Consider the following 54,453-nt stretch of genomic DNA (forward strand, 5'->3'; position numbering starts at 1 on the left):
GGGCGGCCGGCTCGAGCTCGGCGAGCGCCGACCGCTCGTCACCCAGCGCTCGCAGGGCGCGCGCGACCAGCACGCGGCACCGGGCGCACTCGTAGGGGGCCTCGAGGCCACCCCACGACGTCCCGGCCCGACGGGCGGCGGCCAGCGCGCGTTCGGCGTCGCCGCGGGCGAGAGCGACGGATGCCGTCGCGTACGCCCCGGCGGCGGCCAGGGCGACGCTGCCGAACTCGTCGGCGGTGGCACGGATCTCGTCGGCGAGCCCCGCCGCCTCGTCGACCTCTCCCGCCGCGGTCAGGATCTCGACCGCGGCCGGGAGCAGGGCCGAGCGCCGCACCGGGTCGACGGCCTCGGCGAGCGACACACGGATCGCGCGCTCGGCGGCGTCGGTCTCGCCGCGCGCGAGCCACAGCAGCGACCGGCCGGGCTGACCCGGGTGGCCGAAGCCGGTCGCCCGGTCGTAGGCGGATGCGGCGTCGTCCTCCCGGCCGAGGACACGCAGCGCCTCGCCGCGCTCGTAGTGAGCGAGACCGGCGGCCGCTCCCCCGCCGGCGGTGCCGTGCCGCGCGGCAGCGTCCTCCAGCTCGCGCACCGCGTCCGGGAACGCGCCGTGCATGCGCAGCAGCTGGCCGCGGTGCACGGCGCACTGACCGGTGAACGCCACCAGGCCGGCCTGGCGGTCGCACCACGTCGACATCGCCCGGGTCCACTCGTGGGCGCGTCCGAGGTCGGACAGCTCCTGGCACGCCTCGATCGCGGCGCAGAAGGCGAGGCCGGAGTAGATCGGCGAGGTCTCACCGGCCACGACCGACGCCATCGCCTCGTCGACGAGCGCGAGACCACCAGGCACGTCGCCGGTGTAGATCCGCAGCCGCCCCTCGACGACCAGCCCCGCCGCGGCGAGGTCCGGGTCGGCGAACCGTCGACCGTAGGCCGTGACGGTCGGCGCGAGCGCGAGGGCGTCGGCGATCTCCCCGCGCGCCAGGTGGGCGAAGGTCTGGCGCTCGCGCAGGTACCCGTGCTCGACGACGTCCTCGTCCAGCCGCCCGAGCAAGCCCTCGGCCCGGGACAGCCAGCCGTGGGCGACCGCTCGCTCTCCCGCGTCCTCCAGGACGGTGGTCAGCCACAGCGCGGCCCGTGCGGCCCCGCGCAGGTCACGGGCCTTCTCGGAGGAGCGGTAGGCGCGGTGCAGGGCCTGGACGACGTCGTCGTGCCGTCCCACCAGGTATGCCGCGGTGGCGAGAGCGACGAAGTCGGGGCCGACCAACGCGTCGTCGTCGAGGGCGCTCAGCAGGCGGTAGGCCGAGATCCAGTCACGCCGCTCGTAGGCCGCGCGAGCGAGGTCGAGGTCCTCCGGTGCACCCATCGCAGATCATCCCTGCTCCCGACGATAGCTCCGCCCCCGACTCCTCGACAGGGCGGCGGCTCACGCCGACGCCAGGGACCGCGACACCGGCCGGGCGGCACGGTGGGCGATGTGGTCGGCGACGTACGCGGCGTCGGCGGCGACGCCGGGGAGCACCATCGAGGCCATCGACCACTGGAAGACCAGTCCGCAGAAGTACAGGCCCGGGACGTCGTGCGCGACGCCACGGTACTCCCGAGGCCATCCGTCGTCGCCGAGGACCGGCAGCTCGATCCAGGAGTGGTCCAGCGCGTAGCCGGTGCACCACACGACCGTCTCGACGTCCACCGCGGTGCCGTCGGCGAGCAGCGGCCGGCCGTCAGCGGTGACGTCCTCGACGCGTTCCTCGATCCAGGTCACGCCGCGCTCGGCGAGCTCGCGCCGCGTGATGCGCGCCGTCGGCAGGCCGTGGTGCGGTCCGCGCAGGCGCCGCATGAGGGCCCGCCCCGGCGGGGTGCGGCGGGTCAGGACGTGCCGGGCCACGAGGACGAGAAGGGGCGTCCCGATCCGGTCCCAGCGCGACCCCGGCCGCACCGGTTCCCGGCCGGTGAACCGGCCGCACAGCGTCACCGGGACGTGCGCGGCGAGCTCGTAGGCGATCTCGCAGCCGCTGTGCGACGTGCCGACCACCAGGGTGGGGCCGCTCACGGACGCCGGCGACCGGTACTCGCTCGAGTGGAGCTGGCGGACGGAGGGGTCCAGCCGCCGGGCGACGTCGGGGACGGCCGGTGTGCGCCCGCGGGTGCCGGTGGCGACCACGACGTCGTCACAGGCGATCGCCTCGTCGCCCACGTGGGCGAGGAACCCGCCATCGGGTGCCGCGGTCAGCCGGTCGACCCGGGTGCGCAGCCGCACGGGCAGGCCCGTCTCGAGGGCGTACTGCTCGAGGTAGTCGGCGACGTCGTCCTTGCCGGGGTAGGACCACGGGTCGCCCGGGAACGGCAAGCCCGGCAGCCCGTCGTAGCGGACGGGCGTGAACAGGCGCAACGAGTCCCAGTGGCAGCGCCAGTTGTCGCCGAGCCGGGCGTTGCCGTCCACGACGAGGACCTGGACACCTCGTTCCTGCAGCTCGTGGGCGGTGGCCAGGCCGGCCTGGCCCGCGCCGATGACGAGGGTCTGCACGTGCTGACGGTGCGGGTTCATGTCCTCGACGCTAGGTCGCGGTGCGGGGACCCGGCATCGGACGAACGACCCATCTCCGCCTCGGGCCGGATGGGTCGGACGTCGCGGGGCCGCTCAGGGTGCCGTCGCCGTGGGCTGACGCAGGATGGACGACATCTTCTTGCCGCGAGCCACCTCGTCGACGAGCTTGTCGAGGTACCGGATCCGCTGCATCAGGGGGTCCTCGATCTCCTCGACGCGGTGCCCGCAGATCACGCCCGTGATGAGCGAGGCGTGCGGGTTCATCCGCGGCGCCCGCTCGAAGAACGTGGCCATGTCGACCTCGTCGTCCAGCACCCGCTGCAGCCCGGCCTCGTCGTAGCCGGTCAGCCAGGTGATGACCTGGTGGAGCTCGTCGACGGTGTGCCCCTTGCGCTCGACCTTGGCCACGTAGTGCGGATAGATGCTCGCGAAGCTCGTGCTGAAGATGCGGTGGCCCGCCATCGTCCGCCTCCTGGTCGCCGTCCGGCCGGTCGACGTCATCGTCGCACGGCGGGCGTGACATGCGCGTGACACGGCGGTGACGAGCCCCGACGAGCATCGGCGGGAGGGCGGACCGACCGGTCGCGCCGTGGAGCGAGTCGAGGGGCGACATCGTGACGACCATGCGATTCGGAGGCAGGACCTTCAGCAACGGCGACCTGCCGTCCGCGGTGCTGAGCGAGCTCTCCCCGCGGGGCGTGCACGGCACCTCGGGGCGCTCCCGCGCGTACCTGCGCAAGGATGCGGCGCGCTCGTGGAACCGCGCGATCCGGCAGGTCCGGTCCGAGACCGGCCTCGACCTGACGGTCCGCGGATGGAACCGCTCGCGGGCGGAGCAGGAGCTCTTCTTCTTCCAGCGCTACCGCCGCGGTGCCAGCAGCCCGTTCCGCGACTACCGGTTCTACCGGGGCGTGAAGTACGGGCGCGTGTCGGGTGCAGCCGCCGCCGTCCCCGGGTTCTCCAACCACGGCTGGGGGCTGGCGGTCGACGTCAACGACTTCGGTGGCGTCGGCGAGTTCGGCAACGCCCGGCGGGTCAAGGCCTACCCGATCCTCAAGACCTACGGGTGGACCGAGACCGAGGGGCGCCGGGTCAGCGAGCCCTGGCACCTCGTCTACGACCCGGCCGCCGACCGCGCGAAGGGCGGCGGCAAGCCCCGCGCCAAGAAGGCTCCCCGACGCAAGCCGACGCGACCGCCGACGATCAAGCGTCGCAGCAGGCAGCGTGCCTGGGTCGCGCTGTGGCGGGAGTTCCTCACGGCGGAGAAGGGCTCCGACCCCGGCACCGGCACGGCGTTCGACGGGACCCTCCACGACGCGACCACGCAGTGGCAGAAGCGCCACGGCCTCGAGCCGGACGGCGTCGTCGGGCCGAAGACCTGGTACACCGCCACCAGCGGCGTCCGGACCGGGAGCCGGGGCAGCGCCGTCCAGATCGCCCAGCGCATCGGCGGGTTGCGCGGGTCCGCCGTCGACGGCGTCGCGGGGTCGGTGTTCGCGAGCCGGTGGAAGCAGATCCAACGGTGGCTGGGGGTCGAGGCCGACGCCGTCATCGGGCCGAAGACCGTCGCCGCGCTCATCGCGAAGGGTTGACCCATGATCCCGGACCTGTCCCACCTCGCCCTGCGCACCACGACCGCCGCGCTGGCCGGAGGCACGATCGCCCGGCTCGTCCGCCGGGACGCCGACGACGCGGGACCCGACGTCGTCGCCACCGCGGTCGCCGCAGGCGCCTACGCCGTCCTGGTGACGGTGCTGGCCGAACGCGTCCACCCGGCCTTCGGCCTCGCCCTCGGCGACGTCGGCGTGCTGCGACCGGCGCGGGACGTCGTGGAACCCACCCCGGACTACGAGGCCGAGAACGAGGCGCTCGTCATGGCCGCCGGGCCGGTGGACGACGAGCCGACCCCTGAGGATCTGGGTGACCCGAGCCCGGAGGAGCTGCGGGGCTCAACGCCCGGGGACGGATAGCCGTCGGGGCGACGGTTGCGCGCCTTGGGGCGGGGCCGCGACGGCGCCCAGCAGTCCCGACACGGTGGGCGACGGTTCGATGCCGAGCTCGGTGCGCAACGTCGTGCAGCAGGCGTCGTACGCCCGGCAGGCCTCGCCCACGTTGCCCTCGGCCAGGTGGATCGAGATCACCGTGCGGTGCGCGCTCTCGCGCAGCTCGTCGGCACGCAGGGCGGCGAGTGCCGCCTCCAGCGCGAGGCCGAACCTCCCGGCCGCGGCCAGCCGCGCCGCCGTGGCCTCCAGGACGTGCAGCCGCAGCTGGTGCAGCCGCTCCCGCTCGGTCTCGAGCCACGGGTCGTCCCAGTCGGGCAGGAGCTCGTCGCCGCCCAGCTCGGGCGCGCCCTCGTCGGCCTGCACCCGCGCGTCCGGATCTCCCAGCAGGGTGCGCGACGCCGCGATGAGCCGGTCGACGTCGACGTCCGGACCCAGCCCGAGCTCGACCACGCCGTGGGCGGCGGCCACGAGGCCAGGCGCCGCCTGATTGACGCGCCAGATCCCCGTGCGCAGGCTCGCGAGGGCCCGTTGCTCCTGGGTGTCCGGCCAGAGCATCCCCGCCAGCCGGCTGCGACCCAGCCGGCCGCGCAGGGCCAGCATGGCGACCAGGCGCTGCGCTCCCACGGGGAGCGAGACGGGTTCCCCGTCGACGTCGATGCCGAACGGGCCGAGCAGGCTGATCGCGACGACGGGGGCAGGGCGCGACGGCGAGCGGGTCCTCTTCTGCTGCGACACGCGTCACCCCCGGGGGCGGGTAGGCGGCCCGTGGGGCCGCCGGCGAACGTCCACGACACCAAGGAGGAGCCGGTGCCCTCCGTCCATGATACGAACGTCCCTCCCGCTCACCGGCGCGGACCTCCATTTCACCCCGCCCGCGTCCGCCGTGACGGCGGGGTGATGGGGCGGTGACGTCGCACCGCGCAGGATCGGCCCCATGAGCACCTTCCCGGGCAGCCCCCGCACGGTCCCCGGCGCCGTCGTGGCCGTCGAACCGCTCGGTGCGCTCTCCCGCGTGGCCGTGTTCCAGTACAACCCCGACCAGGTGCGCCGGACGCTGCGCCGTCGGACCCCCGAGGGCAGGACGGGCTCCTCGGACCGTGACCGGATCTGGGGTGCCCCCACCCAGCGGATCTCCCTGCGCATCGAGCTGGACGCCGCGGACGAGATGGAGGTCGGGAACCCGGCGTCGAGCCCCTCCGGGGTCGCGGCCGGGCTCGCCGTGCTGGAGATGCTCCTGTACCCGGCGGTGGCGTCGGTCGTGGCGAACGTCGCGCTGCTCGCCGCCGGCACGATCGAGGTCGTGCCCCCGCGAGCGCGGCTCGCCGTGCTCGCCTGGGGCCCCGGGCTCGTCGTCCCGGTCACCGTCCAGGAGCTCGACGTGACCGAGGAGACGTTCGACCCCACGACCCTCCTGCCCACCCGCGCGACCGCGGAGCTCACGCTGGACGTCCTCACCTACGACGACCTCGCCCCGACCGACCCGGGGTTCGCCGTGTTCCTCGCCCACCAGGTGGCCAAGGAGGCGCTGGCGACGCTCGGCGGGGCCCACGGGGTCGCGGCCCTGGCCGGGGGTGCCTGAGATGTCCCGGTACGCCGACGTGCCCACCACGACCCTGGAGGTCGTCGCCGACGACGGGAGCCGTCGACAGGTGCGCTACCTGCGGCGACGTTTCCCTCCCGAGGCACCGCCGTCGCCGGCCCGGCACACGGTCGTCCCCGGGGACCGCCTCGACCTGCTCAGCGCCCGGCTCACCGGCGACCCGCTCGGCTTCTGGCGGCTCTGCGACGCCAACACCGCGCTCGACCCGGACTCCCTGGTCGACGCCGAGGCCGCGGGCACCCGCATCGTCGTGCCGCTCCCGGGGACGGCGCGATGACCGGCGACCTCGGCTGCCACGTCACCCTCCTCGCCGGCGCCACCGTGCCGGTGCCCCTGCCGCCGGACCTGACCGCGCGGGTGGTGTCGGTGACGGTCACCGAGTCCGACCACGACCGGTCCGCCTTCACCGTCGTCCTCGACGCCGGGCGCTCCGGCCCCCTCGGCGCCCTCGACACCCCCGTCCTGGGGCCGACGTCGCCGCTGCGTCCCGGCTCGCGCGTGGTCGTGGTGCTGACCACCGGCGTCGTCCCGCACGTCCTCGCCGACGGCATCGTCACCGAGACCGAGCTCACGCCAGGGAGCACCGCGTCGGCCGCGGAGCTGCGGGTCACGGGTCACGACCTGTCGGTGCTGCTGGACCGCCGGGAGCGCTCGGCCGAGCACGTCGCCCTCGAGGACTCCCTCCAGGCCCTGGCGATCGCCGCCGGGTACGCGGTGCACGGCGTCGCCCCGCTCGTCGTCCCGCCGGCCGACCTCGACCCGCCGCTGCCGATCGAGCGCACCCCCACGCAGCAGGGCACCGACTGGTCCCACCTGCAGCTCCTCGCCCGGCGCCACGGGTACGTGTGCTGCATGGTGCCGGGCCCGTTCCCCGGTCTCTCGACCCTGTACTGGGGCCCGCCGGTCCGCGAGGGACTGCCGCAACCGGCGCTCGCGGTCGACTGCGGGCCCGCGACCAACGTCATCGGCGCGCTCCGCTTCCGGGAGGACGCCCTGACGCCCGAGGTCCAGGAGGGGCGGGTCATGGACCGGCGCACCGGCGTCACCCTCCCCGTGCGGACCGTGGCGCCGCTGCGCGTCCCGCAGACGGCCATGCCGACCTGGGCGACCCACGCCGGCGACGTGCGCGTCCGCCAGTTCCGCGACTCCGGCGTGGGCGCCGTGACGGCCTTCGCCCGCGCGCAGGCGACCACCGATCGCGCCGCCGACGCCGTGACGTGCGACGGCACGCTCGACGGGGCGGTGTACGGAGACGTGCTGCGGCCGCGTGCCCTCGTCGGGCTGCGCGGCGCCGGCTGGTCGCACGACGGGCTCTGGTACGTGCGCCGGGTCGTGCACCAGGTGCGGCCGGGCGCATGGACGGCCGACTTCTCGCTGACCCGCGACGGGCTCGGCTCGACGGTGCCGGTGGTGAGGGTGCGATGAGCGAACCGTCCGGCGAGCCCCGCCGGTTCTACGGCAAGTACCGCGGCACGGTCGAGAACGACCTCGACCCGATGCAGCTCGGACGCGTCCAGGTCTCGGTGCCGGCGGTCCTCGGCGAGGGCACGCTGAGCTGGGCGATGCCCTGCACGCCGTACGCCGGAGACCAGGTCGGGCTCTTCCTCGTCCCGCCCCGCGGGGCGCGCGTGTGGGTCGAGTTCGAGGCGGGCGACCCCGACCAGCCGATCCTCGCCGGCTGCTTCTGGGGCCTCGGGGAGGTGCCGGCGAGCCCGGCGGTCCCCCAGCTCAAGGTGCTGCGGACCGAGGCGGTGACCGTCGAGGTCAGCGACGTGCCGGGGGCCGGGGGCGTGCGGATCAGCGTCGACCCGCCGGCGGTCGCGGTCCCGATCGCCGTGGAGGCCACCGCGTCGGGGGTCGAGATCTCCGTCGGGGCCAGCAAGATCGCGCTCACCGCCGCTTCCGTGTCGATCAACGACGGTGCGCTGGAGGTGACCTGATGCCCGGGTTCCTCCTCACCACCGCCTCCTCCGTCGCGTGCGCGCACCAGGGCGCGGCCACGGCCGTCGTGCCGGCGGCACGGGTGCGCCTCGGTGGGACCCCGGCCGTGCTCCTGTCCTCGCCCTGGACGGTGGCCGGCTGCACGTTCCCTCCGCCCAGCGCCGGCAACGGCCCGTGCGTGACGGGGACGTTCACCACGGGGAGCGTCCGCGTGACGTCGACCGGGCAGCCGCTCGCCCTCCAGCATGCGCCCGGGCAGTGCGTGCCCACGGGCACACCCCTGATCGTGCGCCAGACCCAGCCGCGGGTGCGTGCGACGTGACCGACGACGTGCCCCGCCGCGCGTGGGCCCCCAGGCACCTCGCGTTCCCGCTGCGGCTCGACGGCCGGGGCCGCACGGCCATGGCCGACGACGCCGAGTACGTCCGCGGGCTCGTCGAGCAGGTGCTGTTCACGGCGCCGGGCGAACGCGTCAACCGGCCGGACTTCGGCAGCGGCGTCGGCCGACTGGTGTTCGCCCCGACCGACGACGCACTCGCCCACTCCACCCAGGCCCTGGTGCACGGCGCCCTCCAGCGTTGGCTCGGTGATCTCCTGCAGGTCGAGGAGGTCCGGGTGACGTCCGTCGACTCGCGGCTCGAGGTGGTCGTGGAGTACCTCCCGCTGTCCGCCACGGCACCCGAGGAGCGCCGCACCGTCACCGTCTCGGGAGGCGCCCCGTGAGCGCCGGGGGGTTCCTCGCCGCGGTCGACCAGGAGTCGCGCCGTGCGCAGGTGCGCGGGGTGCCGGGCCTCGACGGCGTCGACTTCGTCGAGGTGCTCTCCAACCACCGGGGGTCGGCCGGGTACGTGCCGTCGGCCCCCCAGCAGCGCACCCTGCTGGTGCACCTGGTCAACGGCCCCGTCCCCGCCGACTGGGGCGCCGACCGCGTCGAGGTGCTCGGCGGGGTGCGTTCCGACCCGGCCCTCAACCCGGTCGCCGTCGAGTGGGCCTACCCGGCCGAACGGGTCCTCGACCCGACCGTGCCTCTTCCGGACCCGGCGCTGCCGCACGTCGGCGCCGGTGACCGCGAGCTCGTCGACCGGGCGCTCCGGGACCCGGCCGGCCAGCCCGACACGGAGGCCCGTGCGCGCGCGTTCGTCGTGCGCACCTCGTCCCCGGGCGACTGGTCGACGTACACGCTGCGGCTCGTGGACTCCGCCGACGCCGCGGGCTCCGCCCCTCCCCCGGGGTTCGACGTCGCGCTGGCCACCGCGCCGTTCACCTTCACCGTGGACTGCCCCACGGACCTCGACTGCGCGCCCGGGACCCCCGGCGCACCGACGGACGAGGACCTGCTGCCCGGGGACTACCTCGCCCGTGACTACGAGGGCCTGCGCACGCGGCTGCTGGACCGGGTCGCGACCCTGCTGCCGGGGTGGACGGACGACGGGCCCGCGGACCCCGCCGTCATGCTGGTCGAGCTGTTCGCCGCTGTCGGCGACCGCCTGGCCGCCTGGCAGGACGCCGTCGCCGTCGAGGCGTACCTCGGCACGGCACGGCGCCGCACCTCCGTGCGACGGCACGCCCGCCTCCTCGGCTACACGGTGCACGAGGGATGCTCGGCACGTGCCCTGCTGGCCTTCACGACCCCCTCCGGCCAGGACGTCGTCGAGGTCCCTGCCGGCACTCCCGTCACGGACCTGCCGGGCCGCGTCGAGGCCGGGTCGCCGCTCGACGCGGCGGACCAGGGCGCCACCGTGTACGAGACGATGACGCGCCTCACCGTGCGGGCCGTCCGCGACGCGCTGCCGCTGTACGCGTGGGGCGGATCCGACCACCGCCTGCCGGCCGGGACCACCGCGGCGTTCGTGGCGACCGGCCTCACCGAGGATCCCCGGCTGCGGCGCGGTGACCTCCTGGTGCTGGCCGAGCAGCCCGCCGACGGGACGCCCGGCGCCGGGCCGCCGGACCGGCGTTACGCGGTGCGGCTCGTGCGCGACGCCGAACGGTTCGAGGACGAGCTCCACGGCGTCGCGGTGTGGCAGCTCGTCTGGTCCCGGGACGACGCGCTGCGCGGCCCGCTCCAGGTCCGCGCCGGGGATCCCGCCGCCGTGCGGGCGGTCGCGCTCGCGAACGTCGTCGTGGCGGACCACGGCACGACGGTCGTGGGCGAGCCGCTCGTCCCCCCGTCCGTGCCGGCGTCCCGCGCGTACCGCCCGCGCCTGCGCAGACCGGGGCTCGCCCCGGTGGACCCGCGGCTGCCCGAGGCCGCCTCCGCGAGCGCCCTGCTCTCCCCCGACCCGACCCGTGCGGGCGCGGCGATGTCGCTGTGGGACGGGCGCCGCGAGTGGATCCCCCGGCCGGACCTGGTGGGCAGCGGGCGGCTCGCGGCGCACGTCGTGGTCGAGCCGGAGCCCGGTGGCGTCTCCCGGCTGCGGTTCGGCGACGGGCTGAACGGTCGCCGTCCGACGCCCGGCAGCGAGCTGCGCGCCACCTACCGGATCGGGGGCGGCCCGGAGGGGCGGGTCGGCGCCGGGCGCCTGGTCAGGGTGCTGCCCGCGGCGCGCCCCGACGCGGTGCTCACCGGTCCCCCGCCCGTGGTGTGGAACCCGCTGCCGTCCTCGGGCGGGGCGGCCCCGGAGTCGCTCGAGCAGGTGCGCCAGCTCGCGCCGGCGGCCTTCCGGACCCAGCGCCGGGCGGTCACCTCGCGCGACTACGCCGTGGTCGCCGAGCTCGACCCCGGCACGCAGCGGGCGGTCTCGCGACGCCGGTGGACCGGTTCGTGGTACGCCCAGGAGGTCACGCTCGACCCCCTGGCGGGCGCCGACGACGAGTCCCTGCGCGCGGCGGTGACGGCCGAGCTCGAGGTGCGCCGGACGGCGGGCGTGGACGTCGAGCTCGAGCGACCGGTGCACGTGCCGCTCGACCTCGTGCTCACCGGCTGCGTCCGGCCCGGCTATCCGCGCGAGGACGTCGAGCAGCGGCTGCGCGAGGTGTTCTCGTCGGGGGTGGGGACCGACGGACGGCGCGGTTTCTTCCACCCCGACCGCTTCACCTTCGGCGACCCCCTGCGGCTGTCGGACGTCGTCGCCACCGCCACGGCGGTCGACGGGGTGGCGTGGGTCGAGCCGGACCGGTTCACCCGTGCCGGTGCCACCCGGGCGCAGGCGGCCGCCGACCTGGCCGCCGGCGTGATCGTGATGCAGCCCCGCGAGCTCCTGCGCTGCGACAGCGACGTCAACGAGCCGGAGGCCGGGCGCGTCGTGGTCCACCTGGGAGGTGGGTCATGACGTGCGACTGCCAGGGCCCGGGCTGCTGCTGCGGGGACGAGGAGCCGGTCACCAACGCGCCGGGGCTCAGCGCCCTGCGCTGGCGTGTCGCCCCGCACGGCGCGGCCCTGCGACGGATGCGCCGGACCCTGCCCGCACCGGGCGCGGACGACCCGGCGGCCGTGCTCCTGGACGCGTGGGCCGTCGTCACCGACGTCGTGTCGTTCTACACCGAGCGCATCGCGCAGGAAGGGTTCCTGCGCACCGCCACCGAGGGGCTCTCGGTGCGCGAGCTGGCCCGCACCATCGGCTACGAGACGCGGCCCGGCGTCGCCGCCCGGACCGAGCTCGCGCTCGACGTCGAGGAGGCGCCGGGGGCACCGGCCACGGTGCACGTCCCGGCGGGCTCTCCGGTGCGGACGATCCCGGCCCCGGACGCCCTGCCGCAGGTCTTCGAGACCTCGGCCGAGCTCGAGGCGGTCGCCGCGTGGAACGCGGTGCCCGCGCTCGCCACGGTCCCCCAGCCGCTGGGCTGGAGCGTGACCGACGTCTGGCTGCCCACCCTGACCCCCGGCGTCCAGGTGGACGACCGCCTGCTGGTCGTCGGGGCCGAGCGCGCGGGCGTCGGACCGGGAGACCCGCACGGCCCGGACACCGAGCGGTGGGACCTGCGCCGGGTGACCGCCGTCGAGGTGGCACCCGCCGCCCACCCCGGCTGGACGAGGATCCGGCTCGACCGCCGGATCGGTTTCCGCGCCTCCACCCCGCTCGTCGCCGAGGACGACGTGCAGGTCTTCCGCCTGGCACGCCGTCTCGCCCTGTTCGGTCACGACGCGCCCGACCCGCAGATGTTCAGCGCGGACTTCCGGCCGCCCCGGGTACCGTCCGGCGACGACTGGTCCGGTCTCGCGGCGAACTCCGTGGGCCCGCGGCTCGTGGAGCTCGCCGGCGACCACCCGGACGTCGTGCCCGGGTCCTGGCTGGTGCTGGAGCAGCCAGGGCTCACCGAGGCCTACCGGGTGGAGGACGCCACCCCCGACGGGGACAAGCGTTTCGGCCTGTCGGGGCGGATCACCCGGCTGCGGCTCGACATCGACGAGAACCTGGCGGGCTTCGACCGTCGGCAGACCGTCGTCCACGCGGTCTCCCGGCCCCTGTCGGCGGCCGTCATGCCGCGGTTCGACCCCGTCGGCGCCGCACCCGGGAGCTCCGCGACGGTGCTGGACGTCGCGGGCACCACGCCGCCGCTGCCGGCGGGACGGCTGGTCGCCGTCACCGGCCGGACCACCACCGGAGCCCCGGGCGTGGAGACCGCCGTCGTCGTCGCCTCCACGGCGCTCCCGGGCGGCGGGCAGCGGCTCGTCCTCGACCCCGCCCTGACCCAGGCCTACGACGCCGGGACCGTGGTGGTGCGGGCCAACCTCGTCCCCGCCACCCACGGCGAGACCGTGCACCAGGTGCTCGGCAGCGGCGACGGCCGCGTCGCGTTCCCCCGGTTCCGCCTGCGTCGCGGGCCGCTGACCCACGTCCGCTCGACGACGGCGGCGGACGGGGCGGTGGCCGACCTCACCGTCCTCGTGGAGGACGTCGCCTGGCGCGAGGTCCCGTCCCTGCTCGACGCGGGTCCGCACGACCAGGTCTACGTGCTGCGGCTGGACGCGGAGGGACTCGGCACGGTGACGTTCGGGGACGGCGCCCACGGGGCACGGCTGCCCTCCGGCACGGAGAACGTGCGTGCCGTCTACCGCGTCGGGATCGGTCCCGACGGCGCGGCCGGGACGGGTCAGGTCTCGCTGCCGGTCCGGCGTCCCCGCGGCATCGGCACGGTCGCCAACCTCGCCCCCGCGCGCGACTGGGCGGGCCCGGAGGACCTCGGGCAGGCGCGGGTCAACGCCCCGCAGCGGATCCGGACGCTCGACCGGGCGGTCTCGGTGGCCGACCACGCCGACTTCGCCCGCGCGTACTCGGGTGTCGGACGGGCGCGCGCGGACCTCGTCTGGGACGGGAGGGCGGACCGGGTGGTGGTGTCCGTCCTGGCCGCCGACGGCGGTCCGGCGTCGGGTGCGCTGATCACGGACCTGCGCTCCACGCTGGAGGACGCCCGTGACCGCCGGACGCCGTGGACCGTCGTGGCGGGCGAGGTCGTCGACGTGGCCGCGAAGCTCACCCTCGACGTGGACCCCCGGCACGAGCGCGACGCCGTCCGCGACGCCGTGACGGCCGCGCTCCTGGACACGTTCGGCGGGCTCGACCTGGGCGCGCCGCTGGCGGCGTCCGCGGTCCTGGTCGCGGCGACCTCCGTGGACGGGGTGCTCTCGGCGACGATGCCCGTGCTCCGGGGACCGGTCGGGGACGACGCCCTGCTCACCGCCGAGCCGGCCCGCTGGGACACGGGGACCCGCACGGTGCGGCCCGCCCGGGCGCTGCGGCTCGTGCCCGGCCTGCTCGACGTGGGGGTGCGGACATGACCGTCGACGACGCACGCCGCGACGAGCGCACCGACTACCTCGCGGCGCTGCTGCCCGCCCACGTCATGGAGCGCGACGCCGAGACCGGCGGGCTGGTCCGCGCCCTGCTCGGCGCCGTCGCGGGCGAGCTCGCCCGGGTCGAGGACGACCTCGACGCGCTGTACGACGCCTGGTTCGTGGAGACGGCACCCGAGTGGGTGGTGCCCTACCTCGCCGACCTCGTGGGGCTCGACTCGCTGCCCGGCGACCTCGGCACCGGCAGCGGCGCCGGCGTGAGCCGTCGGGCCGTCGTCGCCAACACCGTCGCCTACCGGCAGCGCAAGGGCACGGTCGCCGTGCTGGAGCAGGTGGTCCGCGACGTCACCGGCTGGCCCGCACGGGCCGTCGAGTTCTACCGGCTCCTGGCCACGACGGCGCACGTCAACCACGTGCGTCCCGACCGGCCGGCGCTGGCGTCCCTGCGGCACGCCGGCGGCGTCGAGCTCGAGGCGGACGGGCTCGCCCACGGCGCTCTCACCACCCGCGCGCACACCGCGGAGGTGCGCCGGGTGGACCCCGGTCCGACGGGAGGCCGAGGCCGCTACGGCATCCCGCACATCGGCGTGTTCGTGTTCCCGTCGCAGGTGTACGAGGTGACCGGGACCCGCGCGCACCCGGTCGGCACGGACCTCCTCACCCACCCGCTCGACCGCCCGTGCCCGTGGTTCTTCCCGCCGGCGACCGAGGACACGATCGAGCACCTGGCCGGTGAACCAGACCTTCCGGTCCCGCTGCGCCCGCGACGGCTCCTCGCCCTGCTGCGGGGCGCGCGGCAGGGCACGGCCACCCCGGGGACCCTGCCCGTGACGGTCCGGGTCGACGACGGTGACGCCCTGCCGCCCGTCCGCCTCCGCGTCTGCGGTCTGGAGGGCCTCGCCCGCCGGGGCGACGACACCGCCGACACCGGGGACGACGACCCGACGCAGGCGCTCGACGGCTGGCAGGTGGTGGTGGACCCGGTCGCCGGGCGCATCCAGCCGTACCTCGACGGCGACCCGTACGACCCCGCCGTGCACGGCGTGCACGTCTTCGACGTGGACCACGCCGCGGGGGCCGTCGCCGACGTCGGTGCGGGGACGTACGACCGGTCCGCGGCCCACGACGACGCGCTCGACGGCGACCCGTTCGTCGCGGTCGAGGACCGCCGCGACCGCGTCGACGCCCAGGCCGGCGTGCCGGGCGGCCCGGCCGCGCCGGACGTCGTCACCATCGCCGACGCCGTCGCCGCCGTCGCGGACGGCTGGGCCGCGGACGCGGCGTCGCACCCCGGTGGCACCCGCGTCGTCTCCGTGGCCGACCCGACCGACCACGTCGGCGACGTCGACCTCGCCGTGCCGGCCGACTCGCGACTCGTCGTGGTGGCCGCCGCGTGGGAGGCGCGCACCCTGCTGTCCGGCGACGTGGCGGCGCCCGTCCCGGGCGTCTACGCGCCGACCGGTCTGCGACCGCGCGTCGTCGGGGACGTCCTGGTGACCGGCGCGGAGGGCAGCGCGCTGCTGCTGGACGGGCTGGTGGTGCTCGGTGACGTGCGCGTCCGGCCCGGGAACCTGACCTCCCTCACGGTGAGCCAGTGCACCGTGGCGGGCCGGGTGCTCGTCGAGGGAACCGCCGGCGACGCGAACCGGGCGCTGCAGGTCACGGTCGTGCGCAGCATGGTCGGCGGCGTCGAGCTCGTCGGCACGGTGCCGGGGCTGCGGCTCGCGGACAGCGTGGTCGACCCGGGCCTGGTCGTCCTGGCCGGAGGGTCGGCCGGCCCCGCCGTCCGGGCCGACGGCGCGCACACGAGGATCGACGGCTCGACGCTGCGCGGAGAGGTCGGGTGCCGCCTGCTCGACGTCACCTCCAGCATCTGCGACGGCGTCGTGACCGTGGAGGACCGTCAGCGCGGCTGCGCGCGGTTCTCCTACCTCGGCCCGGGGTCGCGCACCCCCCGCCGGTTCCGGTGCGTGCCGTCCGCGGACGCGGACGGTGCGCCCGGGCCCGCCTACGCGTCCCTCGACCCTGCCTCGCCGTCCTACCCCGCCCTCTCCGCGACCGCACCGGTGGCGATCCGCCGGGGCGGCGAGGGCGGCGCCGAGATGGGCGTCCACCACCACCTGCGGCGTCCCCTGCGGACGGACGCCGCCCGCCGTCTCGTCGAGCCGTACGTGCCGGCGGGTATGCAGATCGGGATCTTCGGGAGCTGACATGCACGCAGACCTCACCCGCTGGACGTTCGACCCCGCGAAGGGCTACCGCTCGGTGCTGCTGCAGCAGGGCCGCGTGCTGCTGGACGCCGAGTGGAACGAGCAGGCCTCGATCGCGGCTCACCACGACGAGACGCGCACCGCGGACGTGGTCGGCGCGGACGGCGGCCCGGCCCCGCACGACGGAGGGCCCGGGCCGTTCGCGGTCGTCGACGACTCCACGGGCCTCGCGCCGTCGGGCACCGCGTGGGGCGACCTCGCGGTGACGGGGGGCCGCTACTACGTCGACGGCGTGCTGGTGGAGTCGGCGGCGACGGTGCCCCTGGGTGACCAGCCGTACCTCGAACCCGGCGAACCCGGGACCGGGCGCTGGGCCGTCCGCCTCGACGTGCTCGACCGCCTCGTCACCCCCGACGAGCGGCCCGAGCTGCTGGAGTCGGCGCTCGGCGGCCCGGACACCGCGCTGCGCACGCAGACCGTCTGGCAGGTGCGGCTCGACGCCGCCACGCCGGGCCAGGTGTGCTCGGACGTGGCGGGCGCCGGCGCGCGGACCCCGCGCAAGCTGAGGGTGCGACTGCAGCAGGCCGCCGCGACCGACGACCCCTGCTCGATCACCTCCGGCGGAGGCTTCACCCGTCTGGAGAACCAGCTCTACCGTGTCGAGGTCCACGACGTGGTCGGCGGCACGGCACGCTGGGTGTGGTCCCGCGAGAACGGGTCCGTGGTCGCCGGGCTCGACAAGCTCGAGGACTCGCCGCTGAACGGCACGCTGGCGCAGCTCACCGTCGACCGCACCGGACGCGACGACGAGCTGTCGATCGGCCAGGACGACTGGGTCGAGGTCACGAGCCCGCAGCGCCAGGTGCGCGGGCTGCCCGGGTGGATGGCGCAGGTCACCGACCAGTTCGACACCGAGCTGCACGTCGACTGGCTCGACGGCTCCCACCCGGCCTCGCTCGCGGAGGTCGGCGGGACCCCGCTCGTCCGACGCTGGGAGGGTCCGCCGACCGACGTCAAGACCACCTACGCGGCGCTCGAGGCGGGGATCGAGGTGTCCTTCCCGGCGGGCGGGGAGCCGGCCGTCGGGGACTACTGGCTGGTGCCGGCCCGCACCTCGCGCCTGGCCTACGGCGTCGTGGCCACGCACGGCACCGTCGAGTGGCCGTGGTCGGGCGCGGGCTCCGTCGCGCTGCCGCCGCTGGGGCCGGTGCGGCACTCCGCCGCGCTGGCGGTGCTGGACCGCACCTCGGCCGGGTGGACGCTCGTGGGCGACTGCCGCCACCTGTTCCCCGCCCTGACGGAGATGGTCTCGATCGACCTCGTCGGCGGCGACGGCCAGGAGGCGCTGCCCGGTTCCGAGCTGGCGCAGCCCGTGCGTCTCGTGGTGCGCAACGGCGGTCTGCCCGTCGTCGGCGCGCCCGTGCACGTCTCGGCGCCCGACGGCGGCATGCTGCGGGACCCGGACGAGCCGACGCCCGCCACGACGCCGCTGACCGTCCGCACCGACGCCGACGGGGTGGCCGAGGTCTGGTGGACGCTCCTCGCCGGCACCGGTGCGCCCACGACGCAGACCCTCGTGGCGCACCGCGAGGACGACCACGGCGCCGCCGTCGGCGTGGACGTGGTGGTCACCGGCCGGCTCAGCGTGGCCAAGGAGGTCGCCTGGACGCCGCCGTGCCCGGCATTCGGTGCGACCGGCACCGTGCAGGAGGCGTTGGACCAGCTGGCCACGACGCCGTCGCTCCGGCTGCTCGGCGGCGACGGCCAGGAGGTGGCTGAGCCCGGGGCCACCGTGCCGCGGGCGGTGCGGGTGGCGGTCGACAGCCCGTGCGGCCCCGTCGTCGGGGCCCGCGTGACGGCGACGGCGAGCAAGGGCGCCCTCGTGCTCGTCGTGCCCGGCGACGGTGCGGTGCCGGGCAAGCTCTCGGGTGCGGCGGGTGCGGCGGCGTCCGCGACCGCCACGACGGACAAGGCCGGCGTCGCGGCCTTCGCATGGCAGCCCTCGTTCTCCTCGGCGGCGCCCGGGTCGCCGGCGAGCGACGTGCTGTCCCTGGCCCTCCCCGACAGCGACGAAGCCACGGTCCGGGTCACGGCACAGCTCGACCCGCCCGGGTCACGGGTCGGCGGTGTCCACGTGCAGGAGGTCACGTTCTTCACCGGCACGGAGCTGGTCAACGACCACACCTACGGCTTCGCGGACATCGGCACCCAGACGTCCGGGATCGCCGTGGGGCTGGACGCACCGGTGCAGCAGGCCAGCGTCCAGGGCAAGCCCGTGGCACGCCTCCTGCTGGACCTGCCCTGGCCCGCCGGGCCCGAGACGGAGATGTTCGGTGCGCCGGCGTGGGCGCGGCGCACCGTCGAGATCGCGGGCGAGACCAACGCCGACGGGCCGCTCATCGTGTGGTGGTCCGTCCGTCCCCTCAGCGCCGTGCTCGCCGACGTGCTCCAACGGCTGCGCGAGCTCAAGGAGGCCGGCCAGCTGGCCGAGCCGGTGGTGCCGCTGCTGCTGCGGTTCCAGCTCGACGGATGGGCCGTCCTCGGGGAGGACGACGGGACGCACCTCAACGGCCACACCGACGCCGTCCTGGACGACAAGGGCCGGACCCGGCTGGTCCTGCCCAGCACCGACGCCGTGACCGGCGGCCGGTTCGAGACCTGGTTCTGGTTCAGCGACGAGGGGACGCAAGCGGTCGGCCCCTCGTCCGGACGGCTGGACCTGACACGGTTCGGCACCGAGACCGGCCGGCTGCTGACCCGCCTGTCGGAGCGACGGGGCGTCACGCGGCTGCCCCTGGACGACCTGCCGGGCCGCACCCTCGGTTTCGTGGAGCGGCGGGCCGTCGACGCCGGCGTGACCCTCGACGTGGTCGAGGAGGACGCACCGGACGTGCGCCGCAACACCGTGCTGGGCACGGAGCTGCTCTCGGACGACGTGCTCCGCGTCCGGGTCTCGCGGGGGGCCGCAAGACCCGTGGGAGACGGGTGACGTCCGTGGGAGGCACTGCCGAGGTCGAACGCCGGACCGAGCGCGCGGCCACCGGGCCGGTCGCCCCGGCCCGCGTGCCGGCGTCCGCGCCGCCGACAGGCACCGCACTGCACGACGTCTCCGCCGTCGACCTCCACGCGCCGGTGGTGAGCGCACCGGACGACGCCGGGGAGCGGCAGGCCGCGCGTGCCGCGGACGACGTCATGGCGGGGCGCACGCCGTCGACGTCGGTCTCCCCCCGCGACAGCGGAAGCGCCCCGGGCGCACGGGGGCCCGCGCTGCCGGAGCGGGCCGGTGCCGGGGTGGAAGCGGCGGTCGGCGGGGGCGATCCGCTCGACACGGTCACGCGTTCGTTCATGGAGACGTCGTTCGCCCGCGACTTCTCGCAGGTCCGGGTGCACACCGGGGCGGCAGCGGCGGAGTCCGCGCACTCGCTGCACGCCCGCGCCTACACCACCGGCAGCGAGATCGTCTTCGGTCGCGGAGCGTACGCCCCGCACACGGTCGCCGGCCGTCACCTGCTCGCCCACGAGCTGACGCACGTGGCACAGCAGGGGCACTCCTCCGCAGGGCGCCCCGTGCAGCGACTGATCCGGCGTCAGCCCACCTCGTTGGCAGCGGTTCCCGCGGCGGAACGCCGTGCGATCACGATCGGCACGACGGACGTCACCGTGCCGCCCGCGCAGATCACCGAGTTCTTCACTCTCCTGCCCAGCGGCCGGCCCGGCACGACCCTGTCGGTCGGCGCGACCGACAGCTTCGGCCCGGGGATCCCGGTGTCGCTGCAGACCGGGCTCGGCAGCGTCGCCTCCTGGGTGGCGGGACAGACCAACGCCCTGCCGGTCAACACCAGCATCACGGTCGACCTCGACCTGACGGCGCACGGCGGCGCCCGCACCACCTACCGCTTCACCTACTTCGACCACACCACGGGCAGCGGCCGATCGGCGAGCAGCTCCCGCGTCATGCTCATCGAGCAGGTCGGCGCGGCGCTCACGGCGCCCACGCAGCAGACAGCGCCCGCCGGCAGCTCGTTCGCCGTCGGCACGGCGACCTTCCGCCTGGCCAACACCTGGAGCGATGCCGACTACACCACGCTCCGTCAGGCGATCGCCCTGCTGCCGGCCGCCGCCCTGACGGGTGCCTCCGGCCTCTCGTTCCGACGGGTGCGCACCGCCGCGGGCACGGAGGGCGGGCACTACGACCAGAGCACGGACACGGTCGAGCTGAACGACCGCGCCTTCCGGTCCAGCAGCCTGCGCATCGGGCAGCACACGCGCGCGGTGCGTGACGTCCTGCACGAGATCGGCCACGCCCTCGACCTGCGTGTCCTCGAACGGGCCTGGACGACCTTCGACACGGCCGGTCAGACCGGTGCTGCACGGACCGCCCTACTGCGGACGCGCTCCAGGTCCGGCAGCCGGTACGTCGCCGCGGGTGGGAACTACGGGGTCGACGAGGCTCCGAACGACGTCACGCCCGCGTTCCGTGCCGCGGCCAGGCGTGACGGCGTCCGCCGCGACACGAGCGGCCGGACCACCCCGGAGGGCACGACGGCCACGCTCAGCGGCGGAGGCACCAGCTACTCGGACACCGACTACCAGGAGCTGTACGCCGAGTCGTTCGCGCTCTACGTCACCGAGCCCGACACGCTGCGGCTGCTGCGGCCGTCGATCTTCGCCTACTTCCGACGTTCCTTCCCGCGGCCATGAGCCACGAGCGCATGTCACGAGGGGTGCGGACGGCGAACCCGGCGCGCGGGGAGCTCGGCGAGCCTGCCGGGGGCCGCCCACTGCCCCTCGCCACCCGAACGGTGATGGAACGGAGCCTGGGCCACGACTTCGCCGCGGTCCGCGTCCACGTCGACGACACGGACCACCGGGCCCGAGGGCTGGGCGCTCGCGCGGTCACGCTGGGTCAGGACATCCACTTCGCCCCGGGCGCGTACGCGCCGGGCACGGCCGCCGGTCGCCGCCGGATCGCGCACGAGCTCGCGCACGTCGTCCAGCAGGGTGGGCGCGTGCCGTCGGGGAGGACGCCGGAGCGGGGCGGCGAGCACGCCGCCCACGCCGCCGCGGCCCGGGTCGCGGCGGGAGGGCGTGCGCACGTCGCCCCGCGTGCGGCGTCGGGCCCCCAGCTCGACGACGGCACCGCCCCGCCCGAAGCCCCGACGAAGGACGAGGACGCGCTGATCGGCGGGCTCAGGACCGTCGGCAACGAGCTGCTCAAGAACGAGAAGGTGAAGAAGGAGCTCGTCGAGCCCGTCACCGATGCCGTCGGCTCACGGGCGAAGCGCGAGTGGGGCTCGCTGTCCACGGGCGAGAAGGCTGGACTGATCACGTTCGGGGCCGGCGCGGTCGGTCTGGCGGGCGGCGCGATGCTGCGCGATCCGGCCGGCCGCAAGGCGCTGTCCGGCGTCAACCTGGCTGCGCCCGCCGGGCTCATCCCGTACGCGACGCTGCAGAGTTTCAGCTACACGCTGCCCGACGCGACGTCGCCGCGGTGGACGTTCAAGACCGGCTTCGACCTGACCGACGTCCTCAAGCTCGGTGGCGACAAGCTCGACTGGAAAGGGCTGAGCCTGACCGCGGACCTCACATGGGACTACGACCCCGCGACGCGATCGCTGCGCCTTGTCGGAGGGACGGGCAGGCTCGGCCTGCTCCCCGGGCTCAGCATCGCGGGCGGCACCTACCCGGGCCTCCTCACGGCGCCCCGGTTGTTCCCGACCGACACCGGGTTCGTGGAGTCCCGGCAGTCCCTGCCCGGGGGTCCGAAGGCACCGGGCGTCCCCGACGTCCGCGTCATGGTGACGTTCGACGTGCTGGCGTTCGCCCGGTCGGGAATGGTGCCGGGGATCGCCGCGGCGTTCGGGTCCTCGAAGAAGCAGTAGCCATGATCGGGGCCACACATGATCACGAGATGTCCAGCAGCGAGAACGCCGGCCGTGTCCGCTCCAACGACGGCGCGGTTTCGAAGGGGGTGCGACTTTCTTCGGGGACAGCCACATACTTCGGAAGGCTGTATGGACACGACTTCTCATCCGTGCGCGTCCACACCGACACGCAGGCCGACGACATTCGGCACCTCCGGGCCCAGGCGTTCACCCTCGGCTCGGACATCTACTTCGCGCCCGGACAGTACGAGCCGGACACGACCGAGGGGCGCCGGCTAATCGCCCACGAGCTCGCCCACGTGGTGCAGCAGCAGGGGCACCACCCGGCAGGGATGACGCCCGACCGGTTTGGTGAAACGGTCGCGAATGACGCCGTCCAACACGTGCTGGCTGGCCGTTCCGCAACGGTGCCGGCGAGGACGCCGAGCGGACCGCAGCTCGACGACGGCGGGCCAGCAACCGGAGCACCGAGACAAGCGCCGCTCACTCCCGACGAGCTCTGGAAGGTGGCACAAAGCGTCCGCGGGTTCGAGTCGACCTCAGGTGGCAAGGGCGACGACTACCGTTCGAAGCCAGCAGCCCTGCCCCAGCACGCACTTGAGGTAGACGAGACTGGACGACTCCCGAAGGGGGCACCACTCGGCAAGGGCTACGAGACGGTCGCGGCCGTGCAGGTGCTCGACGCCGAAGGCAGCCAGGTCGCCATCGGCACTGGAATCTTTCACGGCTGCGGAACCGACGATCACGCGGAGGCGCGCGCTGTGCGAGGGCTTGACCGGGACACCCCGGCGCGCATCGAGGGTGGGAAACTCGTGGTCGTGGGCGACCAGATGATCTGTCCGACCTGTCGCGCCCGACTCCTCATATACGCCGAAAGCCGCGGACTGACAGTGATCGAACCGCACGAACCCTCCCGTGCAAAGGTTCGAGGAACCGGCACCGTCTCCCCGAAGACGGCTTCTCGATCATCCACCCAGGGCGAGATGCCTGCACTGTTCGTCGTACGGCGTCTGCCGATCTCGGTGAGTTCGTCCGGTGGCGATGGTCGCGCAGCTGCCCCCAGCAAACGCTTGTCTGCACCCCCGAAGGCGCCGAACACCCGGTCGACGGACTCGACCGTCGGGTCCACAACGCCGCCGAGGACGGAGACCTTGAGGAAGGGCACCGTCAGCATCAAGCTCGAATCGGGTGGCAAGCAGCGGCTCACACTTCAGGAGATCGACGCATCAGGGCTTTCCGTCGACAAGGGCACGCATCTCTCCAAGTCGCCGTCAGGAGCAGCACTCGTTCACGCGTACTCGGCAGCACGGATCGGCCGGCAGCTCCTAGAATTCGGGGCGACGTCCTCCGACAGTGACACGGCAAAGAAAATCCTCCGAGTCACGCACCCGCTCGAGTCGTACCTGTTGTCCAAGGTGACCGACGCGGAGCACGACTTCTTGGCCGACCACCCAGATCCAAGCTCCCTCAAGAGTCACGTCGATGCGGGGAGGCTGCGGGGCGTGTACGAGGCAGCGTGGATGCGTCTGTCCGCACCGCAAGGCGCGCGCATTCTGATGGCGATCGCCGTTGCCATCACTCCCGAGGAGCAGCGGGGAAACGAGTGGCACCAAGCCGCGGAGTACGTCAGGCAAGGTACGGCAGGCGTCAATCCAGCGGACCTCGAGGCCTTCCGCTCGGCAGCCTCTGCCTACCAGAGCCGCATGATCGACACCTTGCAGGAAGTTGCGGAGTACCGGCCGAACCTGCCGCAACTGGCTGGGGAGATCGAACAGCGCGCCAATGTGCTTGGGCGGATCGCCAACGACCTCGAGGAGGTGTGGTTTATGGCCATCCAGCGCATGCCGTTGGCGTTCTACGTCGTCCCGGACCTTCTCGGTGAGGCAGGGTTGATCCGGCAACTCTCGTCGCGGATGTCCTTGTTCGCCGCGACGGTCCGGTCGCGCGACCGCGCGTACGAGCGGGTGGACGAGGAGTTCCATGCCCGGCTCCTCCAGGTCGAAAAGCACCTCGACAACCCCCGCGCCGCCGCGAGCGCAGCTATGAGGCGTCGCATGCATCGACGCTGAGGGAGGAGCATGTCGAGCAACCTTCAGCGGTCGGCTAGGTCCTAGGCAACACGCCGTACATCTCTGGGCTCACGGCCCGTGATGCGCGCCGGGTTCGAAGGGCGGACAACCCGCCCGCCGAATACGTGGTCTGGCATGAATGCTCCGCCATCCGCGTTTACACGGACGAGCGCGCACGCGGGGCGCGTCCGGCGGCGGCTGCAGCTACAGCCCCGCACGGCGGACGTCCAAGACGTCATGCGCGCCGTGGGCGCCGCTCGCATTCGGGGCGCCCGCAAGGTCTGCGACTCAGGAGCTCAAACGGGCACTCAGCGGACAGGTGATGCCACCCGTCCCGTCTTGGCCAGCTCCCAGCGCACCGCCTGCCCGAGGTGGTCCATGGTCACCACCCCGCCGTCGGCGGCAGCGAGGTAGGCGGCCTGCAGCGCCGCCGCCGCGATGGCCCCGCCGGTCAGGTCGGCATCGGCCAGCCGCGCGAGCGACACGTCCGCTCGGGGCAGTGCTGCGGGCAGGCTCAGGTCCCACATGCGCTCGCGGGACGCCCGGTCCGGCGAGGGGAAGTCGACGACGACAGCCAGTCGCCGCGTGAACGCCGGGTCCAGGGCGGAACGGGCGTTCGTCGTCAGGACGGCGAGCCCGCCGAACGCCTCGAGCCGCTGGAGCAGGTAGCCGACCTCGACGTTCGCGTACCGGTCGTGGCTGTCCTTGACCTCCGACCGCTTCCCGAACAACGCGTCGGCCTCGTCGAACAGCAGCACCATGCCGCCGTCCTCGGCGGCGTCGAAGAGCCGCGCCAGCCGCTTCTCCGTCTCCCCCAGGTACTTGTCCACCACCTGCGACAGGTCCACGTGCACGAGGTCGAGGTCCAGGTCGTGGGCGATCACCTCGGCGGCGAAGGTCTTGCCCGTGCCGCTGCCGCCGGCGAACAGCGCGGCCGTGCCGCGGCCCCGCCCCGACCGGGCCCCGAGTCCCCAGTCGTCGAGCACGCGCGCCCGGTGCCGCACGGTCGCGGCCAGCGCCCGGAGCTGGTCGAGCTGCCGCTCGGGGAGCACGAGCTCGTCCCACCCGGCGCGCGTCGTCCGGACGCGGGCCAGGGTGCCGACGTCCGCCCGGGGACGGCGCCGGCACGCCTCCCACAGGCCCACCCGCGCCGTCTCCTCGGCGACGGGACCGAGGTCCGGCAGCGCGAGGTCGAACGCCCCGGCGGCTCGGTCGACCTCGGCGGGGGCGACGCCGACCCGGGCTCGCCCCAGGGCGTCGGTCAGCAGGTCGCGGCGCTCCCCCGGCCCCAGCCGCGGGACCTCGACCACGCTCGTCCCGAGCGCCTCGGCGACGCCGTCGGGACGGTTCGACGACACGAGCAGCACGGGCCCCGTCGTCCCGGTGAGGAGCGGGCCCAGCACGCGCGCCGTCGCGACCGGCAGGTCGTCGACGTCCAGCACCCACCCGACCCGTCCGAGCACGGACTCACGGACCAGCCGCCGCACCGTCGCCGGCACCGGGGCGTCGGCGAACACGTCGGCACCCAGCAGACGCGGCCGCACGCCGGCGGCGAGGCACGCGGCGGCCGCGAGCGCCCTCGCGCTCCGCGGTTGCGGCCCGCGCAGGAGCACCGGTCCGGCGCGTCGCCGGGAGACGACGTCGGCGACGACCCGGGCCGGCGTCGCGGTGAGGTGCACCGAGGCCTCCAGCGGACTGCTGGCGAGCTCGAGGCGCTCGTCGAGGACGTCGAGGCCGACCAGGTGGTGCACGACGCGCTCGTCGGGGACGAGGGGCCCGGCCACCACGCTGTCCGGGTCGGCGAGGCGGACCAGGTGCCAGCGCCGCAGCGGACCGCGGTGGGTCACGGCGTCCCAGTGGGCGCCGGGCAGGAGCTCGAGCGCGGTGCCGAACGTCGCGCGGGGTGACCCGAAGCGCTCGGCGAGCTCGCGGCCGACGGCGCCGACCAGCTCGGGTCCGCAGGCGAGCAGCAACGTGGCCCGCTCGAACGGCGAGAGGCCGAGGCCCTGGGCGATCTCGTCGAGCGGTGCGGTCGCGTGGCTGCCTCTCCGGAGCGCGGCGAGCGCACGGCCCGCCGGGGTGGGGTCGGTGCCGGTGAGGTGCGCGCGCACCACGGCCAGCTCGGCGACGGTGAGGTCCCGGCGGGCTCCGTCGTCGTCCGGCGGGTCAGGCGCCGATCCCTGCGCGGCGGCTCCCGGGTCGGTGTCGTCCGGCGCGAGGGTCACGGGATCGTCACCGCCGGGGCGTCGTAGGTTCCTTCCGTGCCCAGGGTCGGCACGGAGTCCACGCCGTCGACGGTGACCCGGACCAGCCAGTCACCGGCCACGAGCCCGTCGTCGGGCACGTCCAGCGCCGTGAGCGCCGGTCCGGGCGGCACAGGAGCGAGCGTGAACGAGACCACCGGCTGGTCCTGGTCCGGCGGGTCGGCCGGGTCGACCAACCGGCCGAGCGCCACGACGGGGCGCTGGCCCTCGACCAGCGGCGGCTGCACCGGCACGTGGACCTCACCGGCGCCGGCCGTCACCGCTCCGACGGTGGGCACGACGACCAGCGGCACGGCGGCCGAGCGTGCGAGCGTGCGCTCGGGCTCGCCGGTCGCCGGGTCGGCGGGCCGGGTGTGAACCACGCGCAGGGGCTGGACGCCGGCGGGCACGTCGGCGGGCAGCGTGACCGTCATGCGCGCGGCGGTCGAGGTCGGGTCGGGGGTGAGCCGGACGCCGCCGACCTCCACGTGGGCACGGGCGGAGGCCAGCCCGGAGCCCTCGACCACCAGCACGGACCCGGTGACCGCAGGGCCGCCGTCGGCCGTCGTGACCGCGACGACCCGGGGCCGGGCGACGGGCCGGGCGTCGATCTGGCGGGTCCGGACGGGCAGCGCGCGGCGGCGGGGCGCCTCGGCCTCGAGGACCACGACCGTCGCGGTGTAGGTCTGGGAGAGCAGGTAGGGGGTACCGAGCACGCCCCACAGCTTCGAGAGCTCCTCGAGCGAGAGCGGCGTCGGGCTGAGCTTGACGGCCTCGGCCTGGTCCGCGAGGTCGGCGCGCTGCAGGAACGTCGTGCCGGTCTCGCCGCCGTAGAGCGCCGTGGCGTCCTCCACGACGTCGCGGGTCAGCACGGGGTTGGCCGCCAGCGCCAGCTCGGCGCGGGCGAGGTAGCGCTCCGGCTCCAGCGCCGCCTCGTCACCGTAGGCGGTGATCAGGTAGGACAGGTCGAGCGCCGCGACCGGAGGCTGCACGACGGCGCCCCCGCGGCTGCGGGTCGGCAGGTCGGTGAGGTTCCACGCATGGTTGGGCGTGACCTGGTAGAGGAAGACGTTCAGCCCGCTGGCGGGGTTCGTCTCGGTCCCGAGCTCACCGAGCCGCGCGGGGCTCAGGGTGGTGACCTTGCGCCCGGCGACGGGGTCGGGCTCGGCGTCGACGGCCTGCTGGAGCAGGTAGCGCACGGTCGAGGTGACGGCGGCGATCGCGTGGGTGTTGCTCATGACCATCGCCGCCGCTGCCGGGCGAGGTAGTCCGCGTGGTCGACCGGGCGGGGTTCCGCCGCGCCCGAGATGGGGGCGGGCGCGGGCCACGGCCGGCGGACCTCGACGCGGTCGATGTGCACGTGCACCTCGCCGGACGGCACCTGCGGCAGCTCGCTCGTGCCCGGGACCAGCCGGGCGGCCTCGTCGGACGTCAGGGTTCCTCGCGCCACCAGTGCGGGCGCCACGTGGTCGCGCAGGAGCTCCTCGGGATCGAGCGGCCGCCCCGGCGGAGCGGCCGTCTCGACCCGGCGACGGCGGGCGGGACGCGGGGTCGGGCTCTGGTCGGGACCCGTACCGGAAGAACGCGTATCCGGCCGGCGCACGGCTGCCGGCGGCGCGTCGTGGGACCGGGTGGATGGCGGTGGCACAACACCGGCAGGCGGGCGGGGCGCCTCGGGCGGTCGGGACGGCACCTCGACCGCGGGACGTGCCGCCGCGGCGCTCGCGGCGGCGACGGCCGCGCCCACGGACGGGGGCGGACCGCCCGGTGCCGGGTCGACGGGTGGCGCCGGGACGGGGGGTGACCCGCCGTCGTGCGGCGGCGCACCGGATGGCGTGACGAGGGCCGGTGCGGGCCGGGCAGCAGGGACGTCGGAGGGCGGGGCCTCGACCGGATCGGGCGAGCGCGGGTCTGGATCGTCCGCCACCGGCATGGCGCCGCGCCCCCGCCGTGCCGCCGGGGGTGTGCCGTGGCGCGTCGCCGGGGCCGGGCCGCCCTCGTCCTCGTCCTCGTGCTCGTCCTCGTGCGGTCGCTGCTCCGGCGTCGCGGGCCAGGTCGCGGGCCGACCCTCCTCGGCCGCGGGCCACGTCCGCGACTCCTCCGCGCCCCGGGACGGCGGCGGATCGGGCGAGACAGCGACGTCGGCGAACGACAGGGGCCGGCGCAGCCGCACGGACCCCGCACGGGACGGCGGACCGGGCGAGACCGCTGCTCGCCCGGCGATCCGGTCGAAGACGTCGGTCATGGCCGGTCACACCCGGGTGCGTGCCAGGTCGAGGTAGGCGTCGAACCGTGCCGGCGAGAGCTCGAGGACGTCGTGCTCCGACCACCCGAACGCCCCGCAGAGCGTCGCGACCTCGGCCAGGGTCGCTCGCGCCTGGTCCGTCACCCGGTCAGTGAGCAGCCGGACGACGTCGACGTCGGCGAGCACGTCCTCGCCGCACTCCGGGCATCCCAGCCGCACGGACGCCCCGGCCGCACCCGCCAGCCGCTCGGCCGTCGCCGCCACCCGGACCGCCAGGTCCGCGTCGTCGTCGGGCCCCGTGCCGGCGGGCCAGGACACGCACCGCCGGCGCAGCGTCGCCGCGGGGTCCGGCGCGTCGAGCGCGGCCAGCACGTCCGCGGTCGTCGGCCCGCGCACCTCCACCGCACCGACCCGGACGGCGGACGGGGTGACGTCGGCGTCGGCCAGCACGTCGTCGAGCGGCAGGGGCACGTCGAGCAGCGCCTCGCAGGCCGGACACGTCAGCACGGTGTCCAGCACGGGCCCGACCCGGTCCCGCAGGTCGGCCAGCGCGGCGCGCGCCGCCACCGCGAGCGGCACGTCGCAGGCCGCCCCCAGGTCCGGGGCGAGCCCACGGGCCACCAGCACCGCCGCGCCACGGGCCGGCGGCGCGGTGGCCGACAGCAGCTCCCACAGCGCGAGCGTCGCGGCCCGCGTCACGGGACGGTCCGCCGACACCAGCCGGTCCGCCGCGACCGACGGCATGGTCTAGTCACTGCCCGGCGAACGACGGCTCCGTGGGTTCCACGACGGCCTCGTCGCGCTCCCAGCCCTCGTTCTCGAGCTTGATGGTCTGGATGGCCACGCCGTTGGCGTTCGCGTCGAGCTCGGGCAGCGGCTGGTACTCCGAGACCCAGGCGCGGTACACCTTGTACGAGAGCACCACCTGCCCGGCCTCGTTGTAGACCTCGATGATGAGGTCCTTGCGGAAGTCGCGCAGCGAGACCTCCGACCCGAGGCCCGCGCCGTAGTTCCAGACCTTGTTCGCCCACTGCTCGAACTCGGGGTCGTGGGTCACGCCGCGTTCCAGCGTGATGGGCTCGTACTCGGTGCGTCCGGGCGACTTGCGGCTCGACGAGACGTCGCCGCCGTGCCGGTGCTTGACCACCTCGGTGGTCTTCTTCAGCGCACTGACCTTGGACACGCCCGCCACGTACCTGCCGTCCCACTTCACCCGGAACTTGAAGTTCTTGTACGGGTCGAAGCGGGTGGCGTTGACCGAGAACTCAGCCATCGGGACTCCTTCACGAGTTGGTGCGGCGCTAGCGCGCGGCAGCCGTCTTCTGCTGGATCGAGACGATCACGAACTCGGCCGGCTTCAGCGGGGCGAACCCCACCTGGATGTTCACCACGCCCCGGTCGATGTCGTACTGGCTCGTGGTCTCGCCGTCGCACCGCACGAAGAACGCGTCGCGCGCGCTGGTGCCCTGGAACGCGCCGCGCCGGAACAGGTCCTGCATGAACGCGCCGACACCGAGCCGGATCTGGGACCACAGCGGCTCGTCGTTCGGCTCGAACACGACCCACTGCGTCCCGCGGTAGAGGCTCTCCTCGAGGAACAGGGCCAGCCGCCGCACCGGGACGTACTTGTAGTCGTCGCTCAGCACGTCGGCGCCCCGCAGGGTCCGGGCCCCCCACACGACCGACCCGGCGTCGCGGAACGTCCGCAGCGCGTTGTAGCCGGCGGGGTTGAGCTGCCCGTTCTGGTCGTTCGTCAGCGTCGACTCCAGCGCGACGACACCGGTGAGCCCCGCCTCCAGGCCCGCGGGCGCCTTCCACACGCCTCGGGCCGCGTCGGTCCGGGCGTACACGCCGGCGACGGCGCCACCCGGCGCGAACGTGTCGACCTGGCCCCCGCGCAGCGGGTCGGCGTGGCGCACGCGCGGAAAGTAGACCGCGGCGTTGCGGGCCACCTCACCCGTCACACCGAGACCATCGGCCCAGGCCGCGAAGCCCTCGACCGTCTGCCCCGGCTTCGGGTCCACGACGAGGAACGCCCTGCGGGACGCCGCGTACTGGGCCGCGAGCGGCCAGACCGAGTCGTGCAGCGACCCCGACGGCGTCGGTGGCGGCAGGACGACGATGTTGACCAGGTCGACCGTGTCGAGGGCGTGGAAGCCGCGGCCGTCGTCCGTGTAGTCGTCGGGTTCGACGGCCGCGCCGTCGGTTCCCTCGTCCCCGGTGGCGACCGTGTAGGTGTCCTCCCCCGGTGCCGACGTCGACGACGCCGACACCTGCCTCACGAGGCGGGAGGACTCGAGGAGGTTGGCCAGTCGCGCCGGCCCGTCACCGACGGTGACGTTGCGGTACACCTCGGTCTCCTCGCCGAGGCTCAGGGTGAGCGTGAACAGGTCGTCCGGGTCCACCCCCTGGGCCGCGCCGATGTCGGCGGCGTCCGCGGTCGCGGGGTGGGTGACGACCCCGACGAGGTCGTTCGCCCACTCCCCCGGGCCGTGGGCCTCCAGCGTCACGTCGCCGACCACGAGCTGGGCCGCCGCGGCGTCGTGCGTGGGGTCCGCGTCGCCCTGGCGCGCGACGCGGACCACGTAGGCCGGCCCGCCCCCGTTGAGGTAGAAGTCGCGCACGGCGTAGCCGAGCCCGCTGGAACGCACCAGCCCGCCGAAGGCCCGCTCGAAGTCGGTGAAGCTGCCGATCCGGACGGGGGTGTCGACGGGACCACGCCGCGCGGTGCCCACGAACGCCGTGATCGACGTGGCCACACCCGTCACGGTGCGGTTCCCGCTCGGTACCTCGGTGACGTACACGCCCGGGTACGGGGTGGAGATGCTCATGAGGACTCCTTCGACGCTGCGGCGTGGCCCTGCCCCGACGACGTTCCACCGCGCGCGTCAACCACCCGTCACCGGGCTGTCACACGGACCCCGCCCCGTCATGACGGCGACGTGACCGGGCGGTGACGGCTCCCGGGCACGATGGTGCCCGTCCCGGAGCCGGTCCCACCGGCCGACAGGGTCCAGGGGGTGTCGAGATGGTGAGCATTTCGGTGGTCGAGCGCGTCAGCGTCGCCGACGGGCCGTCGTGGACGCTCGACGTCGACCTGGAACCGGACGCCTACGTGGTCTCCGAGGCCACGCTCGCGCGGCACGGGCAGGCCGGTGACCGCGTCGAGGTCACGCTCGTTCCCGCGGGCGTCTCCGTGACGCTGCTGGCGGTCTCGGCGGTCGACGAGACCGGGCGGCCGGCGGTGGTCCGGGTGACCCCCCGCGGCGACGTGGACGGCGCGCCGCTGGCGGTGCACGGCGCGCTGCTCCTCGCCAACGCGGACGTCGTCGGCGGACTGGTCCCGGTGGGCGGGCCCGTCCAGGTCCTCGACCTGGTCAACGACGGCACGGCGGCGATCAGTGTGCGGGTCCTGGCCGCGTTCGACGAGCTCGACGGCTAGAGCCCTCCGTGTCCGTGTCGGGGGGCCGTCGTAGCGTGTTCCGCATGGCAGAGATCGTGCTCTTCCACCACGCGGGGGGCCTGACCGACGGCGTCCGTTCCTTCGCGCAGCAGCTCCGCGACGCCGGGCACACCGTGCACACGCCCGACCTCTTCGAGGGGCGGACCTTCGCCGACGTCACCGACGGCGTCGCGTTCGCCCAGGCCGCGGGCGAGGGCACGTTCGCACGCCGAGCGGCCGCCGTCGTCGCGGACCTCCCGACGGACGTGGTCTACGGCGGCATGTCGATGGGGATCGCGCGCGCCACGGAGTGCGTCCTGGAGCGGCCCGGCGCCCGGGGGGCGTTCTTCCTCTACGGCGCCGTCGACCCCGCCTGGTGGGACGCGACGTGGCCGGCCGACGTCCCGTCCCAGGCGCACGTCACCGAGGACGACCCGTGGCGCGAGCCGGAGGCCGAGGAGGCATACCTGGCGGCCGTGGCCGGCGGAGAGCTCTTCGCCTACCCGGACGGCGGGCACCTGTTCGCCGAGCCGGGACATCCCGACCACGATGCGCGCACCGCCTCCCTGGCGACGCAGCGGTCCTCGATCTCCTGGCCCGCCTCTCGCGCTGACGAGGCGGAGGAGCCGTGGACCCGACTCCGCCGTGTCCTAGCTCAACCGCCGCGACAGGTGCACCGTGACCGTGTCACCGACGTCCTTGCCCAGCCGCTTCCGCAGCTTCGCGTTGAGCGACAGCATGAGCTCGCCCCGGCCGGTCGGCATGAGGCCGACGTTCTCCAGGGCGACGCCGTCGACCGTGGCGTCGACACGGACCGAGCGGCCGGTGCCGAGCAGCTCGGTGGCGCCGGGGAGCTCGACGCAGTGCCAGACGTCTCCCTTGACGTCGACGCCGACGGGCGCGGTGACGGTGTGGTCGAGGTCGGTGGGCGGCGTGGTCATGGGTCTCCTCCTGTCGTCGGACAACTGTCCAGGGGGTGACGCCACGGCCAGGCAATACTCATCGGTCGGTGCCGCTACTCGCGGCCCTCCTCGAGCGGGATGAGCATGGTCCGGAAGTCGCCCGGGGTGCTCGCCAGCTCCCAGACCTGCTCGGCGACGTCCTCGATGCCGTTCTCGAGCTGCAGCTTCGGGATCGCGCCGGGGATGACGAGCTGGGCGACACGGATGCCCTCGTCCGCCAGCGCGTCGTGCAGCATCTCGCCGTAGGCGCTCTCGGCGGGGAACGCCACCGAGGTGCCGGCGAACCCCGCACGGGCCTTCACCGAGGTGCCGCCGTTGATCAGCACGATGCTCCCCTCCCCCTGCTCGCGCATGCCCGGCAGCACCGTACGCACGGCGGTGACGAGTCCCAGCGCCGAGAACTTCAGCGCGTCCAGTGCGAGGTCCGGCGTGAGGTCCAGGACCGGCTTCAGGTACTCGCGGGCGGGCAGCGGGCTGTACTGCAGCGCCGTGATCGGGCCGAGGTCCGCGGCCGCTCGCCCGAGGGCCACCTCGAGCGAGGGGCCGTCCCGCACGTCCGCCGCGTAGCCGCGGGCCGTCACGCCGTGCTCGCCCAGCTCCTCGGCCAGCGCGTCCAGCTTGGCCAGGTCGCGCGAGATCAGCGCGACCGCGTACCCCTCGCGGCCGAACCGGCGTGCGACCGCGGCTCCCAGGTTCGGTCCGGCTCCGATGATGGCCAAGGTCGGCATCGAGGTCTCCTTCTGTCGTCGGTCCCTCTCGCCCGGACGCTACCCGCGAGAGCACCACCGGGCACGACGAGGCACGGCCGCTCCGCGCGAGCGGCACCTCCCGCAGACCCCGGGCACCGAGCCGTCGACGATGACCAGGCAAACGGTCGGACCGCCGTCCGTCGGTCCGACCGTGCGTGCTCCCGCACCGCGCCCCTACGCGGTCGCCGTGCCGCTCTCGACCGCTTCCTTGATCCGCTGCAGGCGGTCGTGCACCAGCCTGTCGGGTCCCCGGCCCTCGAACCGGTCGATCAGGCGTTCGTACAGCGGCGGGTCGTGCACCATGACCGTCAGGGTCATCCGCGTGCCGCCGCGCTCCGGCTCGAAGACGTGCGACAGGGTGTACAGCGCGGTCTCGTGCCGCGGGTGCTCCCACCGGCTGAACGACATCGTGGGCTGCATGGCGATGTCGATCCGCTCGTCGGGCACGACCTCGACGTACTCCAGACGATCGTCCTCCTCCATCACTCCTGCGCTGCGCGAGAGGCGTGCCGTCGTGCCCACGCCGTCCGGGGACGTCGAGGACTCCACGACGTGCTTGGGGTCGCCGGCGAACAGCTGCTCGGGATCGAGGCAGTAGGCGTACGCGCGGCCGGGCGTCGCGTCGATGTGGATGGACTGCTGGACCCTGGTCCTCACGTCAGTCATCTTTCTCACCCCCTCTCGCACCTCGCGAGGTGGGATCTCCACACCTCCAGGCTACGGCGGGCACCACTCGCACGCTCGGGTCGCCGGGCGCCCGCCGGGCCCTCTCGGTCTCCCGATGAACTGGTGGTCGGTGCGGGTGAACTTGCCCCCGGCAACCCCGGTTCACCCGCCTCCGCACTGCGTTCTCCGGGGCATGTCGGCCACGATGGAGCAGTTCCGTCACGTCATGGTTCGCGAACGGTCCCGAACCGGCAAACGACGTCACCGAGAGAAGGATGTCCCATGAAGATCCAGCGCATCGCCGCCGGCACCGCCGCCGTCGCCCTCGCCACCCTCGGCGTCGCGGGCACCGCCCACGCCGCCGACCACAGCACCACTGTCCCGGGCCACCAGGGTCGCGACGGCACCGTCGTCGGCCACTACACCTCGCTGTACGCCGAGGACGACGCGGGCGACTGGTACTGGGACCTCGGGGACGGGCGCGTCATGGGCAGCGTCGACGGCGTCGGCGACCTCGACCCGGACACCGTCGTCACCTGCGACTACCAGGTGATCTACCGCGGTGACTTCGGCGACGACCCGAGCCTCGACGACGGCTGGATCAAGAACAACATCCGCTGCGACGACGGCACGACCTACAACAGCACCTACGTCAGCTCCAAGGACCCCCGCTACACGGGTGAGCACCCCATCTGGGGAACGTGGGACATCGTGGTCAGCACCGTGTCCGGCCAGGGCAACACCGTCTGACCGAGGCCCCGGCCGCGAACGATGAACGGCCCGGGTCCACGCCCGTGGACCCGGGCCGTTCCGGCTCTCGTCGAGAGATGCACCCGGACCGGGACCGGTACGCCGCGGCGGGGGCACCGCAGCAGGCGAGGGGGTGAAACACGACGGGTCCTGCCGCCGGGGTCGCATGCCGGGCTGCCTCAGCGGATCCTTGGAGCATCAACGCCCGAGCACGGGGGGCCCACCGTGAAGGTTCGCATGGCTGTCGCAGGCATCGTCGCCTTCGTCCTGGCTCTCGCCCTCGGGCTGGTCTCCCCCGCCGTGACGGCGGTGGCGGACCCCGGGGACCGCGACCGTCCCGCCCCCAAGGCGTCGGGCCAGAGCTCGAGCGGTGGGCCGCGGACGACGCCGTTGTCACGGCCGTCGAGCTCCCTCCAGGCCCGCGGCCCCGCCTCCGCCACGGCGACGGCTTCCTCGCCCTCCGCGACCCCGGGCCTGGCCATTCCCGCCTGGGGTGACGCGCAGTGGAAGCACCCCGACACCTTCCAGACCATCGAGCTCGCCGACCTGGACGGCGACGGGCGGGACGAGATCTACGGACGGTTGCCGGCCGGCCTGGAGGTCTACGACTTCCGTGTCGACTCCGGCCAGTGGGCCCCCACCTACGTCACGGGCACGCTGCCGTTCGCCGACGCCCCGCGGGCCCCGGTGGGCTGGCTGCCGCCCTACTACTACGCCACCATCCAGACCGCCGACGTCGACGGTGACGGCAGCGAGGAGGTCGTCGGGCGCGGACCGACCGGTCTGCAGATCCATTCCTTCGAACCGGCGGCGACCGCCGGGGAGTCGACGTGGTGCACGCTCGCGGCCGAGGGCCCCTTCACCGACTCGGGGCCGTGGGCGCAGGATGCCGCCTACTACTCGACGATCCAGGCCGCCGACCTCGACGGCGACGGTCGCGAGAACGAGTTCTTCGGGCGGGGCACCGACGGGATCGAGGCGTGGCGCTTCAACGCCGGGGGCGACTGCTCGACCGCGGGGTCGTCGTGGACGAAGCTGCCGACCCTCCTGCACTTCAGCGACACCACCGCCGGCCCGGGCGTGGCCGACCGCTACGCCACGATCCAGGCGGCCGACATCGACGGGGACGGCACGGACGACGTCCTCGGCCGGGCCGGGAACGGGATCTACGCCTACAGCCTCGCGACCGGTGCGTGGACCGACCTGCCGGTGCTCCACGAGTTCACCGACAACCAGGGCTTCACCCAGGCAAGCCAGTACAGCACGATCCAGACCGGCGACCTCGACGGCGAAGGTGGCGTGGAGGTCTTCGGGCGCAACGCCGACGGGATCGTCGGCTACCGGCTGGAGGGCGGCACCTGGCAGACGCTCAAGGCGCTGGTCAAGGACTTCGGCAACTCGAGCAGCGTCGACTGGGGCAGCGCCCCGGGCTTCTACCGCACGATCCAGGCGGCCGACATCGACGGCGACGACCGCGACGAGGTCGTCGGTCGCAGCGCGGACGGGATCCACGCGTGGGAGCTGCTCGCCTCCGACAACTGGCACGCGGTCTCGACCGGCGGACCGTTCGCCGACGCCGACGGCTGGTCGCAGGACTGGAGCCGGTTCGCCACCATCCAGCTCGGCGACATCGACGGGACGGTGCCGCTCAACGCACCGACCCCCAACGGCGGCGACCGCGCCGAGATCATCGGCCGCGGCCCGACCGGCGTCCAGACCTATGCCTGGGACGACGTCAAGAACACCTGGGTCTCGCCCTCGGCCACCTTCCCGGACTACTCGACCGGGACGGCGAAGGCTGCCTATCAGGCCGTCAATGCGACGATCGCGACCCAGCTCGGGTACACCAACCCCGACTTCGACCTGCGTTCAACCTATGGTTCCGAGACGGGCTACAACCTCGGGACGAAGTACCCCGAACTGGTGGCCGCCGCGACCCAGCCGTCCAACGTCCCCGACGCTGTGTGGGAGTCGGTCACCACCCAGCTCACGAACGAGCTGTCGGCGGCGGCGAGCGTCGAGGCGTACTTCGCCGAAGTGCAGGGGGCGCTGCAGCAGGACGAGATCACCGACCTGGCGCAGGACGGGCCGCAGATCGCCGAGCAGCTCGACTACAACATCAAGTCGTCGCACGCGCTCGAGGCCGACCTCTTCGGCCTCGCCGCCGGTGTGGCGGAGGCGCTGGCCAACCTGGCCACCACCGAGACCGGCGTGCCGGTGGGCAGCGTGGTCGGCGGCCTGTTCTCCGCGGGATGGGCCACGGGGACGCGGGTGAGCGAGGGTTCCGGCAACTCGACGCTGCACAAGGACCTGCAGAAGATCCTGGACGACTCGGCCGGGATGATCACCGCAGCGGCCGACGCGATCCCTGCCGCTCGGGAGGCGGTCGCCACCGACTACGGCATGTTGTGGGAGGTGGGCGCACTGACCGGCAACGACACGTGGGTCCCCCCGACGAACGACTCCACCGCGGCACGCACCGCCCAGGCGTTCAACGTGTGGGTGTGGCAGGTGGTGCTCAACGACCAGGCCCACGTCGAGCACAAGGACAAGGCGAACGCCGCGTGGAGCTACGACGGTTTCCACTACGGCCTGAAGGTCGGTGACGCCTCCGACATCGAGAGCCAGCTCTTCGGCACGACCTCGACCGGATGCCTCGCGAGCTTCGACCCGTCGTGCCACCTCGGGGTGCCGCCCGACTTCGTCTTCCAGGGGCTCTACGGCTGGGCCATCCCGTGCGGCTTCTTCACCATGTGTCAGCCCACGGGCGCCTGGCTGCCGCCGGAATGACGAGGGCCACGTGCCCACGTCCCAGGCCTGGCGTCGGAGCGCGCCCCGCCCGGGCCAGCGGATGCCCTGCTCCTGAGGAAGTCGAGAGTGGTGCACGGGCGTGACACAGGGCTCGTCCCCGAGATGTCGGGGACGAGCCCTGTGTCAGTGGTACCGCCCGGCGGAGATCAGGCGAACGATCGGGCGCTGCCCGTCACGTTCGGCACGGCCCCGAAGTGCTCCGCGAGGTGCGCGTCGAAGCGGGCGAAGTCGTTCTCGACGTCGGGGTTCTTGAGGACGTCGTAGGCCATGAACGTCGGTGCCGGGGACAGCCCGATCCACTTGAAGTTCAGGTGCATCGGTCGCATCAGCTCGTCCTCGCTCAGGCCGGCGAAGAACTCCTCGGCCGGGTCACCGAACGCCTCGGCGGGGGCGTTGCCCGTGAGCGACATCATGTACGTGCCGGTCAGCCGCGGAGCGAGGCCGTAGTTCTTCGTCGGAGCCTCGGCGGTGCGACCGTCGCCGCCGGAGAGCTCCCCCATCATGCCCTGCGTCCAGACGTCGTCGACGTACTTCTTGAGCGCCCACGAGACGCCCATCCAGTTCACGGGCGCCTGCAGGAGGACGACGTCGGCCCGCTGGAGCTTCTCGATCTCCGCGTCGATGTCGTAGGGCTGCGCGACCTCGGTGACCTCGACGTCGTGCCCCTGCCCGGCGAAGAACGCCCGAGCGCGCTGCACGAAGGCGTCGGTCAGCGTGCCCGGTGACATCGGGTGGTGCGCGTGACCGTTGATGATGAACACGTTGGACATGAGTTCCTCTCGGGATGGTGGAGGTCGGGTACCGCCCTCCTCGAGGGCGACCGCACCGACGCTACATCATGTACGCATGATGGCGTACATGTTCTCCCGCTAGCATGGCGGCATGGCGAGCCGCACCTCCTCCCCGCTCGTCCACCCTGACGCGGCGGACTTCGACCTCTTCACGGTGATGAGCGCGTTGTCGGACCCGACACGGCTGGGGATCGTGATCATGCTCTCGAACGACCCCGGCCTGAACTGCGGCGGCTTCTACCGCGACGTCACACCGTCGGTCCTCACCCGGCACTTCCGCGTGCTGCGCGAGGCCGGCGTGATCCGGCAGGAGGACGTCGGCAACCAACGTGTCAACACGCTGCGCAGGGACGAGCTCGATCGACGCTTCCCCGGCCTGCTCGACCTCGTGATCAAGGAGGGTGCCGACCGTGCCGCACCCTTCCCGGGCCTCAGCCTGCCGTGAACCGAGGACCCGCGGTCACGGCGCTGCCACGGCACGCCGACGCGGGTCACGCCCCTCGCGTGCAGGGTGAAAACCTGACGCACTCCCGGGCCGGGAGGTCCACATCGAGTGTTGCCTCGGTAGACTGACGGGAACGACAGCCCGAGCACCGGGGGCAACGATGAAGCTCCGCATCGCCGTCGCAGGCATCGTCGCCTGCGTCCTGACACTTGGCCTCGGGCTCGTCACCCCCGTCGTGACGGCTCCGCCGGCAGAGGCGGTCACCAAGATCTCGGCCCGCACGCTCCTGCGCCAGCTCCCGGTGGCCTCCGAGACCAACAAGGGCTACGACCGGTCGAAGTTTCCGCACTGGATCGACACCGCCGACAAGGACGTGTGCGACACCCGCGAGGAGGTCCTCATCCAGGAGGCGATCCGCGCCCCGCGGGTTGCGGCATCGACCTGCGCCATCTCGGGCGGCACGTGGCGCTCCAAGTACGACCGCGTGACCACGACCGACAAGTCGACGTTCGACATCGACCACGTCGTGCCCCTCAAGGAGGCCTGGGCCTCCGGAGCGAAGAAGTGGACCACGAGCACGCGCAAGCGGTTCGCCAACGACCTCGGCTACCGAGCGACACTCATCGCGGTGTCCGCGTCGTCCAACCGGTCGAAGGGCGCGCGTGAGCCGCACGAGTGGATGCCGCCCAACCGGGCGTACCACTGCACCTACGCCAAGCAGTGGATCGCCATCAAGTGGCGCTGGTCGCTCAAGGTCAACCAGACGGAGAAGTCCTCCCTGCGCCGCCAGCTCGACAAGTGCGACAGCGTCCTGGTGAACAAGCCCCGGCGAGCCGCGTAGTCCCCCAGAAATCGATGGCGGCGGCCGAGGGACCCGGGCGCATGTCCCTCCGGTGTCCCTCGCAGGGACCTCGTGACAACGACAAAGAGGCCGCCCACCAGAGTCTCCCCTGGTGAACGACCTCTCACGGTCGGGCTGACAGGATTTGAACCTGCGACCCCCTGACCCCCAGTCAGGTGCGCTACCAAGCTGCGCCACAGCCCGTCCGGTTCATACCTGGTGCCGAAGCACCGGGAACGGACCGGTCCGGCCCCGTAGGGCCGACCGAAATACTACCCCAGACCGGGCACCGCTCGTCCACTCCGCATCGCGGGTGTGTCCGGGGTCACCGGGACGGTCAGGCGGTGGGCGCCGACGCACCCGGCCGCACGCCGCGCACGACGTGCGCGGTCGCCAGCGCTGCCGCCGCAGCCTCGTAGCCCTTGTCCTCGTGGGAGCCCTCGAGCCCGGCACGGTCGAGGGCCTGGGCCTCGTCGTCGCACGTGAGCAGACCGAAGCCGATCGGGACCGTGTGGTCCAGTGCGACCCTGTTCAACCCGTCGGTGGCCGCGGCGCACACGTAGTCGAAGTGCGGGGTGCCGCCCCGGATGACGACCCCGAGCGCCACGACGGCGTCGTACCCCGCCGCCGCGCAGGCCTGGGCCGCCACCGGCAGCTCGAAGGACCCGGGCACCCGCAGCACGTCCGGCTCGACGGAGTGGTCGGCACACGCACGCCGGGCGCCGTCGAGCAGCCCGTCCATGACGGTCTCGTGCCACGAGGCGGCGATCACGGCCACCCGCAGGTCCGAGCTGTCCACGGCGTGCGTGGTGGGCGCCCCCGCCCCGCTCATCGCAGCACCTCGCGCGCCGTCGTCATGCCGTTCATCGGGCCTCCTTCAGGTTCGACTCGAGGGTGAGGGTCGGTCCCCGGGCGAGGTTCGACCTCGGGTTCAAGGTTGGGCAGGTCGTGGCCCATGCGGTCGCGCTTGGTGCGCAGGTAGGCCACGTTGTCGGGCGCCGGGTGGATCGCCAGCGGCACTCGTTCGGCCACGGTCACTCCCCCGGCCTGCAGGCCGTCGACCTTGGCAGGGTTGTTGGTCAGCAGGCGGACGGACCCCACGCCGAGGTCGCGCAGCACGTGCGCGGCGGCCGTGTACTCACGGGAGTCCACGGGCAGCCCCTGCGCCAGGTTCGCGTCGATCGTGTCCTGGCCGCCGTCCTGCAGGCTGTACGCCGTCAGCTTGGCGACCAGGCCGATGCCGCGGCCCTCATGGCCGCGCATGTAGACGACGACGCCGCGGCCGGCCTCCTGCACCGCACGCAGCGCGGAGTCCAGCTGCGGCCCGCAGTCGCAGCGCAGCGAGCCGAAGGCGTCCCCGGTCAGGCACTCCGAGTGCACACGGGTCAGCACCGGTCCGCCCGCGTCCAGGTCGGCGAGCGCCCCGGCCACCAGGGCGACGTGCTCGTCGCCGGTGACCCGGTCCCGGTACCCGACGGCCGTGAACTCACCGTGCCGGGTGGGCAGCCGGGTGACGGCAAGCCGGTCCACGGTCGACTCGGTGACGCGGCGGTAGGCGACCAGGTCGGCGACGCTGACGAGCTCCAGCCCGTGCTCGGCGGCGAACTCGCGCAGCGCGGGACGACGCATCATGGTGCCGTCGTCGTGCGTGATCTCGGCGAGCACCCCGGCGGTACCGCGGCCGGCGAGGCGGGCCAGGTCGACGGCGGCCTCGGTGTGCCCGGTGCGCTCGAGCACGCCACCGGCGCGAGCACGCAGCGGCAGCACGTGGCCCGGACGGGTCAGGTCGGCCGCCGTCGCGTCCGGGTCGGCGAGAACCCTCGCGGTGCGGGCACGGTCGGCGCCCGAGATGCCCGTGGTCACGCCCTCGGCGGCGTCCACGGTGATCGTGTACGCCGTGCGGAACGCGTCCCGGTTCTCGGCGACCATCAGCGGCAGCCGGAGCCGGTCGAGCGTGTCGCCGTCCGCGGCGACGCAGATCAGCCCGCTGGTGTGCCGCACGGTGAAGCCCATGAGCTCCGGCGTGGCCGCCTCCGCGGCGAAGATGAGGTCACCCTCGTTCTCCCGGCTCTCGTCGTCGACCACGACGACGGCGTGGCCGGCGGCCACCGCCGCGACGGCTCGTTCGACGCGCTCCCGCAGTCCGGGGTCCACGGTGCTCATCGGGCCACCTCCGCGATCTCGGCCGGCGGCACCGCCGGCCCGGCGAAACGTCCGTCCAGGAGCCGCTCGACGTGCCGGGCGAGCACGTCGGTCTCCAGGTTGACCTGCTCCCCCACCGCCCGGGCACCGAGCGTGGTGCGCGCGAGGGTCTCGGGGATGAGGCTGACCGTGAACCGGTCGGTGCCTGCCTCCACGACGGTCAGGGAGACGCCGTCGACCGCCACGGACCCCTTGCCGACCACGTACCGGGCGAGGTCGGCCGGCAGCGAGATCTCCACGACCTCCCACCGCTCACCGGGCGTGCGGGACAGGACGGTGCCGACACCGTCGACGTGCCCCTGCACGATGTGGCCGCCGAGGCGCTCCCCCACGGCCAGCGCCGGCTCGACGTTGACCCGGTCCCCGGCGCGCAGCGCGCCGAGGGACGTGGCGTCGAGGGTCTCGGCCATGAGGTCGGCCGTCCAGGTCGCCGCGTCGTGCTCGGCGACCGTCAGGCAGCACCCGTTGACGGCGATCGAGTCGCCGGTGCGCACGCCGTCGAGCACGCCGGGCGACCGGACGGTGAGGCGGGCGGCGTCGGCACTCTTCTCCAGGGCCTCCACGGTGCCGAGCTCGGACACGATGCCGGTGAACATCAGGACTCCTTCCGCGGCCGCAGGGTGAGCCGCACGTTCGTGGCGGCCAGGCCGGAGGCGGGGCCGTCGGGGGTGGAGAGGTCGTCGGTGGTGGGCTCGAGGACGGTCGCGTCGACCAGGTCGAACCGTGCGGCGTCGGCGATCGTCGTGACGCCCAGGTCGCCGACGGCGGGAGGCCCGGCACCGAGCAGGGCCGGGGCGACGTAGGCGACGATCTCGTCGACGAGGCCGGCGCGCAGGAACGCCGCGGCCAGCGTCGCGCCGCCCTCGAGCAGCACGTGCCGCCGGTCGAGACGCCACAGCTCGGCGAGCGCCTCGTGCGGGTCGTGGGTGCGCAGGTGGCACGTCTCCACGCCGTCCGGGCCCGGAGCGGCGAGGCGGGAGGTCGCAGGCAGATCGCGCCGTCCCATGACGGCCCGCAGCGGCTGAGGGCCGTCGGCGTCGCGGACGGTCAGCGCCGGGTCGTCGTCGAGCACGGTGCCGGTCCCCACCAGCACGGTGTCGACCTCGGCGCGCAGCCGGTGCACGTCGCGCCGCGCGGCCGCCGACGTGATCCACCGGGAGGTGCCGTCGACGGCGGCGGTCCGCCCGTCCAGGGTGGTGGCGACCTTCCAGGTCACGACCGGGCGGCCGAGCTCGACCGCGGTCGACCACACCCGGTTGAGCTCGCGCGCGTCCTCGGCGCCGACGCCACCGACGACGTCGACCCCGGCGGCGACCAGGACGCCTGCTCCCCCGGCGGCCGTGGGGTTGGGATCAGCCTGGGCGTAGACCACGCGTGCCACGCCGGCGTCGCGCAGCGCGTCGGCGCACGGACCCGTCCGGCCGGTGTGGGCGCAGGGTTCGAGCGTCACCACGGCGGTGGCGCCCCGTGCGGCGTCGTCGCCGTGGGCGTGCCGGGCGTTGGTCAGGGCGACCACCTCGGCGTGCGGGCTGCCCGCACCCCGGTGGAACCCCTCGGCGAGCGTGGCGCCGCCGGGGTCGAGCAGGACGCAGCCGACGCGTGGGTTGGGTCCCAGGTCGAGTCCCGGCGTGGCGGCCAGCGTCAGGGCTCGCTGCATCGCGGCCTGCTCGGCCGGGGTCACCGTGGGTGCCGCCGCGGCGGTGGTCATGTCCTGGCCCCTCGTCGTCCGGTCGCGGACCCCGGGGGCTCGGCGGCATGGTCGCCCGCCGGTCCTCGCGGGACGCCGGAGCGTCCGCGGGGCGTGGACGTGCCACGCCGTCGGCGAGCGAGCGGTGCCGTCGCGTGCGTCTTCCCATCCGGACTTTGACCGTCGGTCCAGGAGTTCCACCTGGTCAACCGGTCACTGGCTGTGACCGGGTCGCGGACTGTTACCGCCGGTTCGGAGTTTCACCGACCCCAGAGCACGCGAGCTGTTGCTCGTTCACCACGAGACTATCGCACCGCGCCCCGCGGACGTACGACGCACGTCACAGCTGCCCCGCCGGTCAGCGCCGGCGGCGCTTCTCCCGCACCCGGACGCTGATCCGGATCGGCGAGCCCTCGAACCCGAACTCCTCGCGCAGCCGGCGCTCGATGAACCGGCGGTAGCCGGCCTCGATGAAGCCGGTGGCGAAGATGACGAACCGGGGCGGCCGGGTGGACGCCTGGGTGGCGAACAGGATGCGGGGCTGCTTGCCCCCGCGCACCGGGTGCGGGTGCGCCGAGACCAGCTCGCCGAGGAACCCGTTCAGGCGCCCGGTCGGGATCCGGGTGTCCCAGGACGCGAGCGACGTCTCCAGCGCCCGGACCAGCCGGTCGGTGTGCCAGCCGGTGCGCGCCGAGACGTTGACGCGCGGCGCCCACGTGACCTGCACGAGCTCCTTGTCGATCTCCCGCTCGAGGAAGTGCCGGCGGTCGTCGTCCATCAGGTCCCACTTGTTGTAGGCGATGACCAGGGCGCGGCCGGCGTCGACCGTCTGGGAGATGACCCGCAGGTCCTGCTCGGTGAGCGGCGTCGAGGAGTCGATGAGGACGACGGCGATCTCGGCCTTCTCGATGGCGGCCTGGGTGCGCAGCGACGCGTAGAAGTCGGCCCCGCGGGTCTGGTGCACCCGCCGACGGATGCCCGCGGTGTCGACGAACCAGTACGGGATGCCCTTGATCTCGACCAGCTCGTCCACCGGGTCACGGGTCGTCCCCGCGGTCTCGTCCACGACGACGCGCTCGGCGCCGGCCAGCTTGTTGAGCAGCGAGGACTTGCCGACATTCGGGCGCCCCACCAGGGCGACCCGGCGCGGGCCCTCGGGACGCAGCTCGCCGCGGGCGGACTCGTCCGGCAGCACCTCCAGGACGGCGTCGAGCATCTCGCCCAGACCCCGACCGTGCAGGGCCGAGACCGGCATCGGCTCGCCGAGACCCAGCGACCAGAGGTAGGCGGCGTCGGCCTCGCCGGACGGCCCGTCGACCTTGTTGGCGCACAGGATCACCGGCTTGCCCGAGCGGCGCAGCAGCTCCACGACGCGCTCGTCGGTGGCCGTGGCACCCACCTGGGCGTCCACGACGAAGACGACCGCGTCGGCGAGGTCGATGGCGACCTCGGCCTGCTCGGCCACCTTGGACTCCATGCCCGCGACGTCGACCTCCCAGCCGCCGGTGTCCACCAGCGTGAAGTCCTTGCCCGCCCACTCGGCGGCGTAGGTCACGCGGTCGCGGGTGACCCCGGGCGTGTCCTCGACGACGGCCTCGCGGCGACCCAGGATCCGGTTGACGAGGGTCGACTTGCCGACGTTCGGCCGGCCGACGACGGCCAGCACCGGCAGCGGCGCCTCGGCCGGTGCGGCCTCGAGGTCCTCCCACCCGGTCTCCAGCAGCTCGCGGTCGGCCTCGTCGAGCTCGAAGTCCTCGAGACCGGCGCGCAGCGCGCGCTCGCGGGCCTCGTCGTCGTCGAAGCGGGTGACGAGGGCTCCGTGGTCCTCGACCAGGACCTCGGCGGTGTCGACCGGCGCGTCCGTGGTGTCGACGGAGTCAGCGGGCAGGGGCTCGGGACCGTCGGCGGGAGTGCTCATGCCTGCCATTGTCCCAGGCGCTCGACGGCCGTGAGGACCGCGGCGACGGTCTGGTCCAGGTCCAGCTCGCTGGAGTCCACCGTCACCACGCCGTCGGCGGCGGTGAGGAACTGGCTCACGGTCGAGTCGTCGCGGTCGCGGCGCAGCACCTGGTCACGCGTGGCGTCGACGGCCGCGGCGTCGGCGGCTCCGTGCACCTCCAGGGAACGCCGACGCAGCCGGGCCTCCTCGCTGGCCGTCAGCAGGATGCGCGCGTCGGCGTCCGGGGCCACGACGGTGGTGATGTCGCGCCCCTCGGCGACGATGCCGCGGCCGCCGGAGAACCCGTCGGTCGCCTCGACGTCGATGATGGCCCGCTGACGGCGCTTCATCTCGGCGCGGACCTCGAGGTTGGTCGCGACCTGCGACACGGCCGAGGACACCTCGGTGGTGCGGATCGCGGCGGCGACGTCGTCGCCGTCCAGCACGACGCCGGGGGCGGCCGGGTCGACGCCCATCTCCAGCGGCATGTCGCGCACGGCCCGGGCCACGGCGTCGGCGTCGGTGAGAGCGACGTCGGTGCGCACGCACCACAGGGTGGCGGCCCGGTACATGGCGCCGGTGTCGAGGTAGGCCAGGCCGAGGCGGCTCGCGACGGCCTTGGAGACGCTGGACTTGCCGGAACCGGACGGGCCGTCGACGGCGATGGTGACCACAGGTGTTCGCTCTCTTGTCGGGGGACGGGGCAGATCGTTCGGGAGTGGACTCAGAGGTCCACGGCACGCATCAGGGTGCCGAGCTCGGTGCGGCCGAGCACGCGCGTGCGGCCGGCCTTGAGGTCGCCGAGCGTGATCGGGCCGATCCGGGTGCGCACGAGGCGGGTGACCGGGAAGCCGATCGCGTCGAACATCCGGCGCACGATCCGGTTGCGACCCTCGTGCAGGACCACCTCGATCATGGTGCGGCCGGGCACGGAGTCCACGACCCGGACCTTGTCCATGCGGGCCGGGCCGTCGTCGAGCTCCACGCCCGCGGTCAGCTCCTTGGCGTGGCGCGGGTAGAACTCGGCGCCCTCGACCGTGACGAGGTAGGTCTTCGGGATCTCGTAGCTCGGGTGCGACAGCCGGTTGCCGAGCTCGCCGTCGTTGGTCAGCAGCAGCAGGCCCTCGGAGTCGGCGTCCAGGCGGCCCACGTGGAAGAGCCGCTCCGGGCGGTCCTGCACGAGCTCTGCCACCGTGGGCCGGCCCTCGGGGTCGCTCATCGAGGAGAGCATGCCGAGCGGCTTGTTGACGGCCACGGTGATCTTGGACTCGTCGAGCTGGACGCGCAGGCCGTCGACGTGCACGACCGCGGTGGCCGGGTCGACGCGCACGCCGAGCTCGGCCACGACCTGGCCGTCGACCTCGACCCGCCCCTGGGCGATGAGCTGCTCGCAGGCGCGTCGTGAGCCGACGCCGGCCTGGGCGAGAACCTTCTGCAGCCGGACGCCGTCGGGCACGTGGACGTCGACCGGCGGGTTCGCGGGGGCGTGGCGGCGCGAGGAGCGGCGGCTCCCGCCGCGGCGTGAGGTGGGCATGGCCCCTATTGTCGCAGGACGCCGGAGCGGGGCCGACCTCAGTCGATGCCGAGGCCCTCCAGGCCGCCGAGCGCCTCCACGCCGGGCAGGTGCGGCGCCAGCGGCGGCAGCTCGTCGAGCGAGGTCCAGCCCATCCGGTCCAGGAACTCCCCGGTGGTGCCGAACAGCACCGCGCCGGTGGTCGGGTCCTGCCCGACCTCCGCCACCAGGTTACGTGCCAGCAGGGTGCGCACCACCCCGTCGACGTTCACCCCGCGCACCGCCGAGACCTGGCCCCGGGTGACGGGCTGTCGGTAGGCCACGACGGCGAGGGTCTCCAGGGCGGCCTGGCTCAGCCGGGAGGACTGGCCCTCGAGCACGAACCGCGCGACGACGTCGGTCAGGTCGCGATGGGAGTAGATGCGCCAGCCCTCGGCCCCGCGGCGCAGCTCGAAACCCCGCGGCCGGGCGCCGTCGGCCCCCTGGTACTCCTCGGCGAGCGCCGCCAGCGCCGCGTGCACCTCGACCGTGGGACGGGCGACGGCCGCGGCGAGACGTTCGGCGGGGACCGGCGACTCGGCGACCATGAGGATCGCCTCCAGGGCGGCCGGCAGACCCCCGGGCAGGTCGTCGACGTCGACCGGTGCCGGACTGTCTCCCGACGCCGCCGGGCCCGGGGCGACCGCTGTCCCAGCGGTCGCGGGGACGTGCTCGCTCATGCTGCTCCTTCCACGGCGCCGTCGAACTCCTCGACGTCGCCCACGTCGTCGTCGGCCCCGCCGGTCCACCGCACGGTCAGCTCTCCCAGGGCGGTGACCTGCTCGAAGCCCACCTGGCCGCTGCGGAACAGCTCCAGCAGCGCCAGGAAACGCGCCACGACCACGAGGCGTTCCACCCCCGTGGTCAGGGCGCGGAACGTCGCCGTCCCCTCGCGCCGCAGCTGGTCGGCGACCAGGAGCGCCTCCTCGCGCACGCTCACGGCGGCGCCGTGCAGATGGCTCAGGCCCACCACCGGCGGGACCTTGGGTTCGAGCGCCCGCGCGGCGAGCTCGGCCAGCCGGTCGCCGTCGAGGGTCCACACGAGGTCGGGGAGCATCGCGGTCAGGTGCTCCTCCATCGGGACCGACCGGGGCACCCGGCGGCCGGTGTCGGCGAGGCGGTCGGCGAACACGGCCGAGATCTCCTTGTACGCCCGGTACTGCAGGAGACGGGCGAACAGCAGGTCGCGGGCCTCCAGCAGCTCGAGGTCCTCGGCGTCCTCCTCGACGACACCGGGCAGCAGCCGGGCCGCCTTGAGGTCCAGCAGCGTGGCCGCCACGACGAGGAACTCGCTCGCCGCCCCCAGGTCCCACGAGGGGTGCTGCTCGCCGCGGTCGGCGGCGTCGCGGGCGGCGGACTCGGCGGCGCGCAGGTGGGCGACGAAGTCGTCCGTCACCTCCGCCAGCGCCACCTCGGTCAGGTCCAGCTCACGGGCGTTGATCAGGGACAGCAGCAGGTCGAACGGCCCGTCGAAGTTGTCGAGATGGACCTCGAACGCCCCGGCGCGGGCCTGTCCCGCAGGTGCCTCCGCCGGGGTCCGCTCAGGTGGCGCTGCCACGAGCGACGAGCTCACGGGCCAGGTGCCGGTAGGCCGCCGCGCCTGCGTGGGACGGCGCGTGCGAGGTGATGGGCTCGGCGGCCACCGAGGCGTCGGGGAACTTCACGGTCCGACCGATGACGGTGTGCAGCAGCGTGTCTCCGAACGCCTCGTGGACCCGCTGGACGACCTCGCGCGAGTGCAGGGTGCGCGCGTCGTACATGGTGGCCAGGATGCCGTCCACGGCGAGGTCCGGGTTGAGCCGGTCGCGCACCTTGTCGATCGTCTCCACGAGCAGCGCGACGCCCCGCAGGGCGAAGAACTCGCACTCCAGCGGGATGAGGACGCCGTCGGCGGCGGTCAGCGCGTTGACGGTGAGCAGCCCCAGGGAGGGCTGGCAGTCGATGAGCACGACGTCGTAGACGTCCAGCGCCGGGCGCAGCGCGCGGGAGAGGACGGACTCGCGCGCAACCTCGCCGACGAGCTGGACCTCGGCGGCGGACAGGTCGATGTTCGCCGGTACGACGTCGAGCCCCTCGATCGCCGTGGGACGGACGACGTCCTCGAGGGTCACGTCACGTTCCATGACGAGGTTGTAGACGCTGAGCTCCAGCTCGTGCGGGCTGACACCCACGCCGACGGACGCGGCGCCCTGGGGGTCGAAGTCCACCAGGAGCACCTTGCGGCCGTACTCGGCCAGCGTGGCTCCGAGATTGATGGTCGTGGTCGTCTTGCCCACGCCGCCCTTCTGGTTGCACATCGCCACGATCCGGGCCGGACCGTGCGAGTCCCGCGGTGCGGGGACGGGGAACTCGGGCAGCGGGCGGCCGACGACGTCCGTGGGCGGACCGTCCTCGTTCGCCGCGGTACCCGGGATCCCGGGCAGGGTGTTCTCGGCAGTCGCCGGCTGCGTCATCGTCTCACTCCCCCGGGTGCCTCGGTCACGCTGTCACGCTACACCGCGCCACGGGCCCGGACCGGGCGCTCGCGCGGCGCGCCGCGCGGAACCGCGGGGGCACGGCCGGTCACCCGAGCGCCCGCGGGTGGGCCGCGGCGTAGACCTCGCGCAGCGCCTCCGGGGTGACCATCGTGTAGATCTGCGTCGTGGTGACCGAGGCGTGCCCGAGCAGCTCCTGCACCACCCGCACGTCCGCTCCTCCGGCCAGCAGGTGGGTGGCGAAGGAGTGGCGCAGGGTGTGCGGCGACACGTGCTCCGCGATCCCGGCCCGGTCCGCCGCGCGCTGCAGCACGGCCCACGCGCTCTGCCTCGAGAGCCGGGTGCCGCGGGCGTTGAGGAACAGCGCCGGGGTGCTCCGGCCGCGCACGGACCCCGCCTCGACCAGTGCCGGCCGGGCACGGACCAGGTAGGCGTCGATCGCGTCGCGGGCGTACGACCCGACGGGCACGACGCGCTCCTTGCCGCCCTTGCCGAACAGACGCACGGCGTCCTCGGTCCCGACGTCGTCGACGTCGAGCCCGACCACCTCGCTGATGCGCCCTCCCGTGGAGTACAGCAGCTCCAGCAGCGCCCGGTCCCGCAGACCGGTGGCCCCGTCGCCCGCCGAGGCCGCGGCCAGGAGGCGGGCCACGGCGTCGACGCTCAGGGCGTGCGGCAGCCGACGCGTCTTGGTGGGTGCCGCGACGTCGGCGCTCGGGTCCGTGTCGGCGTCGCCCTCGGCGAGGGCGAACCGGTGCCAGCCCCGCAGCGCCGCCAGGGCCCGCGCCGTGGAGGACGCCGACAGGGGACGCCCGCCGTCGTCCCCCGCCCGCACGGCGTCGAGATAGGCCTCGACGTCCGCCTCGGTGACCTCGGCCGGTGCGGTCCGGCCGCGGACGCCGAGGAAGTCCGCGTACCGGGTCAGGTCCCGGCGGTAGGCCTGCACGGTGTTGGTGGACAGCCCGCGTTCGACCCGGAGGTGGGCGAGGTAGTCGCGCAGCCCCGACTCGAGGGCGGCGGGCAGGTCCGTGGGCGTCGAGGTCACCCGGCCATCATGCCCCCGGGCAACGGTCGTCGAGCGGCAGCCCGGGCAGCGCGTCGAGCACCCCGTCGAGGCGCTCGTCGGGCGCCGGCGGTCAGAACGGCAGGAACACGTCGACCGCGACGGCCACGAAGAGCAGGGTCAGGTAGGTGATGGAGGCGTGGAACACCTTCATCGCCCCGGGGCCGTTGCGGGTCCGGCCCTGGGCCTTGCGCAGCATGGCGACCGTCAACCAGAGGAACCATCCGCCCAGCCCGACCGCGACCACGGTGTACACCCAGGTCATCCCGGCCAGCGGCACGAGCGCCAGCGAGGAGAGGATCATCGCGATCGTGTGACCGAGCATCTCGCCGGCGACCCGGCGGTCGGTGGCCACGACGGGGAGCATCGGCACCCCGGCGGTGGCGTAGTCCTGCTTGAACTTCACCGACAGCGGCCAGTAGTGCGGGGGCGTCCAGAAGAAGATGACGCCGAACAGCGCCACGGCCGCCCAGCTGAGCCCGCCGGTGACGGCCGCCCAGCCGATGAACACCGGCATGCATCCGGCGATGCCACCCCACACGATGTTCTGCGGGGTGCGGCGCTTGAGGATCATCGTGTAGCCGACGACGTAGATCGCGATCGCCGCGAAGGTCAGCCAGGCGGCGGCGACGTTGACGAGCCAGGCGAACCAGACCAGGGCCACCACGCCGAGCGCCGTGGCGAAGATCAGCGCGTTGCGCGGGCGGATCTCCCCCGTGACGAGCGGACGCCGCTTGGTGCGGTTCATCATCTCGTCGATGTCGCGGTCGAGGTAGCAGTTGAACGCGTTGGCCGAGCCGGCCGCGAGCGCCCCGCCGACCAGCGTCGCCACGACGAGCCAGAGGTCGGGCAGGCCGCCCTCGGCGAGGATCATCGTGGGCACCGTGGTCACGAGCAGCAGCTCGATGATGCGGGGCTTGGTCAGGGCGACGTAGGCGCCCACCCGGTCACGCCAGCCGGCCGAGCGCCGCGTGGCCGACCCGTGCACGGCAGCGCGTGTCGGGGTCGACGAGGAGTCCGTCGGGCGGCTGATGGTGCTCACGCGCGCAGTGTTCCGTTCGCGAGGGTGTTCCGGGCGGTCCCATCGTACGCGCCACGCGGAGGTCGGTCGCCCCCGCGGGGCGCGGGTGACCTGTGAGATTCCTCCGGCCGCGCGGTGCGTGTCGCCGGGGCGCTCACATGGTGGGACGGTCGGCGGCGCCGAACGCGGCCCACGGCACTCCCCGCTAGTGTGGAGACGCACAACGCAGGGCATCGGTGCCGTCGTGCGCACCGGGTCGACCGCTGCGCACGGCGCCAGGCCCCCGCCTCCTGAGGGGTGGAGCCGCCGCGCCCGGCACCGGTACAGCAGAGCAACCCGGGGCAGCGCCTCGGGCAGGAAAGAGGCATTCGTGAACGCGTTCGATCCCGCACCGGCCCCCCTCGAGTGGAACGACCTGGACGAGCGGGCCGTCAAGTCCATCAAGGCTCTGGCCGCCGACGCCGTGGAGAAGTGCGGCAGCGGTCACCCCGGCACGGCCATGTCGCTGGCCCCGGCCGCGTACCTGCTGTTCCAGAAGACGATGCGGCACGACCCCACCGACCCCACCTGGGTGGGCCGCGACCGGTTCGTGCTCTCGGCCGGGCACTCGTCGCTCACGCTGTACCTGCAGCTGTTCCTGGCCGGGTACGGCATGGAGATGGACGACCTCGCCGCGCTGCGCACGTTCAACTCCCAGACCCCGGGCCACCCCGAGTACGGCCACACCCCGGGCGTGGAGATCACCACCGGCCCGCTGGGCCAGGGTCTCGCCTCCGCCGTCGGCATGGCCTACGCCTCGCGCCGCGAGCGGGCGCTGCTCGACCCCGAGGCCGCCCCCGGCACCTCGCCCTTCGACCACCACGTGTACGTCATCGCCTCCGACGGCGACCTGCAGGAGGGTGTCACCTCCGAGGCCTCGTCCCTGGCCGGCACCCAGCAGCTCGGCAACCTCGTGGTGATCTGGGACGACAACAAGATCTCGATCGAGGACGACACCGAGATCGCGTTCACCGAGGACGTGCTGGCCCGCTACGCGGCCTACGGCTGGCACACGCAGCGCGTGGACTGGACCGACGGCGGCACCGGCTACGCCGAGGACACCGACGCGCTGGCCGCCGCCCTGGACGCCGCGAAGAACGAGACCGGCAAGCCGTCGATCATCGCGCTGCGCACGATCATCGGCTGGCCCTCCCCCACGAAGCAGAACACGGGCGGGATCCACGGCTCCGCGCTCGGCGCCGAGGAGGTCGCAGGCCTGAAGAAGGCGCTGGGCCTCGACCCCGAGGCGACCTTCACCATCGACGACGACGTGCTCAAGCACACCCGGTCCGTCGCCGAGCGCCACAGCTCCGGCCGGGCCGCGTGGGACACCGCGTTCGAGGCCTGGAAGACCGCCAACCCCTCGGGGGCCGAGCTGCTGGAGCGGCTCAGCGCCCGCGAGCTGCCCGCCGGCTGGACGGACGCCCTGCCCGAGTTCGAGGCGTCGGAGAAGGGCGTCGCCACCCGCGCCGCCTCCGGCAAGGTGCTGTCGGCGCTGGCCGACGTGCTGCCCGAGCTGTGGGGCGGGTCCGCCGACCTCGCCGGCTCCAACAACACCACGATGGACGGCGAGCCGTCCTTCATCCCGTTCGAGCACGCGACGAAGAAGTTCCCGGGCAACCCGCAGGGCCGCACGCTGCACTTCGGCATCCGCGAGCACGCCATGGGCGCGATCCTCAACGGGATCGTGCTGCACGGCCTGACGCGCCCCTACGGCGGGACGTTCCTGCAGTTCTCGGACTACATGCGGGCCGCGGTCCGCCTGTCCGCGCTCATGGAGATCCCCTCGACGTTCGTGTGGACCCACGACTCCATCGGCCTGGGCGAGGACGGCCCCACCCACCAGCCCGTCGAGCACCTCGCCGCCCTGCGCGCCATCCCGGGCCTGGACGTCGTCCGCCCGGCGGACGCGAACGAGACCTCCTGGGCCTGGCGAGGCATCCTCGAGAACACCTCGAACCCGGCCGGACTCGTGCTCACCCGGCAGGGCGTGCCGACCTTCCCGCGGGGCGAGGACGGCTTCGCGGCGGCCGAGGGCACGCTCCGCGGCGGCTACACGCTCCTGGACACCGACGGCACGCCGGACGTGATCCTCGTGGGCACCGGGTCGGAGGTCCAGCTCGCCGTCGAGGCGCGCGAGCAGCTCGCCGCCGACGGGATCGCCGCCCGCGTGGTGTCGATGCCGAGCCTCGAGTGGTTCGACCGTCAGGACGCCGAGTACCGCGAGTCGGTGCTGCCCGCCGCGGTCCGGGCCCGGGTCTCGGTGGAGGCCGGCATCGCGCTGAGCTGGCGCGGGATCGTCGGCGACGCCGGCCGGTCCGTCTCGCTCGAGCACTACGGCGCGTCCGCGGACTACCAGACGCTCTACCGCGAGTTCGGCATCACGGCCGACGCCGTGGCCACGGCCGCGCGCGAGTCGCTCGCCGCCGTCCGCGGCGAGTGAACCCACCGACGGCGGTGCAGCGCTGATCGTCACGCTCGGCATCGCCGCCATCGGCCAGCTCGAGGGACACGTGCTGCAGCCGCTCATCATGGGCAAGCAGG

The 54,453-nt window shown here is 74.0% G+C and carries 47 protein-coding genes, 1 tRNA gene, 1 pseudogene and 1 riboswitch (1 of these 50 only partly in view); of the genes and pseudogenes, 22 read left to right on the forward strand and 27 right to left on the reverse strand.

Annotation, left to right across the window (positions count from 1 at the left end; genetic code table 11):
• From Q6347_RS14395 to Q6347_RS14405, 3 genes are all read right to left on the reverse strand, one after another.
• Positions 1 to 1,363 carry the 5' portion of a LuxR family transcriptional regulator gene (locus Q6347_RS14395; protein ID WP_304607709.1) on the reverse strand. 266 nt of this gene lie to the left of the window's left edge, so only the first 1,363 of its 1,629 coding nucleotides appear in the window; its start codon is at positions 1,361 to 1,363; its stop codon lies beyond the left edge, outside the window.
• Between the two features lie 60 nt (positions 1,364 to 1,423).
• The gene (locus Q6347_RS14400) at positions 1,424 to 2,545 is read right to left on the reverse strand and encodes an NAD(P)/FAD-dependent oxidoreductase (RefSeq protein WP_304607710.1); all 1,122 of its coding nucleotides are present in this window, start codon (positions 2,543 to 2,545) and stop codon (positions 1,424 to 1,426) included.
• A gap of 93 nt (positions 2,546 to 2,638) precedes the next feature.
• Positions 2,639 to 3,007: a DUF2200 domain-containing protein gene (locus tag Q6347_RS14405; protein ID WP_304607711.1), complete on the reverse strand. Its 369-nt coding sequence runs from the start codon at positions 3,005 to 3,007 to the stop codon at positions 2,639 to 2,641.
• A 161-nt stretch (positions 3,008 to 3,168) separates the two neighbouring features.
• Between Q6347_RS14405 and Q6347_RS14410 the strand changes: the two genes are divergently transcribed.
• Together Q6347_RS14410 and Q6347_RS14415 are read left to right on the forward strand one after the other, a co-directional pair.
• Entirely contained in the window at positions 3,169 to 4,137 is a 969-nt protein-coding gene (locus Q6347_RS14410) for a peptidoglycan-binding protein (RefSeq protein ID WP_304607734.1), read from the forward strand.
• Between the two features lie 3 nt (positions 4,138 to 4,140).
• A complete protein-coding gene (locus tag Q6347_RS14415) occupies positions 4,141 to 4,515 on the forward strand; it encodes a hypothetical protein (RefSeq protein ID WP_304603955.1) in 375 nt (124 codons plus the stop codon).
• Here Q6347_RS14415 and Q6347_RS14420 read toward each other — a convergent pair.
• Entirely contained in the window at positions 4,495 to 5,283 is a 789-nt protein-coding gene (locus tag Q6347_RS14420; protein ID WP_304607712.1) for a BTAD domain-containing putative transcriptional regulator, read from the reverse strand. The two genes, Q6347_RS14415 and Q6347_RS14420, sit on opposite strands and share 21 nt — an antisense overlap.
• Positions 5,284 to 5,482: 199 nt before the next feature.
• On the opposite strand from Q6347_RS14420, the gene Q6347_RS14425 reads away from it, so the two are divergent.
• Genes Q6347_RS14425 through Q6347_RS14485 form a run of 13 tightly spaced genes read left to right on the forward strand, consistent with a single transcriptional unit; the run spans position 5,483 to position 23,987 of the window.
• The gene (locus Q6347_RS14425; protein ID WP_304603957.1) at positions 5,483 to 6,127 is read left to right on the forward strand and encodes a hypothetical protein; all 645 of its coding nucleotides are present in this window, start codon (positions 5,483 to 5,485) and stop codon (positions 6,125 to 6,127) included.
• Position 6,128: 1 nt separating this feature from the next.
• Entirely contained in the window at positions 6,129 to 6,425 is a 297-nt protein-coding gene (locus Q6347_RS14430; protein WP_304603958.1) for a hypothetical protein, read from the forward strand.
• Positions 6,422 to 7,573: a hypothetical protein gene (locus Q6347_RS14435; RefSeq protein WP_304607713.1), complete on the forward strand. Its 1,152-nt coding sequence runs from the start codon at positions 6,422 to 6,424 to the stop codon at positions 7,571 to 7,573. Before Q6347_RS14430 ends, Q6347_RS14435 begins: the two co-directional genes overlap by 4 nt.
• Entirely contained in the window at positions 7,570 to 8,088 is a 519-nt protein-coding gene (locus tag Q6347_RS14440) for a phage baseplate assembly protein V (RefSeq protein ID WP_304603960.1), read from the forward strand. The genes Q6347_RS14435 and Q6347_RS14440 overlap by 4 nt, the downstream gene beginning before the upstream one ends.
• Positions 8,088 to 8,411: a hypothetical protein gene (locus tag Q6347_RS14445; RefSeq protein ID WP_304607714.1), complete on the forward strand. Its 324-nt coding sequence runs from the start codon at positions 8,088 to 8,090 to the stop codon at positions 8,409 to 8,411. The genes Q6347_RS14440 and Q6347_RS14445 overlap by 1 nt, the downstream gene beginning before the upstream one ends.
• The gene (locus Q6347_RS14450) at positions 8,408 to 8,812 is read left to right on the forward strand and encodes a GPW/gp25 family protein (protein ID WP_304603962.1); all 405 of its coding nucleotides are present in this window, start codon (positions 8,408 to 8,410) and stop codon (positions 8,810 to 8,812) included. The genes Q6347_RS14445 and Q6347_RS14450 overlap by 4 nt, the downstream gene beginning before the upstream one ends.
• Entirely contained in the window at positions 8,809 to 11,361 is a 2,553-nt protein-coding gene (locus Q6347_RS14455) for a hypothetical protein (protein ID WP_304607715.1), read from the forward strand. Before Q6347_RS14450 ends, Q6347_RS14455 begins: the two co-directional genes overlap by 4 nt.
• The gene (locus tag Q6347_RS14460) at positions 11,358 to 13,808 is read left to right on the forward strand and encodes a baseplate J/gp47 family protein (protein ID WP_304607716.1); all 2,451 of its coding nucleotides are present in this window, start codon (positions 11,358 to 11,360) and stop codon (positions 13,806 to 13,808) included. The genes Q6347_RS14455 and Q6347_RS14460 overlap by 4 nt, the downstream gene beginning before the upstream one ends.
• A complete protein-coding gene (locus Q6347_RS14465; RefSeq protein WP_304607717.1) occupies positions 13,805 to 16,033 on the forward strand; it encodes a phage tail protein in 2,229 nt (742 codons plus the stop codon). Before Q6347_RS14460 ends, Q6347_RS14465 begins: the two co-directional genes overlap by 4 nt.
• A gap of 1 nt (position 16,034) precedes the next feature.
• Positions 16,035 to 19,022, forward strand: coding sequence for a DUF6519 domain-containing protein (locus tag Q6347_RS14470; RefSeq protein WP_304607718.1), 2,988 nt, complete (start codon positions 16,035 to 16,037; stop codon positions 19,020 to 19,022).
• Between the two features lie 5 nt (positions 19,023 to 19,027).
• Entirely contained in the window at positions 19,028 to 20,734 is a 1,707-nt protein-coding gene (locus Q6347_RS14475; RefSeq protein ID WP_304607719.1) for a DUF4157 domain-containing protein, read from the forward strand.
• 11 nt (positions 20,735 to 20,745) lie between these two features.
• Positions 20,746 to 21,915 carry a DUF4157 domain-containing protein gene (locus Q6347_RS14480; RefSeq protein WP_304607735.1) on the forward strand — a complete coding sequence of 390 codons (1,170 nt, stop codon included), beginning with the start codon at positions 20,746 to 20,748 and terminating at the stop codon, positions 21,913 to 21,915.
• Between the two features lie 29 nt (positions 21,916 to 21,944).
• Positions 21,945 to 23,987, forward strand: coding sequence for a DUF4157 domain-containing protein (locus tag Q6347_RS14485; RefSeq protein WP_304607720.1), 2,043 nt, complete (start codon positions 21,945 to 21,947; stop codon positions 23,985 to 23,987).
• 308 nt (positions 23,988 to 24,295) lie between these two features.
• On the opposite strand, the gene Q6347_RS14490 is transcribed toward Q6347_RS14485, so the two are convergent.
• From Q6347_RS14490 to Q6347_RS14515, 6 genes are read right to left on the reverse strand one after another with little or no spacing between them, the layout of a single operon-like run.
• On the reverse strand, positions 24,296 to 26,212 hold the full coding sequence (locus tag Q6347_RS14490) for an ATP-binding protein (protein WP_304607721.1): 1,917 nt from the start codon (positions 26,210 to 26,212) through the stop codon (positions 24,296 to 24,298).
• Positions 26,209 to 27,468, reverse strand: a complete 1,260-nt coding sequence (locus tag Q6347_RS14495; RefSeq protein ID WP_304603971.1) for a DUF4255 domain-containing protein — start codon at positions 27,466 to 27,468, stop codon at positions 26,209 to 26,211. Before Q6347_RS14495 ends, Q6347_RS14490 begins: the two co-directional genes overlap by 4 nt.
• Positions 27,465 to 28,475: a hypothetical protein gene (locus Q6347_RS14500; RefSeq protein WP_304607722.1), complete on the reverse strand. Its 1,011-nt coding sequence runs from the start codon at positions 28,473 to 28,475 to the stop codon at positions 27,465 to 27,467. The genes Q6347_RS14495 and Q6347_RS14500 overlap by 4 nt, the downstream gene beginning before the upstream one ends.
• A gap of 6 nt (positions 28,476 to 28,481) precedes the next feature.
• Positions 28,482 to 29,219: a hypothetical protein gene (locus Q6347_RS14505; RefSeq protein ID WP_304603973.1), complete on the reverse strand. Its 738-nt coding sequence runs from the start codon at positions 29,217 to 29,219 to the stop codon at positions 28,482 to 28,484.
• 7 nt (positions 29,220 to 29,226) lie between these two features.
• On the reverse strand, positions 29,227 to 29,748 hold the full coding sequence (locus tag Q6347_RS14510; RefSeq protein WP_304603974.1) for a phage tail protein: 522 nt from the start codon (positions 29,746 to 29,748) through the stop codon (positions 29,227 to 29,229).
• A 28-nt stretch (positions 29,749 to 29,776) separates the two neighbouring features.
• Entirely contained in the window at positions 29,777 to 31,306 is a 1,530-nt protein-coding gene (locus tag Q6347_RS14515) for a phage tail sheath subtilisin-like domain-containing protein (protein WP_304603975.1), read from the reverse strand.
• A 197-nt stretch (positions 31,307 to 31,503) separates the two neighbouring features.
• Here Q6347_RS14515 and Q6347_RS14520 point away from each other — a divergent pair, with 197 nt between their 5' ends.
• Both Q6347_RS14520 and Q6347_RS14525 read left to right on the forward strand, forming a co-directional pair.
• Positions 31,504 to 31,917, forward strand: a complete 414-nt coding sequence (locus Q6347_RS14520; RefSeq protein ID WP_304603976.1) for a hypothetical protein — start codon at positions 31,504 to 31,506, stop codon at positions 31,915 to 31,917.
• A gap of 44 nt (positions 31,918 to 31,961) precedes the next feature.
• Positions 31,962 to 32,486 (forward strand): annotated as a pseudogene (locus Q6347_RS14525) (dienelactone hydrolase family protein); the annotation flags it as partial.
• 81 nt (positions 32,487 to 32,567) lie between these two features.
• Here Q6347_RS14525 and Q6347_RS14530 read toward each other — a convergent pair.
• The 3 genes from Q6347_RS14530 to Q6347_RS14540 form a co-directional block, all read right to left on the reverse strand.
• Complete coding sequence (locus Q6347_RS14530) at positions 32,568 to 32,858, reverse strand: DUF1905 domain-containing protein (RefSeq protein WP_304607736.1); 291 nt, start codon at positions 32,856 to 32,858, stop codon at positions 32,568 to 32,570.
• A gap of 74 nt (positions 32,859 to 32,932) precedes the next feature.
• Positions 32,933 to 33,607 (reverse strand): SDR family oxidoreductase, encoded by a 675-nt coding sequence (locus Q6347_RS14535; RefSeq protein ID WP_304607723.1) that lies wholly within the window; start codon positions 33,605 to 33,607, stop codon positions 32,933 to 32,935.
• 195 nt (positions 33,608 to 33,802) lie between these two features.
• Complete coding sequence (locus Q6347_RS14540) at positions 33,803 to 34,285, reverse strand: SRPBCC family protein (RefSeq protein ID WP_304607724.1); 483 nt, start codon at positions 34,283 to 34,285, stop codon at positions 33,803 to 33,805.
• A 291-nt stretch (positions 34,286 to 34,576) separates the two neighbouring features.
• Here Q6347_RS14540 and Q6347_RS14545 point away from each other — a divergent pair, with 291 nt between their 5' ends.
• Entirely contained in the window at positions 34,577 to 35,044 is a 468-nt protein-coding gene (locus Q6347_RS14545; protein WP_304607725.1) for a hypothetical protein, read from the forward strand.
• 237 nt (positions 35,045 to 35,281) lie between these two features.
• Positions 35,282 to 37,834: a VCBS repeat-containing protein gene (locus Q6347_RS14550; protein ID WP_304607726.1), complete on the forward strand. Its 2,553-nt coding sequence runs from the start codon at positions 35,282 to 35,284 to the stop codon at positions 37,832 to 37,834.
• 167 nt (positions 37,835 to 38,001) lie between these two features.
• On the opposite strand, the gene Q6347_RS14555 is transcribed toward Q6347_RS14550, so the two are convergent.
• A complete protein-coding gene (locus tag Q6347_RS14555; RefSeq protein ID WP_304607727.1) occupies positions 38,002 to 38,625 on the reverse strand; it encodes an NAD(P)H-dependent oxidoreductase in 624 nt (207 codons plus the stop codon).
• A 112-nt stretch (positions 38,626 to 38,737) separates the two neighbouring features.
• Here Q6347_RS14555 and Q6347_RS14560 point away from each other — a divergent pair, with 112 nt between their 5' ends.
• Positions 38,738 to 39,091 carry a helix-turn-helix transcriptional regulator gene (locus Q6347_RS14560; protein ID WP_304607728.1) on the forward strand — a complete coding sequence of 118 codons (354 nt, stop codon included), beginning with the start codon at positions 38,738 to 38,740 and terminating at the stop codon, positions 39,089 to 39,091.
• A gap of 160 nt (positions 39,092 to 39,251) precedes the next feature.
• Positions 39,252 to 39,932, forward strand: a complete 681-nt coding sequence (locus Q6347_RS14565; RefSeq protein ID WP_304607729.1) for an HNH endonuclease family protein — start codon at positions 39,252 to 39,254, stop codon at positions 39,930 to 39,932.
• 130 nt (positions 39,933 to 40,062) lie between these two features.
• Here the strand turns inward: Q6347_RS14565 and Q6347_RS14570 are convergent.
• From Q6347_RS14570 to Q6347_RS14630, 13 genes are all read right to left on the reverse strand, one after another.
• A tRNA-Pro gene (locus tag Q6347_RS14570) sits at positions 40,063 to 40,136 on the reverse strand.
• 133 nt (positions 40,137 to 40,269) lie between these two features.
• Positions 40,270 to 40,764, reverse strand: coding sequence for a 6,7-dimethyl-8-ribityllumazine synthase (ribH, locus tag Q6347_RS14575; RefSeq protein ID WP_304607730.1), 495 nt, complete (start codon positions 40,762 to 40,764; stop codon positions 40,270 to 40,272).
• A complete protein-coding gene (locus Q6347_RS14580; protein ID WP_304603989.1) occupies positions 40,761 to 42,095 on the reverse strand; it encodes a bifunctional 3,4-dihydroxy-2-butanone-4-phosphate synthase/GTP cyclohydrolase II in 1,335 nt (444 codons plus the stop codon). The genes ribH and Q6347_RS14580 overlap by 4 nt, the downstream gene beginning before the upstream one ends.
• A complete protein-coding gene (locus tag Q6347_RS14585) occupies positions 42,092 to 42,730 on the reverse strand; it encodes a riboflavin synthase (protein WP_304603990.1) in 639 nt (212 codons plus the stop codon). Before Q6347_RS14585 ends, Q6347_RS14580 begins: the two co-directional genes overlap by 4 nt.
• Positions 42,730 to 43,842, reverse strand: a complete 1,113-nt coding sequence (gene ribD / locus Q6347_RS14590) for a bifunctional diaminohydroxyphosphoribosylaminopyrimidine deaminase/5-amino-6-(5-phosphoribosylamino)uracil reductase RibD (RefSeq protein ID WP_304607731.1) — start codon at positions 43,840 to 43,842, stop codon at positions 42,730 to 42,732. The genes Q6347_RS14585 and ribD overlap by 1 nt, the downstream gene beginning before the upstream one ends.
• Positions 43,843 to 43,972: 130 nt before the next feature.
• Positions 43,973 to 44,103, reverse strand: a riboswitch (FMN riboswitch).
• A 76-nt stretch (positions 44,104 to 44,179) separates the two neighbouring features.
• Entirely contained in the window at positions 44,180 to 45,739 is a 1,560-nt protein-coding gene (der, locus tag Q6347_RS14595) for a ribosome biogenesis GTPase Der (RefSeq protein WP_304607732.1), read from the reverse strand.
• Positions 45,736 to 46,434: a (d)CMP kinase gene (cmk, locus tag Q6347_RS14600; protein WP_171245712.1), complete on the reverse strand. Its 699-nt coding sequence runs from the start codon at positions 46,432 to 46,434 to the stop codon at positions 45,736 to 45,738. Before cmk ends, der begins: the two co-directional genes overlap by 4 nt.
• A 50-nt stretch (positions 46,435 to 46,484) precedes the next feature.
• Positions 46,485 to 47,294 carry a pseudouridine synthase gene (locus tag Q6347_RS14605; RefSeq protein ID WP_171245711.1) on the reverse strand — a complete coding sequence of 270 codons (810 nt, stop codon included), beginning with the start codon at positions 47,292 to 47,294 and terminating at the stop codon, positions 46,485 to 46,487.
• Between the two features lie 38 nt (positions 47,295 to 47,332).
• The gene (gene scpB / locus Q6347_RS14610; RefSeq protein ID WP_304603994.1) at positions 47,333 to 47,992 is read right to left on the reverse strand and encodes an SMC-Scp complex subunit ScpB; all 660 of its coding nucleotides are present in this window, start codon (positions 47,990 to 47,992) and stop codon (positions 47,333 to 47,335) included.
• Positions 47,989 to 48,870, reverse strand: coding sequence for a ScpA family protein (locus Q6347_RS14615; protein WP_304603995.1), 882 nt, complete (start codon positions 48,868 to 48,870; stop codon positions 47,989 to 47,991). Before Q6347_RS14615 ends, scpB begins: the two co-directional genes overlap by 4 nt.
• A complete protein-coding gene (locus Q6347_RS14620) occupies positions 48,854 to 49,765 on the reverse strand; it encodes a ParA family protein (RefSeq protein ID WP_304603996.1) in 912 nt (303 codons plus the stop codon). Before Q6347_RS14620 ends, Q6347_RS14615 begins: the two co-directional genes overlap by 17 nt.
• Positions 49,766 to 49,874: 109 nt before the next feature.
• A complete protein-coding gene (xerD, locus tag Q6347_RS14625; protein WP_304603997.1) occupies positions 49,875 to 50,831 on the reverse strand; it encodes a site-specific tyrosine recombinase XerD in 957 nt (318 codons plus the stop codon).
• Between the two features lie 91 nt (positions 50,832 to 50,922).
• Positions 50,923 to 51,837 (reverse strand): heme o synthase, encoded by a 915-nt coding sequence (locus tag Q6347_RS14630; protein ID WP_304604451.1) that lies wholly within the window; start codon positions 51,835 to 51,837, stop codon positions 50,923 to 50,925.
• A gap of 403 nt (positions 51,838 to 52,240) precedes the next feature.
• On the opposite strand from Q6347_RS14630, the gene tkt reads away from it, so the two are divergent.
• The gene (gene tkt / locus Q6347_RS14635; protein WP_304607733.1) at positions 52,241 to 54,352 is read left to right on the forward strand and encodes a transketolase; all 2,112 of its coding nucleotides are present in this window, start codon (positions 52,241 to 52,243) and stop codon (positions 54,350 to 54,352) included.
• Positions 54,353 to 54,453 lie beyond the last annotated feature (101 nt).

Origin of the sequence: Isoptericola sp. b408 (assembly GCF_030588085.1) — a bacterium.
GTDB classification, from domain to species: Bacteria; Actinomycetota; Actinomycetes; order Actinomycetales; family Cellulomonadaceae; genus Isoptericola; species Isoptericola sediminis.

What these genes read in the sequence shown, in the direction of transcription:
- Q6347_RS14400 (WP_304607710.1), bottom strand. Translation starts at nt 2,545, where the DNA reads ATGAACCCGCACCGTCAGCACGTGCAGACCCTCGTCATCGGCGCGGGC.
- Q6347_RS14405 (WP_304607711.1), bottom strand. Translation starts at nt 3,007, where the DNA reads ATGGCGGGCCACCGCATCTTCAGCACGAGCTTCGCGAGCATCTATCCG.
- Q6347_RS14410 (WP_304607734.1), top strand. Translation starts at nt 3,169, where the DNA reads ATGCGATTCGGAGGCAGGACCTTCAGCAACGGCGACCTGCCGTCCGCG.
- Q6347_RS14415 (WP_304603955.1), top strand. Translation starts at nt 4,141, where the DNA reads ATGATCCCGGACCTGTCCCACCTCGCCCTGCGCACCACGACCGCCGCG.
- Q6347_RS14425 (WP_304603957.1), top strand. Translation starts at nt 5,483, where the DNA reads ATGAGCACCTTCCCGGGCAGCCCCCGCACGGTCCCCGGCGCCGTCGTG.
- Q6347_RS14430 (WP_304603958.1), top strand. Translation starts at nt 6,129, where the DNA reads ATGTCCCGGTACGCCGACGTGCCCACCACGACCCTGGAGGTCGTCGCC.
- Q6347_RS14435 (WP_304607713.1), top strand. Translation starts at nt 6,422, where the DNA reads ATGACCGGCGACCTCGGCTGCCACGTCACCCTCCTCGCCGGCGCCACC.
- Q6347_RS14440 (WP_304603960.1), top strand. Translation starts at nt 7,570, where the DNA reads ATGAGCGAACCGTCCGGCGAGCCCCGCCGGTTCTACGGCAAGTACCGC.
- Q6347_RS14445 (WP_304607714.1), top strand. Translation starts at nt 8,088, where the DNA reads ATGCCCGGGTTCCTCCTCACCACCGCCTCCTCCGTCGCGTGCGCGCAC.
- Q6347_RS14460 (WP_304607716.1), top strand. Translation starts at nt 11,358, where the DNA reads ATGACGTGCGACTGCCAGGGCCCGGGCTGCTGCTGCGGGGACGAGGAG.
- Q6347_RS14465 (WP_304607717.1), top strand. Translation starts at nt 13,805, where the DNA reads ATGACCGTCGACGACGCACGCCGCGACGAGCGCACCGACTACCTCGCG.
- Q6347_RS14470 (WP_304607718.1), top strand. Translation starts at nt 16,035, where the DNA reads ATGCACGCAGACCTCACCCGCTGGACGTTCGACCCCGCGAAGGGCTAC.
- Q6347_RS14480 (WP_304607735.1), top strand. Translation starts at nt 20,746, where the DNA reads ATGTCACGAGGGGTGCGGACGGCGAACCCGGCGCGCGGGGAGCTCGGC.
- Q6347_RS14485 (WP_304607720.1), top strand. Translation starts at nt 21,945, where the DNA reads ATGTCCAGCAGCGAGAACGCCGGCCGTGTCCGCTCCAACGACGGCGCG.
- Q6347_RS14495 (WP_304603971.1), bottom strand. Translation starts at nt 27,468, where the DNA reads ATGAGCAACACCCACGCGATCGCCGCCGTCACCTCGACCGTGCGCTAC.
- Q6347_RS14500 (WP_304607722.1), bottom strand. Translation starts at nt 28,475, where the DNA reads ATGACCGACGTCTTCGACCGGATCGCCGGGCGAGCAGCGGTCTCGCCC.
- Q6347_RS14505 (WP_304603973.1), bottom strand. Translation starts at nt 29,219, where the DNA reads ATGCCGTCGGTCGCGGCGGACCGGCTGGTGTCGGCGGACCGTCCCGTG.
- Q6347_RS14510 (WP_304603974.1), bottom strand. Translation starts at nt 29,748, where the DNA reads ATGGCTGAGTTCTCGGTCAACGCCACCCGCTTCGACCCGTACAAGAAC.
- Q6347_RS14515 (WP_304603975.1), bottom strand. Translation starts at nt 31,306, where the DNA reads ATGAGCATCTCCACCCCGTACCCGGGCGTGTACGTCACCGAGGTACCG.
- Q6347_RS14520 (WP_304603976.1), top strand. Translation starts at nt 31,504, where the DNA reads ATGGTGAGCATTTCGGTGGTCGAGCGCGTCAGCGTCGCCGACGGGCCG.
- Q6347_RS14530 (WP_304607736.1), bottom strand. Translation starts at nt 32,858, where the DNA reads ATGACCACGCCGCCCACCGACCTCGACCACACCGTCACCGCGCCCGTC.
- Q6347_RS14535 (WP_304607723.1), bottom strand. Translation starts at nt 33,607, where the DNA reads ATGCCGACCTTGGCCATCATCGGAGCCGGACCGAACCTGGGAGCCGCG.
- Q6347_RS14545 (WP_304607725.1), top strand. Translation starts at nt 34,577, where the DNA reads ATGAAGATCCAGCGCATCGCCGCCGGCACCGCCGCCGTCGCCCTCGCC.
- Q6347_RS14550 (WP_304607726.1), top strand. Translation starts at nt 35,282, where the DNA reads ATGGCTGTCGCAGGCATCGTCGCCTTCGTCCTGGCTCTCGCCCTCGGG.
- Q6347_RS14555 (WP_304607727.1), bottom strand. Translation starts at nt 38,625, where the DNA reads ATGTCCAACGTGTTCATCATCAACGGTCACGCGCACCACCCGATGTCA.
- Q6347_RS14560 (WP_304607728.1), top strand. Translation starts at nt 38,738, where the DNA reads ATGGCGAGCCGCACCTCCTCCCCGCTCGTCCACCCTGACGCGGCGGAC.
- Q6347_RS14565 (WP_304607729.1), top strand. Translation starts at nt 39,252, where the DNA reads ATGAAGCTCCGCATCGCCGTCGCAGGCATCGTCGCCTGCGTCCTGACA.
- ribH (WP_304607730.1), bottom strand. Translation starts at nt 40,764, where the DNA reads ATGAGCGGGGCGGGGGCGCCCACCACGCACGCCGTGGACAGCTCGGAC.
- Q6347_RS14580 (WP_304603989.1), bottom strand. Translation starts at nt 42,095, where the DNA reads ATGAGCACCGTGGACCCCGGACTGCGGGAGCGCGTCGAACGAGCCGTC.
- Q6347_RS14585 (WP_304603990.1), bottom strand. Translation starts at nt 42,730, where the DNA reads ATGTTCACCGGCATCGTGTCCGAGCTCGGCACCGTGGAGGCCCTGGAG.
- ribD (WP_304607731.1), bottom strand. Translation starts at nt 43,842, where the DNA reads ATGACCACCGCCGCGGCGGCACCCACGGTGACCCCGGCCGAGCAGGCC.
- der (WP_304607732.1), bottom strand. Translation starts at nt 45,739, where the DNA reads ATGAGCACTCCCGCCGACGGTCCCGAGCCCCTGCCCGCTGACTCCGTC.
- Q6347_RS14605 (WP_171245711.1), bottom strand. Translation starts at nt 47,294, where the DNA reads ATGCCCACCTCACGCCGCGGCGGGAGCCGCCGCTCCTCGCGCCGCCAC.
- scpB (WP_304603994.1), bottom strand. Translation starts at nt 47,992, where the DNA reads ATGAGCGAGCACGTCCCCGCGACCGCTGGGACAGCGGTCGCCCCGGGC.
- Q6347_RS14620 (WP_304603996.1), bottom strand. Translation starts at nt 49,765, where the DNA reads ATGACGCAGCCGGCGACTGCCGAGAACACCCTGCCCGGGATCCCGGGT.